At 57.4% G+C, this 42,342-nt stretch carries 40 protein-coding genes (1 of these 40 running past the window's edge); 20 read left to right on the forward strand and 20 right to left on the reverse strand.

The window, feature by feature from the left end:
- Positions 1-1,002, forward strand: the 3' portion of a protein-coding gene (locus BMZ24_RS14880; RefSeq protein ID WP_092193552.1) for an ATP-binding protein. 1,278 nt of this gene lie to the left of the window's left edge; 1,002 of the gene's 2,280 nt are visible here — the last part of the coding sequence; its start codon lies beyond the left edge, outside the window; its stop codon occupies positions 1,000-1,002.
- Positions 1,003-1,197: 195 nt separating this feature from the next.
- Entirely contained in the window at positions 1,198-1,467 is a 270-nt protein-coding gene (locus BMZ24_RS19555; protein WP_143077927.1) for a hypothetical protein, read from the forward strand.
- Here BMZ24_RS19555 and BMZ24_RS14890 read toward each other — a convergent pair.
- Positions 1,461-3,359, reverse strand: coding sequence for a molybdopterin-dependent oxidoreductase (locus BMZ24_RS14890; RefSeq protein ID WP_161949181.1), 1,899 nt, complete (start codon positions 3,357-3,359; stop codon positions 1,461-1,463). The two genes, BMZ24_RS19555 and BMZ24_RS14890, sit on opposite strands and share 7 nt — an antisense overlap.
- Before the next feature lie 114 nt (positions 3,360-3,473).
- On the opposite strand from BMZ24_RS14890, the gene BMZ24_RS14895 reads away from it, so the two are divergent.
- From BMZ24_RS14895 to BMZ24_RS14940, 9 genes are all read left to right on the forward strand, one after another.
- Complete coding sequence (locus BMZ24_RS14895) at positions 3,474-3,935, forward strand: LexA family protein (RefSeq protein ID WP_092193555.1); 462 nt, start codon at positions 3,474-3,476, stop codon at positions 3,933-3,935.
- The gene (locus BMZ24_RS14900) at positions 3,936-5,207 is read left to right on the forward strand and encodes a Y-family DNA polymerase (RefSeq protein ID WP_092193556.1); all 1,272 of its coding nucleotides are present in this window, start codon (positions 3,936-3,938) and stop codon (positions 5,205-5,207) included.
- Between the two features lie 24 nt (positions 5,208-5,231).
- A complete protein-coding gene (gene uvsE / locus BMZ24_RS14905; protein WP_092193557.1) occupies positions 5,232-6,128 on the forward strand; it encodes a UV DNA damage repair endonuclease UvsE in 897 nt (298 codons plus the stop codon).
- Between the two features lie 84 nt (positions 6,129-6,212).
- Positions 6,213-6,545, forward strand: coding sequence for a PilZ domain-containing protein (locus tag BMZ24_RS14910; RefSeq protein WP_161949182.1), 333 nt, complete (start codon positions 6,213-6,215; stop codon positions 6,543-6,545).
- Positions 6,546-6,856: 311 nt separating this feature from the next.
- Entirely contained in the window at positions 6,857-7,702 is an 846-nt protein-coding gene (locus tag BMZ24_RS14915) for an HPP family protein (RefSeq protein ID WP_092193559.1), read from the forward strand.
- Positions 7,692-9,821, forward strand: coding sequence for a molybdopterin-containing oxidoreductase family protein (locus BMZ24_RS14920; protein ID WP_092193560.1), 2,130 nt, complete (start codon positions 7,692-7,694; stop codon positions 9,819-9,821). The genes BMZ24_RS14915 and BMZ24_RS14920 overlap by 11 nt, the downstream gene beginning before the upstream one ends.
- A 12-nt stretch (positions 9,822-9,833) precedes the next feature.
- The gene (locus tag BMZ24_RS14925; RefSeq protein WP_092193561.1) at positions 9,834-10,391 is read left to right on the forward strand and encodes a 4Fe-4S dicluster domain-containing protein; all 558 of its coding nucleotides are present in this window, start codon (positions 9,834-9,836) and stop codon (positions 10,389-10,391) included.
- Between the two features lie 484 nt (positions 10,392-10,875).
- A complete protein-coding gene (locus BMZ24_RS14935; protein WP_092193563.1) occupies positions 10,876-11,208 on the forward strand; it encodes a TraR/DksA family transcriptional regulator in 333 nt (110 codons plus the stop codon).
- A 7-nt stretch (positions 11,209-11,215) separates the two neighbouring features.
- A complete protein-coding gene (locus BMZ24_RS14940) occupies positions 11,216-12,220 on the forward strand; it encodes an Lcl C-terminal domain-containing protein (protein WP_092193564.1) in 1,005 nt (334 codons plus the stop codon).
- A gap of 158 nt (positions 12,221-12,378) precedes the next feature.
- Here BMZ24_RS14940 and fdhF read toward each other — a convergent pair whose 3' ends face one another.
- From fdhF to BMZ24_RS14955, 3 genes are read right to left on the reverse strand one after another with little or no spacing between them, the layout of a single operon-like run.
- Positions 12,379-15,039: a formate dehydrogenase subunit alpha gene (fdhF, locus tag BMZ24_RS14945; protein WP_092193565.1), complete on the reverse strand. Its 2,661-nt coding sequence runs from the start codon at positions 15,037-15,039 to the stop codon at positions 12,379-12,381.
- Between the two features lie 10 nt (positions 15,040-15,049).
- Complete coding sequence (nuoF, locus tag BMZ24_RS14950; protein ID WP_092193566.1) at positions 15,050-16,888, reverse strand: NADH-quinone oxidoreductase subunit NuoF; 1,839 nt, start codon at positions 16,886-16,888, stop codon at positions 15,050-15,052.
- A complete protein-coding gene (locus BMZ24_RS14955; RefSeq protein WP_167364150.1) occupies positions 16,885-17,364 on the reverse strand; it encodes an NADH-quinone oxidoreductase subunit NuoE family protein in 480 nt (159 codons plus the stop codon). The genes nuoF and BMZ24_RS14955 overlap by 4 nt, the downstream gene beginning before the upstream one ends.
- A 188-nt stretch (positions 17,365-17,552) precedes the next feature.
- Between BMZ24_RS14955 and BMZ24_RS14960 the strand changes: the two genes are divergently transcribed.
- From BMZ24_RS14960 to BMZ24_RS14970, 3 genes are all read left to right on the forward strand, one after another.
- The gene (locus BMZ24_RS14960; protein WP_244150380.1) at positions 17,553-18,674 is read left to right on the forward strand and encodes an FUSC family protein; all 1,122 of its coding nucleotides are present in this window, start codon (positions 17,553-17,555) and stop codon (positions 18,672-18,674) included.
- A gap of 132 nt (positions 18,675-18,806) precedes the next feature.
- Positions 18,807-19,478, forward strand: a complete 672-nt coding sequence (locus BMZ24_RS14965; protein ID WP_092193567.1) for a YiaD family glycine zipper/OmpA-like lipoprotein — start codon at positions 18,807-18,809, stop codon at positions 19,476-19,478.
- A gap of 461 nt (positions 19,479-19,939) precedes the next feature.
- Positions 19,940-20,056, forward strand: coding sequence for a desulfoferrodoxin FeS4 iron-binding domain-containing protein (locus BMZ24_RS14970; RefSeq protein ID WP_092193568.1), 117 nt, complete (start codon positions 19,940-19,942; stop codon positions 20,054-20,056).
- Between the two features lie 189 nt (positions 20,057-20,245).
- Here the strand turns inward: BMZ24_RS14970 and BMZ24_RS14975 are convergent, their stop codons facing one another.
- Entirely contained in the window at positions 20,246-20,920 is a 675-nt protein-coding gene (locus tag BMZ24_RS14975; protein WP_092193569.1) for an acyloxyacyl hydrolase, read from the reverse strand.
- 1,073 nt (positions 20,921-21,993) lie between these two features.
- Entirely contained in the window at positions 21,994-23,454 is a 1,461-nt protein-coding gene (locus BMZ24_RS14980; RefSeq protein WP_092193570.1) for a P-loop ATPase, Sll1717 family, read from the reverse strand.
- Positions 23,455-23,844: 390 nt separating this feature from the next.
- Here BMZ24_RS14980 and BMZ24_RS14985 point away from each other — a divergent pair, with 390 nt between their 5' ends.
- A complete protein-coding gene (locus tag BMZ24_RS14985) occupies positions 23,845-24,435 on the forward strand; it encodes a recombinase family protein (protein ID WP_092193571.1) in 591 nt (196 codons plus the stop codon).
- Between the two features lie 98 nt (positions 24,436-24,533).
- Here BMZ24_RS14985 and BMZ24_RS14990 read toward each other — a convergent pair whose 3' ends face one another.
- Both BMZ24_RS14990 and BMZ24_RS14995 read right to left on the reverse strand, forming a co-directional pair.
- Positions 24,534-25,076 (reverse strand): hypothetical protein, encoded by a 543-nt coding sequence (locus BMZ24_RS14990; RefSeq protein ID WP_143077928.1) that lies wholly within the window; start codon positions 25,074-25,076, stop codon positions 24,534-24,536.
- A complete protein-coding gene (locus tag BMZ24_RS14995) occupies positions 25,063-25,587 on the reverse strand; it encodes an RNA polymerase sigma factor (protein WP_143077929.1) in 525 nt (174 codons plus the stop codon). The genes BMZ24_RS14990 and BMZ24_RS14995 overlap by 14 nt, the downstream gene beginning before the upstream one ends.
- A gap of 314 nt (positions 25,588-25,901) precedes the next feature.
- Here BMZ24_RS14995 and BMZ24_RS15000 point away from each other — a divergent pair, with 314 nt between their 5' ends.
- Positions 25,902-26,525, forward strand: coding sequence for a DUF6448 family protein (locus BMZ24_RS15000; protein WP_208599862.1), 624 nt, complete (start codon positions 25,902-25,904; stop codon positions 26,523-26,525).
- Positions 26,526-26,927: 402 nt separating this feature from the next.
- On the opposite strand, the gene BMZ24_RS15005 is transcribed toward BMZ24_RS15000, so the two are convergent.
- The 12 genes from BMZ24_RS15005 to BMZ24_RS15060 form a co-directional block, all read right to left on the reverse strand.
- A complete protein-coding gene (locus BMZ24_RS15005; RefSeq protein ID WP_092193574.1) occupies positions 26,928-27,476 on the reverse strand; it encodes a hemerythrin domain-containing protein in 549 nt (182 codons plus the stop codon).
- 27 nt (positions 27,477-27,503) lie between these two features.
- Positions 27,504-27,854: a DUF488 domain-containing protein gene (locus BMZ24_RS15010; RefSeq protein WP_092193575.1), complete on the reverse strand. Its 351-nt coding sequence runs from the start codon at positions 27,852-27,854 to the stop codon at positions 27,504-27,506.
- Positions 27,855-27,908: 54 nt separating this feature from the next.
- Positions 27,909-30,146, reverse strand: a complete 2,238-nt coding sequence (locus BMZ24_RS15015; RefSeq protein ID WP_244150381.1) for a nitric-oxide reductase large subunit — start codon at positions 30,144-30,146, stop codon at positions 27,909-27,911.
- A gap of 108 nt (positions 30,147-30,254) precedes the next feature.
- Positions 30,255-31,916 carry a hydroxylamine reductase gene (gene hcp / locus BMZ24_RS15020; RefSeq protein WP_092193576.1) on the reverse strand — a complete coding sequence of 554 codons (1,662 nt, stop codon included), beginning with the start codon at positions 31,914-31,916 and terminating at the stop codon, positions 30,255-30,257.
- Between the two features lie 73 nt (positions 31,917-31,989).
- A complete protein-coding gene (locus BMZ24_RS15025) occupies positions 31,990-33,165 on the reverse strand; it encodes an FprA family A-type flavoprotein (RefSeq protein ID WP_092193577.1) in 1,176 nt (391 codons plus the stop codon).
- Complete coding sequence (locus tag BMZ24_RS15030) at positions 33,165-34,232, reverse strand: GGDEF domain-containing protein (protein WP_092193578.1); 1,068 nt, start codon at positions 34,230-34,232, stop codon at positions 33,165-33,167. The genes BMZ24_RS15025 and BMZ24_RS15030 overlap by 1 nt, the downstream gene beginning before the upstream one ends.
- Before the next feature lie 16 nt (positions 34,233-34,248).
- Positions 34,249-34,785: an HPP family protein gene (locus BMZ24_RS15035; protein ID WP_092193579.1), complete on the reverse strand. Its 537-nt coding sequence runs from the start codon at positions 34,783-34,785 to the stop codon at positions 34,249-34,251.
- 3 nt (positions 34,786-34,788) lie between these two features.
- Positions 34,789-35,382, reverse strand: coding sequence for a CBS domain-containing protein (locus BMZ24_RS15040; RefSeq protein ID WP_092193580.1), 594 nt, complete (start codon positions 35,380-35,382; stop codon positions 34,789-34,791).
- Positions 35,383-35,400: 18 nt separating this feature from the next.
- Positions 35,401-36,105: an ABC transporter ATP-binding protein gene (locus BMZ24_RS15045; protein WP_244150382.1), complete on the reverse strand. Its 705-nt coding sequence runs from the start codon at positions 36,103-36,105 to the stop codon at positions 35,401-35,403.
- A gap of 2 nt (positions 36,106-36,107) precedes the next feature.
- Positions 36,108-37,307: an ABC transporter permease gene (locus tag BMZ24_RS15050; RefSeq protein WP_092193582.1), complete on the reverse strand. Its 1,200-nt coding sequence runs from the start codon at positions 37,305-37,307 to the stop codon at positions 36,108-36,110.
- A complete protein-coding gene (locus BMZ24_RS15055; protein ID WP_092193583.1) occupies positions 37,304-38,494 on the reverse strand; it encodes an efflux RND transporter periplasmic adaptor subunit in 1,191 nt (396 codons plus the stop codon). Before BMZ24_RS15055 ends, BMZ24_RS15050 begins: the two co-directional genes overlap by 4 nt.
- On the reverse strand, positions 38,491-39,099 hold the full coding sequence (locus tag BMZ24_RS15060) for a TetR/AcrR family transcriptional regulator (protein ID WP_092193584.1): 609 nt from the start codon (positions 39,097-39,099) through the stop codon (positions 38,491-38,493). The genes BMZ24_RS15055 and BMZ24_RS15060 overlap by 4 nt, the downstream gene beginning before the upstream one ends.
- 252 nt (positions 39,100-39,351) lie before the next feature.
- On the opposite strand from BMZ24_RS15060, the gene BMZ24_RS15065 reads away from it, so the two are divergent.
- From BMZ24_RS15065 to BMZ24_RS15080, 4 genes are all read left to right on the forward strand, one after another.
- Positions 39,352-39,828 (forward strand): cytochrome c3 family protein, encoded by a 477-nt coding sequence (locus BMZ24_RS15065; RefSeq protein WP_092193585.1) that lies wholly within the window; start codon positions 39,352-39,354, stop codon positions 39,826-39,828.
- The gene (locus tag BMZ24_RS15070) at positions 39,821-41,383 is read left to right on the forward strand and encodes an ammonia-forming cytochrome c nitrite reductase subunit c552 (protein ID WP_092193586.1); all 1,563 of its coding nucleotides are present in this window, start codon (positions 39,821-39,823) and stop codon (positions 41,381-41,383) included. The genes BMZ24_RS15065 and BMZ24_RS15070 overlap by 8 nt, the downstream gene beginning before the upstream one ends.
- A gap of 264 nt (positions 41,384-41,647) precedes the next feature.
- Positions 41,648-41,962, forward strand: a complete 315-nt coding sequence (locus tag BMZ24_RS15075) for a cupin domain-containing protein (protein WP_092193587.1) — start codon at positions 41,648-41,650, stop codon at positions 41,960-41,962.
- 156 nt (positions 41,963-42,118) lie between these two features.
- Positions 42,119-42,342 (forward strand): transposase (locus BMZ24_RS15080; protein ID WP_143077930.1); only part of this gene is annotated, 224 nt, incomplete at its 3' end.

A 42,342-nucleotide genomic window follows, 5' to 3' on the forward strand; every position in this document is an offset into this window, starting at 1 on the left:
GCCCTCATCCGCCAGTCCGGCCAGAACCTGCTGCACATCATCAACGACATCCTCGATTTCTCCAAGGTCGAAGCCGGAAAAATCGATCTGCAAAACACCCCTTTCAACCCCAGAAGCATGCTGGAAGGCACCTTCGCCTTCTTCAATAGCGGCCTGCGGGAAAAAGGCGTCACCCTGTCGCTTGTCCTTACCGAGGCACTGCCCGAGGCGGTGCTCGGCGATGAAAACAGAATCCGCCAAATCTTTTTCAATCTGGTGGGAAACGCCGTCAAATTCACCGAAAACGGAAAAATAGAATTGCGTCTGACAGGGGTGACTCTCAAGGAGAAAAGCGCCCGCATGATGCTTGATTTTGAAATATCGGACACCGGATGCGGCATCCCCGAAAGCAAGTTGGACAGCATCTTCGAGCGCTTCACCCAGGCCGCGCGGTTTCCGACCAGGACATATCAGGGCACAGGGCTGGGCCTGGCCATCGTCAAGCAGCTCATCGAAGCCATGGGCGGCTCCATCGCGGTGCAGAGCACGGAAGGGGCCGGAACCACCTTCTTCTTCAGCATCCCGGTCGAAAGGACGCTGTCGGAAGAAGCGAAGCAGGGCACGGGGCAGGATGACGGCCCCTCCGTACATGGGCTCTCCGTGCTGGTCGTCGAAGACAATCCCATCAATCGGCTTTTCCTGCAAAAATCCCTGGAAAAACTCGGACACCGGGTCATCTGCGCCACCAACGGCCAGGAAGCCCTTGATCATCTTGAAACGGCCACCGTGGATTGCGTGCTCATGGACATCCAGATGCCGGTCATGGACGGGAGCCTGGCCACGCGCCATATCCGGGACAGATTCGGACGAGACCTGCCCGTCATCGCGCTCACGGCCCATGCCCTTCAGGGGGACAGGGAAAAATACCTGGAGGACGGATTTGACGAATACCTGGCCAAACCCATCTCCATCGAGGATCTCAACAGGGTCATCGCGCACGCATGTGGCAAGAAATCACTTTAAGCGACCGGCCTCGCACGCCTGAGAGCCGACCCATGCCGATGTTTCATGCACCGGCATCATAATACCGGTCATCAACTGCACGCCACGAACCGTGGCGGATATTTTCTCTTTGCAGAACAAAAAAAGCGCGATATTTCGCAAAAAGTTCCTGCCACAAAGGCTTCCCGACAAAACTTCAGCCAGGTAAAGCAGTTCATGCGGCCCAAGATCAGAACCGGCTATCCCGTCACCATCCATGGCCAGGCCTTCACCAAGGTCGGCATCGTCTGCGACGCTTCAGCCTACGACACGCGAGACACCCTGGAAGTGGTCTATGTGGACGCGGCCTTCAAGGCGCGGCGCACCCTGGTCGTCTGGCGGAATGACCGCTTCGAGTGGAGCGAGCCGTCCTACCCGGGCGTCAACGTCGAAAACGATCCCGATTACGATCTCTACGTGACCACGGTCAAGAACGGCCGCTACTGATCCCTCTGCTCCAGGCGGCAACGCTGTTCATAGTACGCGCCCACCCCGCCCATGTCCGTCTCCACGAACCCGATGATACGGTTCACCCCTCCGCCCAGTTTGCCCCACGGCCCACGCCGGTAGACCACGCAGTCCGGGTGCATGGACTCGTCCGCCGCGAACAGCACCTCAAGCCGCCCCAGTTCCGTAACCAGCCACCCCGCCCCGGGCGTGACGCCAAGGCGCTCCAGGGTGCGCGGATGCACCGTCACCACCGGGCTTTCGCCCTGCTCTTCGGGCGGAATCTGGGAATGGACAAAACGGCGGTTGATCAGCGTCAGAAGCTGCAGCGGATAGGCTTGCGTCGCCGCCACCGGCGGGTCCAGACGGGGAGGCAGGTGGTAGAGGCGGTCCTCGTGCCCGAAACGCAGGTCCTCAAAGGCCACGGCCGGATGGGTCGAGCGGACGTATCCCGTGCGGCGCAGTTCTTCCAGGCTGGTCTCAAGGGCCGCAGAATCGAGCGCCCGGCGCAAGGCTTCCTCGGGCTCGGGCAGAATCACGGGAGGGGATAGCCTTGCGCCCAGCTCGGACAGGATCCGGTAATCCGTACGCACACCCTGGGGCGGCTCCACGGCCTTGGCGCTCCACTGAACATATTCATGCAAAAATGAGCCAACGACATCCTCCTGTTCGAGCATGAGCGCAACAGGCAGGACCAGATCCGCGACCTCGGCCGTGTCGGTCATGAAAGCGTCGGCCACCACGACGAAATCGAGCCCATCGAGGGCCCGGGCCACCTCGCCCGCTTCCGGGAACTGGTTGGCCGGGTTGATGCACTCCACCCAGGCCATGCGCACGGGCGGATCGGCACGGCGAAGCTCCCGGGCCAGATCGGGCATGAGCAGGGTCCGGCCATAGGCCGTCTTCGCCTTCCAGGGCAGAGTGAGATTGGCCATGGAGCTCAGGCCGAAATAGGCCCCGCCGCCGCTTTTGCCCACTTGGCCCGAGAGCATGGCCAGGGCGTTGATGAAGCGCACGTTCTGGCCCCCGAAACGATAGCGTTGCAGCCCCCAGCCCAGAAGTGTCGCCACGGGCGCAGGCCCGGCGTAATGGTCCGCCAGCAGCGCCACGTCCTCGGGCCGCGCCCCGCACCACTCCAAAAGTCCTAGTCCGGCTTCGGCCAGCAGACCCTCAAAGCTCGCCGGATCATGGCAGCCGGCCGCCACCTCCGGCGCGATGCCCTTGCGGCGCAGCACCTCGCGCAGCACGGCCGCGGCCAGGAAGCGGTCCGTTCCGGGTTTTACGCGCACGAAATGATCCGTGAAGCCCTGCGCCGTGTCCGCTCCCGGAGCGATGGTCACCACGGGCACGCCCTTCTTGCGCAGGGCCCGGACCATGGCCGCCATGTGCACGGAACCCCGGGCCAGATCGCGGCCCCAGTTGATGAGCGCCGAAGTGTTCAGGATGTCGGAAACATCGTTGGTGCGCAGGCAGCCGAAATCCTTCATGCAGGCCTCTATCCCGGCCTCGTCGCACAACGACCCATGCAGGCCAGTGGCGCCGAGAGTGCGAAAGAAGAGGTTCGAAAGCGCCTTGACCACGCCCCGGTTGCCCGACCCGCGCACATGCAGGATGGAGCGGGGCTCATCCCGGTACAGGGCGATCTTCTCGGCGCACAGTCCAAGCGCCTCATCCCAGCCTATGTCCTGCCAACGCCCTCCGACCTTGAGCCGGGGAGAACGCAGGCGATGCGGGCTGGTCAGGCGCCTGCGATGCACGTCGAGCTTGGAACAGGCAAAGCCCCGCGTGAAGGGGTGATCCGGGTTGCCGCGCAGGCGTGGGCCATCTTCCCCGTTTTCGGCCAGCAGGGAACAGGCATCAGGACAATCAAGGGTGCATGCGGTGATAATCATGTATTCTCCCAGGGAACAAGCTAAGCATGGACTCCCCGTCTGTGTTTTCATTTATCGGTGACAGTACTAACGCCGACGTTGACGGAAGCCAATACGGGAGGCAATGGTTCATGCATGTCAAACCTTCCCAATCCCCGCCCCCTGGGCCCGGGCCGCCTCGAAGTCCTGGGCCGCGCAGTCTCCGAGCCAAGCCACGGCACGCCCCTCTACCTGGATCGCATTTCGGCCGGATTTCCATCCCCGGCCGATGACTATATTGAGACAGCCCTCGACCTGAACACATATCTGATCCGCAACCCCGCCGCCACATTCATGGTCAAGGTCAGCGGAGATTCCATGACCGGCGCGAGCATAAACGATGGAGATGTCCTGGTCGTGGACCGCTCCGAACAGCCCGCCCACGGCAAAATCGTGGTCGCGGTGCTGGATGGCGAACTCACGGTCAAGCGTCTGGTCATGAAGGACGGGCGGACCATGCTCGCCCCGGAAAACCCCTGCTACAAGCCCATCGCCGTGACCGAGGAGCAGGAATTGCACGTTTGGGGCGTGGTCTCGGGCGTGGTCCGGAAGCTCTAGATGCGCGACTTCTACCTCATGGTCGACTGCAACAACTTCTACGCGTCCTGCGAACGGGTCTTCGCCCCCCGGCTGGAAGGAAAGCCCGTGGTCGTGCTCTCCAACAACGACGGGTGCGTCATCGCCCGCTCCCAGGAGGCCAAGGCCCTGGGCATCGTCATGGGCGAACCGGCCTACAAGCGGGAGACGTTTTTCGCCCGCAACGGCGTGCACGTCTTCTCTTCCAACTACGCCCTCTACGGAGACATGTCCGCGCGGGTCATGCAGACTCTGGCCGGCTTTGCGGAGGAAACGGAAGTCTATTCCATCGACGAATGCTTTCTGCTGCTGCGGGGCCTTGGCACCTCGTCCCTGCTGGAAACGGCCCGCGAGATCCGGCGCACGGTGCGGAAATGGACCGGCATTCCGGTCTGCGTCGGTCTGGCCCGTACCAAGACCCTGGCCAAGATCGCCAACCGGCTGGCCAAAAAGGCAGATGGCGACGGCGTGCGTCTGCTGGAGGACGAGGCGGATATCGACAGGATTCTTGGCGACATGGACACGGGCGACATCTGGGGCATCGGCCGCAAAAGCGCGCTCCGTCTCAGCTCCTGCGGGGTGCATACAGCCCTAGACCTGAAAAACCAGGCCGATGACTGGATTCGCCGTCAACTGACCGTGACCGGCCTGCGCACGGCGCTGGAACTGCGCCAGATCCCGTGCATCGCCCTGGAGGACACCCCGCCCCCGGCCCGGTCGCTGGTCTGCTCACGCTCTTTCGGCACGCGCATAGAAAGCCTGGAGAGTCTGGAAGAGGCGGTCTCGGCCTACGTGCAGCGGGCCGCCGAGAAACTGCGCCGCAAGGGGCTTGTGGCCGCGGCCGTGCAGGTCTTTCTCGAAACCAACCGCTTTCAGCCCGGTCCCCGGTACGCGGGGAGCCGATGCCGCGCCCTGGCCGCGCCCACGGCCGACACCCTCGATCTGCATGGCCCGGCGCTGGAAATTCTGCGCGACATCCACAAGCCGGGCTACAAATACCAGAAGGCGGGGGTGATCCTCCTTGATCTTTCCCCGGCGGGCAATCGCCAGCTCTCCTTCCTGGAGCCCCACGGCGAGGAAAAAACCCGCCGCGACGCCCTCATGCGGGTCATGGACCGGATCAACACCGTCCACGGCCGGGGCTCCCTGACCCTGGCCGCCTCGGGTCTGGGCAAAAAGAGCTGGCACATGCGCCAGGAGCGGCGTTCCCCCTGTTACACCACGTCCTGGGCCGAGCTGCCGCTGGTCAGATAACCCTTTTTCCCCGCAAGGACCGCCATGCGTTTTGGACTCTGTTGTCTTTTCCTGGCCCAAGAAATTTCCTTCCGCACCACCACAGCCAAGGTTCTGTCCGCCATGGAGCGCAAGAAGGCCCTGGAAAAGGTCTCGGACATCTGCCTGCACAACGCGGACAACCTGCTCCTGGCCGTGCAGGCGGCGCAGCGGCTTGGCATCGGCGCATTCCGCATCATGTCGCCCCTGTTCCCGCGCATGACTCACCCCGAGGTGGGCTACGCACTTGAGGATCTGCCCCGGGCCGAAACAATCTCCACGCGCCTGTCCGCCACCAGGAAGTTCGCGGTGGAGCACGACATCCGCCTGAGCTTTCACCCGGACCAGTTCGTGGTCCTGTCCTCCCCCCATGCCCACGTGGTCGAGAACTCGGTACGCGAGCTGGAATATCACGCCTTTCTGGCCGAACTGGTCGGAGCGGACGTCATCAACATTCACGGCGGCGGCACCTACGGCGACAAGCCCGCCGCCCTGGCCCGCTTCGCCGAAGTGTTCAGGCGCCTGCCCGAAAACGTGGCCACGCGACTCTCCGTGGAAAACGACGACGCGAGCTACACCGTGACCGACCTTTTGCCCATGTGCATGGAACTGGGGCTGCCGCTGATCCATGACGTGCATCACCACCGCTGCAACCCCGACGGCCTGGACGAATGCGAAGCCACCGATCTCGCGGCGGCGACCTGGCGCGGCCGGGAACCCTACGTCCACATATCCTCCCCGCGCGAAGGCTGGCAGGGCAATCCCAAACCCCACGCGGACTATATCGACGAGAACGACTTTCCCCGGTGCTGGCTGGGCCGGTCCATGACCGTGGACGTCGAGGCCAAGGCCAAGGAACTGGCCGTGGTCAGAATCATGCAGGCCATGAACGGACGGCAATGATTCTTTTGTCATGGATATATGGACAAGGCCCGGAACCTGTCTTATCTGCCTGATGCTTTCCAGATTTTTTTGGGAGGAATTGTCATGATCAACAAAAGAAAATCACCGCGCAAGGCCAGCCTGGAACGTTGCCGTGTCGAACTGTACTCGTCGGCCAAAGGCCCGTTCGAATCCCGCGTCGTCAACTACAGCGACACCGGCCTCATGATCGAAATGGATCATCCTCTGACCAAGGGAGAGCCTGTGAAAATACTCTTCCGCCCCGGGGACGAAACCGCACGGAGAATCGGCGAAAACTACTGCATGGGCATGGTCCGCTGGTGCGCACCCCAGGACGGCCTGTATTCGAGCAGGTACGGGGTGGGTCTTGAAATGGCGCAAGCCTCGGCCCGCGGAAAGGCCTCCAGGGCGGCCTGAACCGGCCCTGTTCCTGATCGTGAAAGACGAAATTTCAAAAGACCGAATTTCGGCCTGTAATTCTTTTTTAGCCCGCACCAATCCGATTCGGAACCTTTCCCCTACAGCACACAAGCATCAAAGCCGCCCATGACCACACGGGGCGGCTTTTTTGATCCGCCGGCCGTCACTGCTTCCAAAAAAGACCTCGAACCTGCTGAAATCGCGCCTGAACTCCAGTTTTTCGAAATTTTCCGCACCTCCTTTACGTCCGGCGAATAATCATCGTATGGTCATGGATATATGTCCTCGACAAATCGACGGAGACAGCCATGATCGAAATCCGGCTGGTGTTGCCAAACAGGCGGGAGTTCCGGCGGGATCTGTATCGCCCCGGCATCATCTCCCTATCGAGAATTCTGTGGGGATCGACGGGGGCAGGCCTTTTCATGGCGCTCATCGCCCTGGTCCGCGACGCCACGGGCGTCGGAGTGCTCTACCCGCCGCTGGCCGCGACCTGCTTCATCGGCGCAACCTGCACCTATCTGCGGGTAGCCCGGCCCAAATCGGTCATCGTGGGCCATTTCATCTCCACCGTGGGCGGATTGCTGGGCGTCGCGGCGGGGGAGGCGATGTTTGGCGGCACGAGCCTTGCCATCCCCGTCAAGCTCGGCCTGGCCGTATCCCTCTCGGCCGTGCTCATGCAGGTCCTGGACGCCGACCATCCGCCGGCCGCCGCGACCGCAGCCATTCCGGCCATCCTGCCCCTGCCTGCCTCCACCCTGCTCCTGCCCCTGCACATGGCCTGGGGTGCGGTCCTGGCCGTACTTTTCACCGTGATCTGGAACCGCGTCTGGTTCGAGTGCCCGGCCCCGGACGAAGGCTGCGAGCGTTCCTGGTTCAACCTGCGCATGGACAAACCCGACATCGCAGGGGGCGGGATCTGCCTCCTGGCCACGCTCTGCATGTGCGCCAAGCCTTGGAGCGTGACCACGTATCTTGCCGGACTCTGGATCATGACGGCAGGACTTGCCATTCTTTCCCTGCACCATTTCTTTGGCGCGCGGGTGCTGGTCACGGAGGTGAAAGACACGTGCACGCTCACCACGACGCCGACAACGGACGGGCCCGATCCGATTACCGGGCCGAACACGAAGGAGGAAAAACATGAACAGTAAATGGATTCCCACCGTGTGTTATCAGTGCAAGGCCGAGTGCGCCATCCTGGCCAGGGTGGAGGACGGCGTGCTCAAGGAAATTCGGGGCAACCCCAGGGCCAGGGGCAAGGCCTGCGTCAAGGGCATGGCCGGAGTCTCGCTGGAGTACAGCCCCGACCGCCTGACCCGCCCTTTGAAGCGGGTCGGCAAGCGCGGCGAGGGCAAATTCGAACCCTGCTCATGGGAAGAGGCGCTGCACGCCATCACCAGAAAACTCATGGATCTGCGCGACCGGGGCGAAGCGCACAAACTCACGGCCAGCTTCTTTCCCCACTCCATCACCGACCCGAAGTGGCGCTTCCTGAACGCCTACGGCGGCTTCATCAACACCGCCCTGCCCCACTGCGACTCGGCCAAGATCGTGGCCTGCATCAAGACCATGGGCGGCGTGCCCAATCATCACATTCCCCCGAACTTCGCCTCCGTGCCCAAGGGCGGGGTCATCATTCTCGCCGGCCGCCACGCCATGGGCTGCCTCGATGACGCAGCCATCCCCCGCGACATACTGAACGCCAAAAATCGCGGGGCCGTCCTCGTGGTCATAGACCCCATCTTCACGGCCGATGCGGCCAAAGCCGACTGGTGGATTCCCATCAAACCTTCCGGAGACACGGCCCTGTTCACCGGCATGACCCATCACATCGTCATGAACGGACTCTACGACAAACCGTTCGTGGAAAACTGGATTCGCGAAGGCGACTTCGACAAATTCAGGGACTACCTCGCGGACAAGACTCCGGAGGCCATGAGCGAGATCTGTGACGTTCCGGCCAAGGACATCACAAGGCTGGCCGAAATGTGTGCCTCGGCCCCGTCCGTGGGCGTGGACAGCTTCAAGGGCATCATGCTCGGCCAGGCCCTGGATTTCGGACACGCCTGGACCAATTTCCTGGCCGTGACCGGCAACATCGACAACCCCGGCGGCCAGCCCCTGCCCGACGTGACCCCGCTCTCCCCGGTCCTGCCTGCACCAGCCGGCCCAAGCCTTGGGGACATGGGATGGCACCGCACCGGCCCGGACAGGGACAAGTTCGGCAAATACTCCTTCATCATGGAACCGACCTGGTACGAAGCACAGGCCATCAAGAACGGCGACCTCAAGGTCCTGGTCACGTCCGAATGCAACCCGGCCCTGACCGAGATGGGGCAGGAGGAATGGCGCAAAGCCGTGACCATGACCGACGACAAGGGGCATTATCAGCTTGAGATGCTGGTCAGCTACGAAATCATGCTCTCCGAAACGGCCAGATACGCCGACTATGTACTCCCGGACAAAAGCTACTTCGAGCGCTGGGAACTCCTGTACATGCCCTGGTGGTACAACTTCGGCCACGGCGTTGCCCTGCGTCAGCCGGTGGTCGACGCGCCCGGCGAATGCAGGCACTCCAACGAGGTCTTCATCGAGCTCGGTAAGCGCCTGTGTCCCGAATACTTCGCCTTCAAGGACGACCTGGAATATTACGACATCCAACTGGCGGGCCTTGGCCTGTCGGTGGACAGGCTGCAGGCCATGGGCGGTCTCTGGTCGCCCGGGACCACCGGTTTCCGGAAATATGAGCGCGGCGGCTTCGGCACACCGAGCAAGAAGGTCCATCTCTACTGGGAGGATCTGGAGGACGTGCACCAGGCCTTGCCGCGCGTGGGGCTAGCCCCTGAATACGAGGCCGACACAGGGGAATTCCCCTTCATTCTCATCTCCTACCGGACCATCTTCCACCAGGGCTCGGGCCAGTGGACCCACAACAACCCGCAGTTGCGCGATCCCGTCGGCGGACTCATGGAAAATCCGCTGCTCATCAACACGGCAACCGCCAAGAAGCTCGGTATCGAAGACGGGGCGGTGGTCACCGTGCGCTCCCGCACCGGCCGGATCAAAGTCCGGGCCAAGCGCACCGAACGCATCCGCCCCGACTGCCTGGGCCTGCATCACGGCTTCGGCGCCACCGTCGGCCGGGTGGCGGTGCTTGGCGAAGGAGTCAGCGACAACGTCCTCATTCCCGATTCGGGCATGACGCTCGACTGGCAGGACCTTGTCGGCGGGGAATCGCACGTGTCCACCCGCGTCACCGTGGAACGATGAAGGAGGCAAGCCATGAAACAACTCAGTCTCGCCATTGATCTGGACCGCTGCATCGGTTGCAAGACCTGCGTGGCGGCCTGTCGAAACTACCACGGCCTGGTCGACCACGCCTCGGCCGTGCCCGGCATGATGCCCTATTATCTGCGCGTCGAGAGCGATCGTCAGGGGACCTACCCGGACATCGCCATCCAGTCCTGGGTCATGCCCTGCCAGCACTGCAAAAATGCCGCGTGCATCAAGGCCTGCAAGGCCGAAGCCATCGTCAAGGACACCGAAACCGGCATCGTGCGCATCATGGCCGACAAATGCAAAGGCAGCCGCGACTGCATCGAGGCCTGCCCGTACGGGGTCATCCAGTTCGACGCGGCCAGAAACAAGGCCCACAAGTGCGATCTGTGCTGGGAGCGCGTGCATGTGGGCGAAAAGCCCGTCTGCGCGGAGGTCTGCCTGACCGACGCCATCCGCTTCGGAGAAAAGGAGATCCTGAAGATGGAGCTTCAGGCCGAGGGCAAGGAGATCGTCAAGAAGATGAGCGCCCAGTCCATGATCTACTTCCGCACGCCCGGATAGAAAACGGCTTGAAAACAATACATGAACGGGTCGCATACCGATGGGTGCGACCCGTTCATGCATTGCGCGATCAGGAAGTGAAGCGGTCGTGTTCCCCAATCAAAGTCATGGATCCCCGCCTTCGCGGGGATGACTGAAGGAAGCCGGGCCTACGGGGCGCTCTCGGCCATGAATTCCCCATCTTCGCGGGGATGACGGTCACCCAAAAACTCGGAGAACGCCGAGCTAGTCGAATCCCCCGCCTTCGCGGGGATGACGGGGTGCTGACACGCATGTTGTTTGCGAATGCCGACGTAGGAAAAAAAATCTCGAAACATTCACACTACCTGGAGGTCATCCCCGCGAAGGCGGGGATCCATGCTTCATGCCCGTATTTCTCCGTACACATTGACCCTGCATCGCTTTGGCTTCTATACTGGGCGTTCACGTCGCGCGTCCTCTCCAAGGGAAAGGAGGGGCCGCCCAACCTATTCAAGGACCAAAAATGACCCCTGAACAGCGCCGGGAAATCAAGACGCGCATCGAAAAGCGCATGCAGGAACTCCGGATCACCATCGCCCAACTTGAGGAAACCTCCAAGCCCGTTTCCCTGGACCAACCCATCGGACGGCTGTCACGCATGGATTCCATGGCCAATCAGGCCATCAGCGGCCAGCGCCTGACCGATTCGAAGCGCACGCTGATGCGCCTCGAACGGGCTCTGGACCGAATCGACAACGACAATTTCGGGATCTGCACCGAATGCGGCGAGGACATCGCCGCCGGGCGCCTTCTGATCATGCCCGAAGCCACGCGGTGCGTGGACTGCGCCGAGTAGGCCCGGCATGGCATCCCACCCCGTTCGTCATATCCTGGCCACCAGCCAGACCGTGTGTTTCAACGCCAAGGGGCTCCCCGTGGACTGCGCGGGCAGCGGTCAGGACGGAGAGTTTCGGACCGGACTTGCTTGGCCCGATCCAAGGTTCAGACTGCTGGAAAACCTCCTGGCGCAGGACCTCCTGACGGGCCTCGTCTGGCCCCGCACTGCAAGCATCGGAGACTTCCCCATGTCCTGGCCCGAGGCGCTCTCGGCCGTGGCCCGGATGAACGAGGAACACGCCTTCGGCCATGCCGACTGGCGCCTGCCCAATCGCCGGGAACTTTCAAGCCTGATCAGCTACAACCACCATCGCCCCGCCCTGCCCGCGCAGCATCCGTTCACGGTCAGCCAGACCTGGTACTGGACCTCGACCACGGCCAGCCGCGCGCCGGGCTACGCCTGGCACGTGCACCTGGAGGGTGGACGCATGTTCTACGGCGACAAGACGCGCGACGCCATGGTCTGGCCCGTGCGCGGGGAAAGCCCGCTCCTGACGCGGACCGGGCAGCGAACGTGCCGCGATGTGTCCGGGAATGTCGTGGGCTGCGAGGGGACGGGGCAGGACGCGGAGCTGCTCAAGGGCGCGGCCTGGCCCGAACCGCGCTTTGCGCCGAAGGACGCGGGCGTGCGCGACCTGCTGACGGGACTGCTGTGGACGCGCTCGGCGGACCTGTGCGGGGTGTGTACATGGGAGGAGGCGCTGGAGGCGGCCAGGAGGCACCGCGAAGGCGATCTGCACTGGCGCCTGCCGAACATCCGGGAACTGGAGTCCCTTGTCGACGCCGAGCGGCACGACCCGGCCCTGCCCGCCGGGCATCCCTTCGAGAACCCGCAGGAAGCCTACTGGTCCTCGACCAGCAGCGCCTACTCGCCGGACTGGGCCTACTGCCTGTACCTGCACAAGGGGGCGGTGGGCGTGGGCTTCAAACCCGGGCGCGAGTTCCGGGCCTGGTTCGTGGCCGTCGAATGACGCAGCCCATCTGACTCAAAAATTCAAAATTCGCAGGCCGATCAAAAATGGTGAGATGCAAGGAAGGGAAAAAATTCAGGGCACGCAGTGTATTGCGCATACATAAGCGGTCTGGATTTTTTCGCTGACGCAGCAGATCGCCGTTTTGGGGCGGCCTGCTATTCCGGGATCACGCGCACGGCGCAGACCTTGAACTCCGGAATCCGGGCCAGGGGATCAAGGGCCGGGTTGGTCAGGACGTTGGCCGCGGCTTCGGCGAAGTGGAACGGGATGAAGAGGTGCCCCCTGGCCACCCGGTCCGTGACCTCGGCCCTGACGGAAATCTCCCCCCGCCGGGACGCCACCCGCACCCGCCGCCCATGCGCGATCCCCAGGCGCGCGGCGTCCTCCTGATTCATCTCCACGAAACATTCGGGCACGATGCGATTCAGCCCCTCGCTTTTGCGGGTCATGGTGCCGGTGTGGTAATGCTCAAGCACCCGGCCCGTGCCGAGCACAAAGGGATACATCTCATCCGGCACCTCCGCCGGTGCTTGCGGATGCGTGGGTATGAAGCGCCCCAGGCCCCGGGGAAAGGTCTCACGGTGCAGGATGGGGGTGCCGGGATGGGCCTGGTCCGGGCAGGGCCAGACGATCCCCTCCCGCCTGATGCGCCGGTAATCGATGCCGCCGTAGATGGGGGCGGCCAGGGCGATCTCGCGCATGATCTCCTCGGGACGGTCATAGCCCATGGGTACGCCCAGGCGCGGGCCCAGAAGATTCAGAATGCGCCAGTCCGGAAGCGCCTCTCCCGGGCACGGCACGGCCGCCCGCACACGCTGCACGCGGCGGTCGGTGTTGGTGAAGGTGCCGTCCTTTTCGAGCGCGGACGCGGCCGGCAGGACCACATCGGCAAGCCGCGCGGTCTCGGTCAGGAAGATGTCCTGCACGACCAGAAAATCAAGGGCCGCGAGCCGAGCCTGCGCATGCGACGCGTCCGCGTCCGACAGGGCTGGGTTCTCGCCCATGATGTACATGGCCCGCAGCTCCGGGGAGGCGAACATCTCCGTGGCGGTCAGGCCCGGAGTCTTGGAGAGGGACATCTTCCACAGGCCTTCAATCCGCCCCAGGGCCGCATCGTCGTCCACCCGCCCATACCCGGGCAGAACGCCCGGCAATCCGCCCATGTCGCAGGAGCCCTGCACGTTGTTCTGTCCCCGCAGCGGATTGATCCCCGCTCCCGGCCGGCCCACCTGACCACAGAGCATGGCCAGATTGGCCAGGGCCAGCACCGTGTCCGTGCCGCAGGTGTGCTGGGTGATGCCCATGCAGTACAGGATCGTCGCCGCCCCCGCCCGGGCGTAAAGACGCGCCGCCCGAACAAGGTCGGCGGCCGGAATTCCGGTCGCGGTCTGCACGTATGCCGGAGTATAGACGGCCAGGGCCTCGCGCAACTCCTCGGACCCTTCGGTCCTGCGATCTATGAAGTCACGGTTTTCCAGACCCTCGCTCAAAATGACGTGCATGAGGCCGTTGATCCAGGCGATGTCGGTGCCGGGTCTGGGCCGCAGCCAGAGATCGGCGTGGCGGGTCAGGCCGATCTCGCGCGGGTCCGCGACCACGAGCGTGGCGCCTGAGCGGGCGGCGCGCTTGATGCGACTTGAGAACACGGGGTGCGTTTCGGTGGTGTTGGAGCCGGTGACCAGGATCACCTCGGCGTTGACCACATCGGCCATGACATTGGTCGGCGAGGCGCTGCCAAAGGCCTGCACCAGCGCCTCCAGGGAGGAGGCATGGCACAGCCGCGCGCAGTGATCCACGTTGTTGGTGCCCATGCAGCGCGCCAGCTTCTGGAAGAGATAGTTCTCCTCGTTGGTGCAGCGGGCCGAGGCCAGAAAACCCAGGCTGCGCGGTCCATGCTCCTCGCGCAGGGCCAGAAGACGCGAAGCCACCAGATCAAGGGCTTCGTCCCAGCCGGCCGGGACAAGCTCGCCGTCGCGGCGGATCAGCGGAGCCCTCAGGCGCTCGGGATGCGCGGTGAAATCCAGGGCAAAACGGCCCTTCACGCAGAGGCTGCCCTCGTTGTGCCCGTCCATGGCGCCCAGCACATGCTGGATGCGCCCGTCCTTCACATGCACATCCATCTGACAGCCCACGCCGCAATACGGACAGGTGGTGCGTACCGGACGCGTCTCGCACAGCCGGGCCTTGCCGCGCGCATCATGAATGCTCAGCGCACCCACCGGGCAGACCTGCAGGCATTCGCCGCAAAAAACGCAGTCCGACTCGCCCAGGGTGGAGTCGCAACCGGCCACGATCTTGGTGGCGGCCCCGCGATAACCGTAATCGATGGCCTCGTTGACCTGCACCTCGTTGCAGGCCTGCACGCAGCGGCCGCACAGGATGCATTTGGAAAAATCGCGCACAATGAACGGATTGCCGGTCTCGGGGCGATGGCGCGGTTTGGGCCGCCCGAAGGTGCCGGTGCCAACCCCGTAACGGAACGCGAGGCTTTGCAGAACGCAGTCTCCCGCCGCCGGGCAGAGCAGGCAGTCATGGTTTCCAGAGTCGAGCATGAGGCGCAGAATGGTCTTTCGGGCGCGGAGCACACGGTCGGAGTCGGTGCCGACAATCATGCCCTCGGCTGCCGGAGCCGCACAGGATGCGACCAGGGTGCGCGCCCCCCGGACCTCCACCACGCAGATGCGGCAGGCTCCGGTGGGCGTGCAGTTCGGCAGGTGGCACAGGGTCGGTATGAATATGCCATGCGCCGTGGCCACCTCCAGAATGGTCTGGCCGGGAGTGAAGGTGCAGGTGATGTCGTTGATGGTCAGTTCCATGGCGCTCCCGTCATTCGATGCAGTCAAAGGGACAGGCCTGGAAACACGCCAGGCATCGCACGCATTTTTCCCGGTCGATGCGCGCGACCTGCTTCTTGGCCCAGATCACGGCCCCGGCCGGGCACGCCTTGTGACACAGCCCGCACTTGCGGCACAGATCCTCCCGGACCTCGAACCTGAGCAGGGCCACGCAGCGCTTGGCAGGGCAGCGCCTTTCGTTGATGTGCGCCTCGAACTCGTCCCGGAAGTGGCGCAGGGCCGAAAGGATCGGATTGGACGCGGTCTGGCCCAGACCGCACAGGGAGGCGTCGGTGATGACCGCGGCCAGGTCCTCCAGGATTCGCAGGTCCCCGGGGACGCCCTTGCCCTCGCAGATGCGGGTCAGGATTTCGAGCTGACGCCTGGTCCCCTCCCGGCAGGGCGTGCACTTGCCACAGGACTCGTCCTGGATGAAGTCCATGAAGAAGCGGGCCATGTCGACCATGCAGGTGCGGTCGTCCATGACGATGACCCCGCCCGACCCCATGATGGCCCCGGCCTGGCTGATGGCCTCGTAGTCCACGGGCGTGTCCAGCAGGTGCGCCGGGATGCTCCCGCCCGAAGGCCCGCCGAGCTGCACGGCCTTGCATTTGCGCTTGCCCGGCACCCCGCCGCCGATGTCGTTGACCAGCACGGACAGAGGCGTGCCCATGTCCACCTCGACCAGCCCGATGTTGTTCACGTCGCCGGACAGGGCAAAAACCTTCGTGCCCTTGCTGCCCTCGGTGCCTACGCTCGCGTAGTGCGCCCCGCCAAGACGGATGATGCGGCTGACATTGGCCAGGGTCTCGACGTTGTTGAGGATGGTCGGCTTGCCCCACAGCCCCTTCTGCGCCGGGAACGGCGGCCGGGGGACGGGCATGCCGCGCTTTCCCTCAATGGAACGCATGAGCGCCGTCTCCTCGCCGCAGACGAAGGCGCCCGCGCCCTGGTAGATCTCGAGGTCGAAGGAGAAACCGCTGCCCAGGATGTTTTCGCCCAGCAACCCCAGTTCCCGGGCCTGGCCGATGGCTATGGTCAGGCGCTTGATGGCGAGGGGATATTCGGAGCGGCAGTAGATGTAGCCCTGGCGGGAACCGATGGCCACGGCCGCGACGAGCATGCCTTCGAGAACGGCGTGCGGGTCGGACTCGAGGATGGAGCGGTCCATGAACGCGCCGGGATCGCCCTCGTCGGCGTTGCAGAGCACGTACTTGAGGTCGCCGGGCGAGGCGGCCGCGAACTTCCATTTCAGGCCAGTGGGAAAACCGGCCCCGCCGCGTCCGCGCAGGCCGGAAGCGCGCATTTCCTCGACGATGCCTGCCGGGTCCATGTCGAAAAGGGCCTTGGCCAGCCCCTGGTATCCGTCATGGGCGATGGCGTGGCCGATGTTCTCGGGGTCGATGCGGCCCTTGTTGCGCAGGGTCCGGGGCCGTTGCAGGGCGAAAAAGGGGATCTCGTCCATGGAGGCCACGGCCTTGCCCTTCGGGTCCCGGTACAGCAGGCGCTCCACGGGCTCGCCCCCGGCCGAGACGACCACGTCGGCGGCATCCTCCACGCGCACCTTGCAGTACAAAATGCCGCCGGGCTGCATGACGACCACCGGGCCCAGGGCGCAGAAGCCGTTGCAGCCCGTCTCGACGACCTGCACCCCACCGCCCTGCCGCGCGGCCTCATCCCGCAGGGCCTCGATGAGCGGGATGGAGCCCGTGGCGTGGCAGCCCGTACCGCTGCAGCAGAATATGCGCGGAGCGGCCGTCTTCAGAAGTTCCCGCTCCCGGTCCCGCAATGCCGTCAGACCCGCTCGGTCAAGCTTCATGGCCGGGGTCATTTGTATTCCTCCAGAATGGCGCAGGCCGAATCGGGCGTGACCCCGCCGTGGGTGTCGCGGTCCACGACCATGACCGGCGCCAGCCCGCAGGCGCCCAGACAGCGCACCGGCTCAAGGCTGAAGCGCCCGCTTTCGCACGAGCCCCCGGCCTTGACCCCGAAACGGTGTTCGACCCGGTCCAGAACCTCCCGCACCCCGCGTACATAACAGGCCGTTCCGGTGCAGACGCGCACCGTGTGGCGGCCCTTGGGCTTGAGGGAAAAAGTCGAATAAAAGGAGACGACTCCGTAAACCTTGGACACAGGCAGCTCCATCCCGTCTGCGATATGCCGGATGAGTTCGAGCGGAAAATATCCGGCGATATCCTGACAGAGCCGCAGGACCGTGATGAGGGAGCCTGGGATGTCGCGGTGTTCGGCTATGAAGGCGTCTGCCTTGGCGAGTTGTTCCGGGGTGAGTGAGGTCAATAGGGTCACGCTTTTGCTGAAGTGGAATGGGTACGTACGCCCGCAAGCATAATGCAGGGGGCGGCAATGCGCAAATCGGTTCTGCTGGCCCAAGGCGCGGGGCTGGACGGAAATGGGCGAAATGGACTTTCCGGGCGGGATGGACCAAGGGATGGGAATGACGCCATGGCTTCGACCCTGGCTTGGAGAAAACACGCATGAGCACGAACGCCGACAATTCCTCTGACCCGAGCCCAGCTCCCCGGACGCATTCGGAAAAACCGGACATGCCGTTCATCGATCCGGATTCCCATCCGGCCATGATCCGCCATGGCCTGAAAACCGGCATCGCCGCCGTGCTGGCCTATGGCGCGGCATACCTGCTCGATCTGAAATTCGGGTACTGGGCGGCATTATCCGCCGTCATCGTCATGCAGGTCTATGTCGCCGACTCCGTGCAAATGTGCCTGTACCGCTTCTCCGGTACGGCCGTCGGGGCCGTCATCGGACTGGCGGCCATCCTGATCTTTCCCCAGACGCAACCCATGACCGTTCTGGCCCTTTTCCTCTCGGTGACTTTCTGCGCATACATGACGCGCTACAACGCCAGATACCGCATGGCGGCCATCACCGTCTGCGTCGTCGTCCTGGCCGGGTATGACCAGGACGACCGCATCGTCTTCGGCATGCTCCGCGTCGTGGAGATCGGCGTGGGCGTGGCCGCGGCCTTCCTGGTCAGCATCGCCCTGTGGCCGGTGCGCGCGGGCACCGCCCTCAAGGCCAGGCTCATGATGCGCTTCGGAGACTGCGCCAGGCATTACGAAGCCATCATGAACGCCTTCCTGGCCATGCAGTCCGGGCTCGACCCCAACCTTCTGGACCAGTTCCAGACCGATATCATGGAAGACCGCGCCCTCTTCCAGAAGGTGCTGCGCCATGAGCGACGGATGTACCACGAGGATACCGACCTTTTGGGCCTCAAGGTCCGCACGCTTGAAAAATGCCACGCACACTTGCAAACCATGCTCCAGGCCCTGAACAACGAGCAGGGACAGGGCTACGAGATCCTCATGGACCGGGAACTGCGCGAGCTCGCCTCCGTCACGGTGGAGAGCATGCGGGACATCGCTTCCGGCCGGACGCCGCAAACGGATTTGCTGGCAAAGGGTCTAAGCGAGTCCGAAACGAGACTGCGTGAACTGCGCAAGGAAGGGGCGACCAGACGCTTTCATCTGCAAAAGCTCGTGCAGTTCTTCGCCTTCTACCACAGCGCCCAATCCATGGGCAGGGACCTTCTTCTTTACGGCCAAAACCCCTTGTTTTCTGCCCAGACCGCATGACATGGCTTGCTGTTTGCGTTATGTCTCGGATACGGTGGCATCGCGTTGCCAGCGCAAAAGTTGACGATGCATGGGAACAGATTTATATTTAAAAATCAGCCAAAAACATCAGCCTCAAAGGAAGGCATCACCATGAAAAAATTCTTTATGATCGCATTGATCGTCGTGTTCGCAGCGACCGGCTGCGCCACCATGGACCAGCAGTCCAAGACCACCAAGGGCGCCGTGTACGGTGCGGGCGGAGGCGCTGTCGCCGGCGCGGTATTGGGCGGTATCATCGGCCGCGATGCCAAGGGCGCGGCCATCGGCGCCGCTGCCGGAGCAGCCATCGGCGGCCTGACCGGGGCCGGAGTCGGACGCATGATGGATAACCAGGAAGCGGAAATGCGACAGGCCCTGGCCCAGTCCGAAGAGGTGGCGATCCGGCGCGAGGGCGACCTTCTGGCCCTGACCCTCAAGGGAGACGTGACCTTCGACGTGGACTCCGACGTGGTTTTGCCCGGTCTGTACAACGAAATCGAACGCATCGCCCAGATTCTCGTCAAGTACCCCCAGACAACCATCGTGGTTGAAGGGCACACGGACAGCACCGGCTCCGACGCCTACAACCAGGGGCTGTCCGAACGGCGCGCCTGGAGCGTGCAGCGCCTGCTCACGGAACGCGGAGTGAGTCCAGCCCGGATAAGCGCCGTGGGCTACGGGGAATCCCGGCCCGTGGCTTCCAACGACAACCCTGGAGGCCGCCAGATGAACCGCCGCGTGGAAATCCGCGTCAACCCGAACACCGGCCAGCAGCCCTACTAGCGGCCTGCCCCCTCTGGCCTTGGCCGGGCGACCGGCTCACTTCCTCATCTGATCGGTCCTGTGCTGCAAAGCCCAGGGCCGATCAACTTTTTTAGAAAACGCCAACACAGGGCAAATTCTCCGTTCTGGGCACCGAAGAAAGCATGGGCGAAAGGAAAGGGAAGTCTGGCCTTAGCCCCTGCAAGTACAGGGAAAAAGCACAAAAGAAAGAACGCCCGCACATTCAAGGCCGAGCTATTGCACAAAAACCGACACACTGTTATGGTCTTCCCAATTCGCAACATTCCGTAGAATCATCACAGATACAGGATTGGTCCCCGGTTGCTGAAACACTGCGTTCGCTCCCCTCCTCGATATCATCACTGATTCAAGCTGCTTACTCATAAGCGTTCGCAACGCCCAAGCAGCATGCCCCTTGTGAAAAATTATAATCCACCACAACATTCAACAAGGAGAATTCTATGTCTTCGGAAAAAGGTGAAGTTTACAAATGTGAAGCGTGTGGTGCCGTCGTACTCGTGCAGGAAGGCGGTGCGGGAGAACTCGTGTGCTGCGATCAACCCATGATCAAGCAATAATCTGTCAGCTCCCCTCAAAACGAATCCCCCCTGTTTTCCTTGGATTTAGGAAAGCAGGGGGGATTTTAAATAATGAGGAAGAGGATGGGAGAAGACTGAGCAGACTTTACAGCACTTTTTGAAGTTTCAATAAAAGCTGGCCAATTCATTATTGCCCGTTGAAATCTGACGGCACAACATCGCCGCAACTCAAAAAAACCAATTCACTCCTATGCAAGGCCCCAGCGTGTTCACCCCTTGGTTGGGTTTGGACAGACCGGCAGAGGAAAGATGAAGAAAGTGGATCTCAAAGTTGACCGCAACGTCGTCGGTGAAAAAATAGTTCACTCCAACCGCCGCTTGTTCATTGAATTGAAACGATGCGCCCAGATCGGGGGCCCGGATTTCGGTGAACGCAATGCCAATACCGATATCGACGTAGGGAATCCAGCGTGTGCCGGTGGCAAAGTTATAGCGCAGATGGGGCGTCAGTCCGACGGTCCAGTAGCCATCGGAATTGACCTGCGGAGCGAGAAAGACCTCCCCGCGCACTTCGAAATTTCCTCCGTACCATTGTCCGACGCCCACGACATCGCCGACCATACGACCGTAAGAAACCGTCATCGGGAGGAGGTCGTGCCGCTCCTGGGCTCCGAAAATCTTGATTCCGTATCCCATTCCGACACCGAGGCGAAACGTCTGCGTCCCGGCGCGAAAGCCGTGGCCCATCGCGCCCGACCAGATATCCGTGACCCCAGGAGGTGAAATGTCCACCGCAATGAGCGCAGAATCGGCGGCAGGTTCAAGATCCTCCGCATGAACCAAAAAGGGCTGGAGCAAAAACAGGCAAACGATAAACGCGTTGATTGGTTGAAGCATCTTCATGAGTGACTCTCCTGATACAGTGTCAAACTGGCTTTGAATGGCGAATCCGGTTCGTTCACGCGAACTAAATCCGCCGTGGTCAGCATGTTTGCATATCGGCAAAAAGGAGACATTTATCCGAAGACGCTATCCCCAGCCAGGTCATACCAGGGAAAGCGTTCCTGCTCGGCAACACCTTGATCCAGCAACGATTACGCCAAGATGATCCTGCGAATAGTATTTCGTAACATTCTGATTTTGTGAAAAAAAATACAACATTATAGGACCGGCCGAAAAGAGACTTATGCCTGAATCCGCCGCATATTCCGCAACTAGGATATATGACGGGTCTATTCAGATAGAATCAGCCTGCAGAAAGCTGGGCCGAAAAGCAACGGCTCCCAAAATAATCACCACTGCAACTCCAAATGGCAAGAGACGGAGGCGCAAAGACGAGAACGAATTGTGCAGAAGGGCTTCCCATTCGGGTTGCCTAAAGAAGCAGAATTGACGGAGGCTTAAGGCTGGGCTTCAAAACGACTCACGGCAGGTTTCTCCGATTATGTATCCGCCGTATGTATCCGTGCGGACTTGGAGATTCCTGCCGTTTTTATATCGCAACTATTTGTGATAGTTGAAAAAAAATGGCGGAGAGGGTGGGACTATCAACTGTGAACCAAAAAACAGAAGTCCAACGCTCTCAATCCACCTTACACCCTGATTTAATTATATTTTTGCCTACGCGACTTGTTCAACAATATCCTCTTGGCGAAAAAATGGACACGTACTTTGGACCACTCATGGTCATGAAGTCGATTGTAAATGTACCCAACGAATGCCGAGAAGTAAATTCACCCCTACGCGTAAAACATTAGCCGATTCTTGTGAAACATTATTATATAAACACCTGAAATATAGATACTAAATACGGAAAGGCACAGCGTTCGTCGCTTCTCAGGCCGTACATCCCCAACACATCTGAACCAATCTGCATCAAAAATGCGAGAGCAGAGGGATGATACTGGTGCACCCTACCGGGGTAGGTGGTCCCTATGGGGGGGGGGGCAACAGTCTGCCAGAGTCAAATGTACAAGCTATGTGTCTAACTCTACAGATTGACCTCGATTTCGAATCCGTTCTACAGTTCCTACTGCCTTACGAAAGCAAGGATGGATTTGAACTTCTTCAAATCTTGGAACATGCCGCCCCTGATAGGAATAAACAGTTTTACTTCCACCCTCACCGCCAAGCACAAAGTCACCAATAAATCCGATCTCATATAAAGTCTGAAGAAGCTTCGTTGTATCAGTATCTTTCACGATTGCGAGAAACCAATCTTCTCGCAAATCCAGATCAGACAATATAGACAAAAGCATATCGTCTATTTCTGACTTCTTTAAATGATATTTGATTCTAAAAAACTTTGTCTTCCAATAAGAAAAAACGTCTACAAGACCAGGATATTGATTCGAGTATTCAGCGCATAAATCATCTAACTTCCATTCAGAATAGCTGTATTCACAAGACTTCAAACTTTCTACACTTGGCTCTTCATATTCAACAGCCTCTGTATAGTATCTCGACAACTGAATTAGCTCTCTAGGACGACCGAGCGTCCTTTCATACATCCAGTTCTCTGTGACAGACGTCCCAATTGTTTGAGGAAATACAGAATAAAATGGATTATCTAACTTATGAGCAGACATTCTTACTCTATTATAATTAATTCTTTCATTTAAAATAGACATTAAATTTTGAATTTCCCAACGTATACGCTCTACGTTGCGATATTTGTCTGAGTGTTGCGTCTTCGTGATTAATATTTCATATATATCTTCTCTCAAAAAAATACATATATATATATTGTGCGAAACAGAAGATATGTAATTTGTAGCAGAGAGAAGACCGAGGAGTAAGTTATTCGCCGCCTCGCTGTTATTCCATCCCAAATCGAGGTCATCAATAAGAATGACAAATTTAGCGCCTTCACCTGTCAGAACTCTCATATGGTGCTCAAGCGCATCTACATCTGCGATATTCCTCAATTCTTTCTCTAAAGATAATCCAAATTCACCAAGGCCATCAACTTTCCCTTTTATACGAGTTAATACATCCGCTATATTCTCGACGAAATCCTTAGAAGTTCTGTTCATTTGTACGGATATATCTCTAGCAAACTCAGCACTTGCGGTAGCAAATTTCCCTTTTATCTTATCTCCGAACTTGCACAGGCAGTCTAAAAATATCTGCCGAATCCACGTGTGTTGAAAAAAAATTTCAGTACCGAAACTATTTATTATATCAGTATCATTGAGAACATTCCGGACAGCATTATAACTTGGAGACATATTAATAACATGCGTTCCTAGATCGGAAGAAAAATGCTGCTCTAGTTTTTTACGCACAGCACTTTTCCCAGACCCCTTTCTTCCTATAATTATGCTTTTTTGTTTATCTTTTAAACGCTGAAATGCTGCAGTATGAACAAAATAGCACAGCAATGCAGGATCGCGCTCTGCACTATCATCACCCCAATTGATATCAGCAAGCTTCATATACTCTTCCTCGACAGAATTAAAAAAACATGAATGCATTCAAAGTCATTGTAAAAGTACTCCTGCTCGAATCCCATAATACTCATCCGCAAGGACTTGCAACTAATTTCCGCACTATTGATTACGAGTCAGGCAATGATTTAGCATCGCACTTTTTTGTTCTTTATCTTCGACCAACACAGACAGCCCCGCGCTCCACGGTGAGCACCCTCCGAAATTTTTTCGCACTCAATCAAGTACACTCATACCGGGTACGAAATGGGTACAAAAAATGTGTACCGATAGTCAGGAAATTTTTTATTCCGGGTACGCTCCTCCTAGACTCCTAGAAATGTTGCGGGTACATGACGGATATCAACCCCCACCACTAGCAAGGATCATCAGGATTCCATGACTCACGGACACATTGCCTACATCCGAGTAAGCAGCTCAGACCAGAACACGGGAAGACAGCTCGGCCCAGAGTGCGGCCAGCAGTTTACCAAGATTTTTCAAGACAAGACCAGTGGTAAGGACACAAACCGCCCAGCCCTTAAGGAATGCCTTGAATACCTCCGCGAAGGCGATACGCTCTGGGTGCACTCCATAGACAGGCTTGCCCGCAGCCTCCAAGATCTCCAAAACCTGATCGACACTCTGCTCGCAAAGGGTGTGACCGTGAAGTTTTTCAAGGAGGGGCTAACCTTCCAAAACCACGGCACACAAGACCCGTTCGCCAAACTCCTGTTTCAGGTACTGGGATCGTTTGCTGAGTTTGAGCGGAACATCATCCGGGAGAGACAGCGAGAAGGGATCGAGCGTGCTAAGGAGGCCGGGAAGTACAAGCACGGCAAAGGTGGCAGGAAACAAACCATAGACCGGGAACGAGTAAAAGAACTCCGAAAACAGGGCGTGCCTTTTCGAAAAATCGCCGAACAAATGGGGTGTAGTCTTTCCAGCGTTCAGAGGTGCCTAGCAAGTAGACTTTTGCCGACAGCATGACCCGGTTAGATCACGGCTATGCATTTTATCGCGCGACGATCTGGTATTATGAATCCAAAGTTCAGACCCCTTGAAACACAGCCCTCACCTACGCCGCATCATCGCGTCCCCCAGGCGTGCCGCAGCCTGACAACTGATCCGTAGCAGACGACATTGCTCAACAGGGCTCCGACAATCCAGGTCAGGGAGCTTGCCGCAAAAATCTCGGGGCCAAGTGTGACCAGGGTCACGTAGGCGAGAATGCAATATGCGGCAAAGTATCGGTTGACGGCCCTGCCGACGGCGTTGATTTCATTCCGTGTCAGCCAGCATCCGCTCAATATGGCGCCGAGGGTCACAAAGAGCATCCCGCACAGCAGATAGAAAAGCGCAGGCGAGGTCGCGGCGTGAATCTCATGCAGGAACGCGTTGTGCGAACCGGAACCCAAGCCGAATTGCGGGCAGACGGCCAATGTCGTCGAACCGGTGGCAACGCCGATGAGCGTCAGCTTGGAGAAAACCCTCCAGGGCGCGGGGCGAAGGTCTTTGGCCACGGCTCCGAGCACGGCGTCATCCATTCCCGCCGACGGGACGACCCGGCCAGCGTCGACAAACTCGGCGAATTCACGCAGACGCATCCGCTCTGTATCAATCCTGTTCATGTTTCCCTCCCCTGCCCGCAATGAGACTCCGCAGCTTGCGAACGGCCCGGCTGATGATCTGGCGGGAATTGTCCGCCGAAGTCTGCATGCGTTCGGCTATTTCGGCAAAGGTCAATCCCTGGCTGAACCGTAGTTCCAGCGCCTGACGCTGGCTTTCGCTCAATCGCGCGAGTTCGGACAGGACTTCGTCCATGGAGCCAAGGCCCTGGTCGGGGTCCGCATAGGACTCCATGGGATACTCCGAGTCGGTCACGTACTTCCGTCGGGCGGCCTTCTTGCGGACATGGTCGATCACCGCGTTCCTGGATATCGTGAAGAGCCAGGGCAAAAACGGAATGTCCTGCCGATATCGATGCCGGTTTTGATGGAGCTTGGCAAAAATTGCCTGGAACGTGTCCTCGGCCTCGCTCCGATCCTTGAGCTTGCCCATCAGAAACCCGAAGACCCGGCTCTTGTGTCGCCCGTACAGCTCCTCGAAAGCCTCCATATCGCCAGCGGAATACGACAACATGAGTTCCTCGTCGGTCAATTGCGTCACCTTTTCCCTGTTTCGTCATCCGAACCTCCCGCCACCCTGCCGCGATGCCACGTCCGCCGCGATGCCCTTATGAAAAAGGCTGTCAGAAGCCCGTACGTGACGATCGATTTCGATGGAAGGCATTCCCTCCCGTTTCCTCAAATCGCCCCGATTCTGCCAGCCCCCTTTCATAGTGACAATACGAAGGCCGCGGCGATTTTGTGACAAATTTTTTTCTTCTGTCACAAACTGGCGTTCCGTTTCGTTCTGGTGGGCATAGACATCAACCAACCTTTACGGAGGAACACATGAACTCGCTGAACAACGGCATCAAAGGATTCTTGACTGTGGCATCGTTTGCTCTGGCGCTCCTGATCGCGCCTCAAATCGCCCAGGCCCATTGCGACACCCTCGATGGCCCGGTGGTGTCCGACGCCCGGACCGCCCTGGCAGACGGAGATGTCACCCCGGTCCTCAAATGGGTCAAGGCCGAGGACGAACCGGAAATCCGCAAAGCCTTCGAAAAGACCTTGTCCGTGCGCAAACTCGACGCCGGAGCGCGTGACCTGGCGGATACATATTTCTTTGAAACCCTGGTCAGGGTCCATCGCGCAGGCGAAGGCGCCCCCTACACCGGGCTCAAGGCGGCCGGCGCCGTCGAACCCGTGATCGCCAAGGCGGACCTGGCGTTGGAGCAGGGAAACGGCGCAGAACTGGCAAAGACCATTGCCGCTCACGTCGAAAAGGGAATCCTCGAACGCTTCGGGCATGCCAACGAGACGAAAAAGCACGCCAACGACAGCGTCGATGCCGGCCGGGAGCATGTCGAGGCGTACGTCACCTATGTTCATTACGTCGAGGGGATCGTGAAGGCGGTCCACGGAGGGGCCCATCATGGCGAACAGGCCGCGTCCATCGATCATCAGCATTGATCCGGACAGGGCAGCATCACAGCAGCGCAGTGAATTGGCATCCTAGTCAGGGGGAACTCTCAAGAATTGAGTGCCTCGCAGCTTTACGGAAGTTCATTCCCTTGTGGCAAAATCCCTGCCCACGACCACCGAAAGATCAGGCAGAAGATGACGCTCTTGGAAAAGCGCAAAAACTCTCCCAAGGCTGAGTAGTCATCGTAGTAGAAAGCTGAAAATGTCAGGCCGGTCTCCCCTTTTCCCGGAGAGCCGGCCTCTTTCATACATAGTGAGCAACCCAACTCCGGTCTTTGCCTACGTTACATCCCATGAATTGTTTTGAAATCATCCAATCAAAACTAAATATGACTACAGCAGGCAAGTTTCATCTTCGTGCCCAATCTCAATTTTTATAACAGCATCTCTTTACCGGTATTTATCTGCAAGTGTGTCCATCAATGCATGAAATTCTTCATGCTTCCCCAGACCAATACGCTCAACTTCAAGTTTTTCAAAATTATCGAACAATTTTCTGTCTTCGTCGGCACTCAAGACTTTTTCAGCCATTTGAAACAACACATTGTTTTCTTTAAAAATATGCTGATTCAATAAAGAAACATATTCTTCCACAGCTTTCTCAAATTCAGCAGCATTGATGCCGCTTGATGTGAAATCTCCCAGTGCTTTTTTCATATCTGCAATATGGCGACGGCCGCGTTCATGCTCTTGCAGCATCACACCGATTGGCCCACCATCCTTGGCTATTCCAGCAGCTTCAAGCGCGGGAAACAAAAAGTCCTCTTCTTTCCCGTGATGACATTTGTCTACAAAGACGGTCAGAAACTCCATGATCCCTTTCAATTCTTCGGCAGGAACATTCTTTCCAGAAACTATTTTTTTCGCCACATTTTGCAAAATGGAAAGCATCAACTGAATGCCTTCGTGTTCGTTCATAAGCTCTTGTACAGATTTCATCTCAACGCCTCCAATATCAAAAAATAATCATTTCTTTATAATACAATGTAAATATTCAATCAATGCGACAGCGTGATTCAACTCTTTATTTTTGCTGGAATACAAAAGAGTCACGCTCCCATCCTGAACAAAGTTGACAATCTTTTCGACGGATTCCGCCCGGGAATCCAGCTCAGCAAAATATCGTCTTTTGAACTCCAGCCATTTGGCTGGTTGATGATCAAACCATTTTCGCAACTCAGTGCTCGGGGCAACCTCCTTGATCCACAAGCCCTTAAGGCTGTCTTTACTCACCCCACGTGGCCAAAGGCGGTCCACTAGAATACGCCTGCCGTCATCACCGATGGGATCGTAAACCCTTTTGATTGCAATACACATATCAAAGCACCCAGATCACGTGGAGGGACGGGCATGCCGCCCCGTCATTCACTTCTATGATTTTTTCAAGAAACTCAGCCAGATTGAACGCAGCAGAAAGAGCAACAAAGAGAATGCGCCCACCGCAAATATCACATCCGGCAGCATGCGCATCCATGTCACGGTGCGGATAAATTCGTGGGACGTGATTTCAGGGCTACGCGCAAACCACAGGCCTTCCTTGACGGCATGGTAGAACTGGAAAAAACCCGATGGGATCAGGCTAAAGACCATCATGCCCGCCAAGCCGCCGTTGAGCCCCCAAAAGCTCCATTTCAGGAGACTGTCCGACCAGGAAGCCTTCGTGACGATATGCCTTACAGAGAAGAGCATCAGGGAGATGGCGAGCATGCCGTACACGCCGAAGAGCGCCCCGTGCGAATGGATCGGCGTGGTGTTGATGCCCTGGGCATAGTAGAGGACGATGGGCGGATTGATCAGGAAGCCGAACACGCCGGCTCCGACGAGATTCCAGAAAGCCACGGCCACGAAGAAGTAGATGGGCCATTTGTAGGCGTATCCCTTGCCACCTTCGTCCACGACCCTGAGGTTGTGTGCAGCCTCGAACCCCAAGAGCGACAGGGGCACGACCTCCAGGGCGGAAAACACCGCTCCGAGGGCGATAACGATGGTCGGGGATCCACTCCAATACAGATGGTGGAAGGTACCGATAACTCCGCTACCAAGATACAGGAAGACGATGAAGTACACGCTGGTCAGGGCAAATTTCTTGCTGACCGCACCGATGTGCGAAAGCAGGAAAGCCATGACCACCGTGGCGAAGACCTCGAAAAAGCCCTCAACCCATAGATGCACGACCCACCACCGCCAGTATTCCGCGTCCGAGAGGTGGCTCCCCTTCCCGTAGAGCAGTCCCGCCATGTAGAAAAGCGGAATGGACACTGAACTGTACAGGAGCATGTGCGTGAGCCCGCCGCCGTCCGTTTCGCTCTGCACGGCCGGGCGTATGGCCCGCCAGACGAGAATGAGCCAGATGATCATGCCGACGATGAGCAGGAGCTGCCAGAAGCGGCCAAGTTCGATGAACTCATAGCCCTGGTGGCCGAACATGAACCCGTCGCCATCGAAAAATCCGGAGACGGAAAGCCAGGTGCCGCCCAAAGTGCCCAGCACGACGACCACCAGCGCTCCGAAGAGGACGACCACCCAAAAAGCCTGCCCTTTTGGTTCCTTGCCGACAAACGGCCCGATAAAGAGGCCCGCTGCCAGGAAACACGTGGCGATGAAGAAGATGGACAACTGGATGTGCCACGTTCTCACTGCCGCATACGGCAGAAAAGAGGCGATGGGGATGCCGAAGAACGAATTACCTTCCACGGTGAAGTGGGCCGTCACCGCGCCAAGCCCCAGTTGCAAGGTAAAAAGCGCGATTGCGGTCAGAAAGTATATGAGTGTCGCTTTCTGGCTCGGAGTCGGCGTCGGCTCCGGAAAATCGAGCTTGAGCATATTCCCGTACTCATCCTGACCGACATAGCGCTGATAGACGAACAAGGCCCCCGCTATGCCGAAAATAAGCAGGACAACGCTGACGATCGACCAGATGAGAAAGTCCGGTAAGGGCTCGTTGCCGACCAGCGGGTCGTAGGGCCAGTTGGTCGTGTAGGTGTGCTCGGCGTCAAGCCGCTGCGTCCCGGCGGCCCAAGACAGCCATGCGAAGAAAACCGTCACCAGGCGGCCCTCCTCGGCCGTCCTGACGATCCCCGGTTGCAGGCCCATCCGATCGTTTCCGTTCTGAAAAAGCTCCGTATAATAGCCGGTCAAGGCTTTGAACGCTTCGGTCTGAAATTCCGTCAGGGTCAGCACTCCGGTGAGCGGATCGTAACGGTTCTTTTTCATTTCTTGCGTGACCACGGCCTGGAGCCGGGCCTGTTCGGCCGGGTCCATTTTCTTGAAGTCGTCATGAGTGAACGCGCCGGCCTGGGGAGCGTCCAGCCCATTGTGCCGGGCTGCAAGAAAAAGACCCATGCGGTGCAGGAAGTCGGCCGACCAATCGGGCGCCAAATACGCACCGTGCCCCCATATGGTTCCGATATGCTGCCCGCCCCTGCTGTAAAAATAATTCTGGCCACCGATGACGTCCTCGCCTGTGAACAGGATGCTCCCTGAATGATCCAGGACCTTGGCGGGAATGGGTGGTTTTTCCTTGTTGATGGCGTATCCACCGAAAATCAGGACGCCAAATGTCAACGCGAGACAAAAAAAGAAAACAGCCTTTACCTTTGGACTTATCATTTCTGCCCTCCATTGAATCCAACACAAAATATGATTGGAAGCCTCAACGAATCTCTAAAGCAGTGATCAGCCATTCGATAAAAAAAGGGGAGCTAAGCCCCCCTGTATCTAGTTTCCGGCCATCATTGCCGCAATGTCATCCTGCACAGTACCTATGGGCTTCAGATCAAACTTTTCGATCACGACCTTGGCCACGGCAGGGGACAGGAAGCCCGGCAGCGTGGGTCCGAGACGGATGCCTTTCACGCCGAGGGACAACAGCGCCAGAAGCACAGCCACCGCCTTCTGTTCATACCATGCGATGTCGTAGGACACGGGCAGTTTGTTGATGTCATCCAGACCGAAGACCTCTTTGAGCTTCAGCGCAATGACCGCCAGAGAATAGGAATCGTTGCACTGCCCAGCGTCCAGCACGCGGGGGATGCCGCCGATGTCTCCGAGATTCAACTTGTTGTAACGATACTTGGCGCAACCAGCCGTGAGGATGATGGTGTCCTTGGGCAAGGCCTCGGCCACCTGAGTGTAGTACTCGCGCGACTTCTGGCGACCGTCACAGCCGGCCATGACCACAAAGCGCTTGACCGCTCCAGACTTGACCGCCTCCACCACCTTGTCGGCCAGTGCCATGACCTGATGGTGGGCGAATCCGCCGACGATGCTGCCGGTCTCGATCTCGACTGGCGGCGGACATTTCTTGGCCTGAGCGATCAGCGCCGAGAAATCCTTGGCCCCGCCCGCCGGACGGTCAGCGATGTGCTTGGCGCCCTCGTAACCGACCACGCCCGTGGTGTAGAGACGATCCAGATAGGTGTTATCCTTTTTGAGTGGCACCAGGCAGTTTGTGGTCAGCAGGATGGGGCCGTTGAAGGATTCAAATTCAGGATTCTGCTGCCACCAAGAGCCCCCATAATTACCCACGAAATGCGAGTACTTTTTGAATGCCGGATAGTAGTTGGCCGGAAGCATTTCACCGTGGGTGTAAACGTCCACACCCGTGCCCTCGGTTTGCTTCAGCAGTTCAGCCATATCCTTCAAGTCATGGCCACTGATGAGGATGCCGGGATTCTTGCCCACGCCAATGTTGACCTCGGTGATCTCCGGGTTGCCGTAGGTGGTCGTGTTGGCCTCGTCCAGCAAGGCCATGGTGGTCACGGCCATGCCGCCGGCCTTCATGACCAAAGCGACCATTTCATCCACGGAAAGATTTTTGGTTGTAGAAGCCAAAGCCTCAAGCATAAAGTCGTCGATTTCGGCCTTGCGGAAACCCAGCACCGCAGCGTGTTCGGCATAGGCGGCGATGCCCTTCAGGCCAATGATGAGAAACTCACGCAGGGAGCGCACGTCCTCGTTCTCCGTTGCCAGGATGCCAGCGGTTTTCGCCTTATCAGCAAAATTCGACAAGGAGCCGATCCATGTAGCAGCGTCGGGCAACGGCTCGCTGAAATCTTTGCCATTTTTAGCATTGTAAGCAGCAAGAAAAGCATTTTTCAACTTGTCGCGCCGAGCCAAACCTTCCTTTATCATAGCCTCAAAACGGACATCATCCCAGTTAGCATTGGTGATGGTCGCAAATAATCCCTGAAGCACGAAGTCGTCATTAGAGCGGTCCGGCTGTCCCAACTCCTTTAATTTTTCGCCATAAACGGCGATGCCACGCAGCACAAAAATGAGCAAATCCTGTAGATTGGCGGTTTCTTCCGGCTTGCCGCACATGCCTTTGACCGTGCATCCCGTATTCTTCGCCGTTTCCTGACACTGGAAGCAAAACATAGTGACCTCCTTTATAATTACTGTTGCCAATCGCGTGACAATGCACGCACCTCAAATCGATACTAGAAAAAAACTACCTCTGAAAGCCGCTTTCCTTATGCTTGGCGGCAATGGCATCCGCCAGACGATCCAATGCACCGTACGTGTCGTCGCTGGGCAAACCCTTGCACAGCACAGGATCCAGCACCTCAACCTTCAGATTGGGTATCATGCCGGCCAGTGTCTCCACTGTCTTGCCGCCCCATCCATATGAACCGACTATGGACAGATATTTGGCCTTGGGTCGCAAGGCGTTGGCCAGAAATGCTGCGTAGGCGGCCATGGGATGCGGACCGGCAAGCACCGTGGGAGTACCGAGCACGATGGAGCCAGCATCCACCAGAGACATGGCCAACTTGCCGATGTCGGTCACGGCAAGATTAAAGAGTTCCACCCGCACATCGCGTTCGGACAAGGCCGCCGCCAAATGGTCGACCATGAGCCTCGTGCTGCCGTGCATGGACACAAAGGGAAAGGCCACTAGGTTGTGCGCCACGCCTGAAACCCAGTCCTTGTAAGCGTCCACAATCCAGCCGGGGCTATCGTAGATCTGGCCGTGACTCGGGGCGATCATGCGGATGTCGTATGGACTAAGTTTTTCCAGGTTCTTGGCGATTATGGTCCGAAACGGCATCATGATCTCGCCGAAATAGCGTTTGGCGGCTTCAAGCACCCGGCCTTGGTCGCGCACGAAGAGATCGCTCGTGGCTATGTGCGAGCCAAAAAAGTCGCCACTGAACAGGAGCTTGTCCTCTGCCAGATAGGTGGACATGGTTTCCGGCCAGTGCACCCAAGGCGTGAGAATGAATGTGAGCGTCTTGTCGCCAAGAGAAAGGGTTTCGCCATCCCCAACCACGATGAATTTGTCCTCGGGGATGAGCAAAAGATCCATGAGCATAGACTTGGCCTTGGCGTTGGTGACGACCTTGGCCTCCGGGTACAGGTCCAGCACTAAGGCAATGGTCCCGGAATGATCCTGCTCCGCATGCTGGGAAATGACATAGTCGACCTTTTCCACCCCATCCAGATGTCCAAGCAGCGTATCGACCATATCGGGATCCACCGCGTCAATGAGCGCTGTTTTTTCGCTGCCTTCCACAAGGTAGGCATTGTAGGTCGTCCCGTCGGGAAGAGGGACCAAAGAGTCGAACAGCCGCCGATCCCAATCCACTGCGCCAACCCAATACACTGATTCTGCAACTTTTCTCATTATTCACTCCGTTGAAGATTCATGTTATCGAAAATAACAGACTTATTTCTTCCAGTTCTTTTAGCTTCATACAAAGCTTTGTCAGCTTGATTATAATAATCGTAATGACTGATTCCACCCATATATACGGAAACACCTATACTAATTGTTATCTTGGACTTGTCTTTGGAAAATTCTTTCTTCACTGAGCTCCGAATTTTTTCAGCCAAAAGCAACGCGCTTTCGCGATCTGTCTCGGGTGACAAAACAGCAAATTCTTCTCCACCGATCCGATAGAAAAAATCTGTCTTTCTGATATGTTGCCTGACCGTCCCAGCCATTTTCTTCAGGACCCTGTCACCTTCTGCATGCCCCAAAGAATCGTTAACTTTTTTAAAATGATCTATATCCATTATGAACAATGAAAACTCCCTCTTGTTCCTGTCGTATCTATCTATCTCTTCTTTGATATCCATATCAAATTGGCTTCTATTGTAAATAGATGTCAGGCTATCATGACAAGAGCTATGCTCGACTTTTTGCACGAAAAATTTAGATATCATATAAAAAATGAACGATGATGCAAAAAGGAAAAATACATAATAGTACAATTTTTTAATATTTGACGTTTTACGATCAGATCCAATAACTTTTCTCAACATGAGAGAATTTGAACCACTCCAAATAGATTCACTCATCAAAGACAGTTCTTGTAAAAATTGCTGATTTTCAGATCTATTTTTATATAAAATATCTTTAAACGCATTCCATTCACCGTAGAGGCTTTTAAAAGGCTGAAATATCTCTGGATCAAACCTAAATTCAGACGACTTGCCTTCCGCAACGTAAATATCAAATATTTTATCCACCTCGCTAACAGAATAATCAGCACTATCAATATTTTTAAGCAATTCAAATTTCAGAATTCTTTGTGTTGAGCCACGAATAAAACCTATATTGCTAATTAGATTAGCATCGCGCTCTAAAGAAGAATGAATTGAATATACACTCCACACAATAAAAATATTAATAATGAAAAGAATTAGCGATAAAAAAGAGATTAACTTTGATGCAAAGAGTTTTTTCATTAACACCTCATATTTTTTAAAACCAAAATTCGGGATAACGCCTGTTTTTTGCAAAATTATTTAAAACAACAGCAACAATAATAAGAATAATAGCCCCGACTCCAACAGGTATAAATGCATAAAAATAACCCAATTTATGCACTGACTCTCCGCCAATAACAGCAATAAGAGCCGTCGCCCCTCCTGGAGGGTGCAGCGTTTTTGTCATATGCATCACGGCAATGGATGTAGAAACGGCCAAAGCTGCTGCCAGCCAGACAATATCTCCAATAAGCTGATACGACATAACCCCAATCAATGCGGAAATGATATGTCCCCCAAGAACATTTCTGGGCTGAGCCAACGGACTTCGAATCGCTCCGTAAACGAGGACCGCAGTTGCGCCAAAGGATCCAATGAGCAAACCTTGGCCGAACTCATCCACAAACACCCCTTGAAGCAACCCGACGAGGGCTATGCCTACAAAAGCCCCAAGCCAAGACCAGGCAACCTCAGAAATCCCGACCCTAGGGGGGCTTTGTGTCGTCCCTTTGACCTTTGTGAAAAAGTTCATGTCTTAGCTCACCTGACACAAAGAACTGACGAGGTTGGTCCTAGTGACAATCCCAATTGGACGTCCGTTAGCATCACAAATTGGCACACGGTTGATGGAGTGCTTAGAAAAAAGTTCTGAAATTTCCGCCAAGGTTGTTTCCTTGGTCGCGACAATCGGTGGACAATTCATAAGTTCACGAACACTCAAACCTCCCAGATCAGAAACCAAGCATCCATAAATAGTCATGCATCGCGACACAACAGCCATGAATGTGGCAGTTCCTGGCAGCCCCATTTTTCTGAGAAAATCCTTCTCCGAGACAACCCCACAGATTATCCCCTGCTCGTCGACAACCGGAGCACCGCTGATGCCGTGCAAAGCCATAAATGACCCAGCTTCAGAGACGCTCATTTCACGGTTAAGACAATGCACGGGAGACGTCATCACATCTTCTGCTTTTCCAAGTGAACGAACTCTCTTCAATGCCAAATCATAAGCAAGTGAATAAATTTCTCGAAAATCCCCAGGAGTAATATCAATATATCCCTGCATGGAACGCATGGCGTTGATGACATCATCTTCTGTCAAATCCAAAGCGTCACAATGATCCTTCATTCCACCCTCCTTATCGATTTAATCTATCGCCCTTCCTTCGCCTGCCTGCTCCTCAGTTCGCCCATCTCGTATTTGGTACAATCGCTTAAAAGTCGGAATGATTTTCTCGTCGTGGGTCACGACAATGATCGCAGTTTCAAACTGTTTGGCCATCTGGTTCAAGATTCGAATCACGGCCATAGCCCTCTCGCTATCCAGGGGTGCGGTCGGCTCGTCGGCCAGAATGACAGGCGGTCGATTGACGAGGGCGCGGGCAATGGAAACTCGCTGCTGCTCCCCTCCCGAAAGCTGGGAAGGCATGGCCTTGGCCCTGTGCCCGACGTCGAGAGCTTCGAGAAATTCCTGGGCCAAGGCTCTGGCCTTGGAGTTAGGAAGACCGGACAGCATCGGCAGCAAGGCCACGTTGTCTGTAACGTCCAAAAAAGGAATGAGATAGGGCGCTTGAAAGATAAATCCGATCTTGTCACGTCTGAGCGCCCGCAAATCGGAAATCTTCCAGACCTGATCGAAAATAACGTCATCCCCAAGCGTCATCCTCCCGCCGCTCGGCTCGATGACCGCTCCCAGGCACTTGAGCAGCGTGCTCTTGCCCGAACCGGACGGGCCGATGAGACCGACCACTTCTCCCGGCCCCACAACCATGTTCACCCCCTTCAGGGCGTCCACCGCAGCGTCACCTTGCCCATAGCGCTTGCGCACGTCTTCAATGAGTATTCCAGGCATCATCACCCTCCGATGGCTTCGGCCGGATCGACCTTGAGGGCCGCCCTGATCGCCATGACGCTGGCCAGTGAACAAATGATCATGACGGCGATCAGCCCGCGCACCGCATCTTCGGGCAGGAGCAGAACGTATTTCGGAAAAATGGGGGCCCACAGCGTGGCCGAGATCTTGCCTACCACGAAGCCGATCAGCCCGAGCCCCAGCGCCTGTTGCAGGATCATCGAAGCAATGGTCCTGTTCCGCGTGCCGATAAGCTTCAGAACCGCGATCTCCCGGATCTTACCCATGGTCAGCGTATAAATGATGAAGGCGACGATGGCCGCACTGACCACGGACAGAATGACCAGAAACATGCCAATCTGACGGGCCGACGTGGCCACGAGCTTTTCGATCAGGATTTCCTCCATCTGCGCCCGCGTATAGACTTGGTACCTGCTCCAGCGCTGAATGGATTTCGCCACTTCAATCGGCACATGACCGGGAACGAGGCTGACCAGCACGGCATTGACGTTGGAATTGGTGGATTGGGACGCGATGACGGCATCGAGAAGGCCCGGAATCGGCCGGTTGAATGCCGGATTCTGCGCTGCCCGCTGGCGGGAACGGACGATGGCGTCGTTATCTTTCAAGAACTGCGCCTCCTGGGCGTCCTTGAGCGGAATGAAGACCATGGGGTCGCCGCCCGAGGAAACCGTCCGCCGGGTCAGCCCGACCACCGTGTAGACATTTCTGCGGATGACAATCTGTTGCCCCAGCCTGAAGCCGGTTTTGACATCGGCCACGGCCTCGTAATGACTGCGGGTGATATGTCGCCCGGCCACCAGAAAAATGGGCTGCCCAGGCTCTCCCGGCCCTCCCGGAACCACTCCGACAACCATGGCCCGCACGTCGCCGCCGTCGTGCCGGACCTGCATGGTCAAGTAGGTAACATTCGAAACCCGCTCCACTCCCTCCATGCCGAGAATCGAGCGATAGACGTCGTCGGGAATGGTCGAGGATTCGGCGTAAGGGCCCAGGGTATCCTGCTGCACGACCCACAAATCCGCCCCGCTGTTGTCCAGGAGAACCTTGGCGTCCTCGACCATGCCGCGATAGATCCCGGCCATGGACAGAGTCACCCCGATGAGCAGGCCAAGCCCGACCCCGGTGAAGACGAACTTTCCCCAGGAATGCAGGATGTCGCGCCCGGCCAGGCTGATCATTTGGGCACCCCCGGAAGATGATCCACAATCTTGATGCCGCTTCTGGCCGTCAGCGTGGACGCGCTGTGCGAGACGACGGTCTGCCCCGCACGCAGCCCTTTGCGGACCTGAACCAACCCGTCCAAGTCTCCCTGTCCGAGTTCAACGGGAACAAATTCGATGTTCCCGCCTTCAACCACCCAGACTCCAAGCGTGTTTTTGTCTCGCAGCACGCTGCTACCGGGAATGGCCGGAGCAGGCGGCAGGGCAGGCAGATCCACGGTCACCTCGGCCAGTTCGCCCATGGCAGGCAAAGGGTCGGGCAGGGATTCGAAAACCACTTTCGCCAGCAGCTCTTCGGTCACGGCGTCCGCAACCGGCTCGACACGAAGCACATGTGCCCGAAGCGATTCCGATGAACGGGAACGCAGCACGACACGCGCCGGCAAACCGGTCGCAAGGCCGGAAGCCCGAAGCTGGTCGAAGCGGGCATTCACCCAGATGTGGTCCGGATCGATGATCTCCACCACGGTCTGTCCGGCCACGGCAGTCGTGCCGGGCTCGATCAGCCGCCTGGTAACCAGTCCGGCAACAGGCGAAACCAGTCTGACGGTTTCACGCTGGCGGGATATGCCAGCCCCTTCGGACGTGAGACGGTCGTATTCGTGTTTGGCCGAAGCCACGGTCGCAATGGCGGCCTTGAGTCCGCTCTGCGCGACGTGCAGCTCCTGCTGGCGGGCCTCAAAGGCCTCCCTGCTCACCGCTCCGCTCTGCACCAGGGTTTCAAAGCGGCGGGCCTGGGATTCGGCGTAGGTTGTTTTCGCCCGCAGTTCCGAAACCTGGGCTTCGGCAGCCCGCACCGTCGCAGCGCCGCGCAGCAGGGCGGCATCCTGGGCGTCGAGCCTGTCATCGAGATCCACGGGATCCATTTCACCAATGACCTGCCCCGGCTCGACCCGGTCCCCGACATCCACCAAAATCGTGAGAACCCGGCCGGAGCCTGTCGGTCCGATGTTCTGCGTGTACCGCGCCTCCACTGTGCCGATGCCGAAAAGCGACGGCTCAACAGCCATTTCCTTGACCTCGAACACCGTGACCGAAACGGAAGCCAGCGGGCCGGAACGCAGCACTACGTAAATGAAGGCCCCTGCCAAAAGGCCTAGCACCACCAGTAGCAGAAATTTATTGCGGGACATGAGACTCATCATATGGATTTCCTTATGGCGCGACGAAACAAGGCAAACGCCTCTGGAGCTCCCTGGCGCAAATACTCAACATCACCAAATAGCACCGCTTTGATGATGAGCCCTTGAACAGTTCCGACAAAAAGAGCGACCGCTGCTTCAGTTGAGATCGAACAATCCACCTCGCCGCAGGACTTTCCCTGCTCCAGCTTCAATGTCAGGAGTTTTCCGTATCGTTCAAGCAACGAGGCAACGGCGATTTTGGCTGGAGTTGATTCTGTTTTCTGAAGCTCCCCGAACAACATGCGCGGAACTCCGGGATATTCAATCGCGAAGGCTACGTGGGCCATGAACATTGCCTCAAGGGAGGAGATTGGACTGTTGGCGCTTTCCGCCGCACGTGCAACGCGGGAATGCAATTCTGTGGCAACCCACTCCATGACTGTGCGCCAGATTTCGTCTTTGCTGGAAAAATGTCGAAAAATGCCGCCTTGGGACAAGCCCATTTGCGCAGCGATTTCTGTAGTCGTAATTTCGCCTGGATTCTGAACGGCAGCTAATTCGAGCACCGCCTTGACGGCCATGGCCCGTCTCTCCTCCGCCGAAAGATATTTTGATGTCGAGGTCATTATGTCTCCAAAGAAAGCAATTGATAACTTTCATTGGTTTCGCTATCAGCCTTTGTCAAGGCCGCGTCTTTGAATTTGAGACAGATACATGGCATCTTGGCCAACCATCCTCGATTAACACATTGAAACAAATCAGAATCTGAACTATGGACAATCGCACAGCCGAGCGGGATGCTTACTCTACTCGAAGTTACATCCGTCTTCGTCACAGACGTGAAAGAAATCATGTGAATTTTTTAACAGGAGGGACTGATGCTTCTTGAACAAAAAGAACCCGGAGGAATCAAATGGAGTCGCGTCCTCCCTCCGGCCATCGTCGGCGTGCTGATCACGATCGGCGCGGCTGTGGCCATGAACACGACAGATCAGGCCATGTTTTGTGGCAGTTGTCACTCCATGTCGGAAGCGGCCCTGACGCACAAGCGCTCGGTCCATGCCGAACTAGCGTGCAACGAATGCCACGCCCCGCATAATCTGGTGGCCAAAATCCCGTTCAAGGCCAAAGAAGGCACACGAGATATCCTGGCCACTGTCAGCAGCAACATCCCCGATCTTATTCATCCGGGCGATGACACAAAAGCGGTGACGCAGGATAATTGTCAACGGTGCCACAGCGCGACCACATCCACCGTTGTCATGCAGAGCAAAAAATTCTGCACGGACTGCCACCGTCATGTACCCCACACTCCGAAAATACCCGTAGCAAAAAGGAGCGCAGCCGATGCGTAACACCACAACCTCGATTCTCGTTTTGGCGATCGGCCTCGCCTTGGCCCTGACCGCCTGTTCCGACTTTTCCGAACCGAAGGCGCCGGAGTTCAAAACCAAACTCAAATCTGACGAAATAAAAAACTCCGCCTTTAAGGCTGAATTCCCCCTGCACTACGAGACCTACCTCAGAAACAACGAAACGGAAATCATGACCGAGTACGGCGGGTCCGTGGCCTACAACAAGCACGACAACGTCAATCCCCTGCCCGAGGGGTACAAGCACGCCCAGCCCTACCTCAAAAACCTCTGGCTCGGGTATCCCTTTAGCTATGAATACAAGGCGGCACGCGGTCACACCTACGCCATGAAGGACATCCTGAACATCGACCGCCTGAACCGCTACGACGAAAAAGCCGGCCTGCCCGCCACCTGCTGGAACTGCAAGGGCGCCAAGATGAACGAATGGATCGGCAAATACGGTGACGAGTTCTGGGCCAAGGACTTCAACGAGTTCCGCGAGGAAGTCGACATGGACGAGAACACCATCGGCTGCGCCAACTGTCATGATCCGGCCAACATGGAACTCCGTCTCTATTCGGTGCCTCTCCAGGATCACCTCAAGGCCGAGGGCAAGGACTTCAAGACCCTGTCCCGCAACGAACAGCGGGCACTCATGTGCGGTCAGTGCCACGTCGAATACTATTTCCAGGACAAGAGTTTCGGAGCACCCAAAAAGGTCGTCTTCCCGTGGGCGCAGGGCAAGGATCCCGAACAGATTTACGAATATTACACCACCCATGGTGACACAAAGATCCCAGGCTTTGAGGGCAACTTCGTCGACTGGATCCATCCCGTGTCCCAGACCCCGATGCTCAAGGCTCAGCACCCCGAGTACGAGACTTGGCACAACGGGGTGCATGGTGCGGCGGGAGTGAGCTGCGCAGACTGTCACATGAGCTACACCCGCCTCGACGGCAAAAAGAAGATGTCCAACCACCACTGGAATTCGCCCCTCAAGGATCCGGACATGAAGGCCTGCCGCCAATGCCACACGGACAAGACGCCGGACTATCTCAAGCAGCGCGTCATCTACACTCAGGACAAAGTCTGGCAGCAGCTCATGGTCGCCCAGAACACCTCGGTCAAGGCGCACGAGGCCATCCGCATGGCCAGCGAATTCGCGGGTGAAAAGCCGGTGGATTACGACAAGCTCATGATCGAAGCCCGCCAGATGTGCCGCAAAGGCCAGTTCTTCTGGGACCTCGTCTCCGCAGAAAACAGCGTCGGCTTCCACAATCCGACCAAGGCCCTGGATACCCTTGCCAAGTCCCAGCAGTACAGCCAGAAGGCCGTGGACATCGCCATCAAGGCGGCAGCCTTCACGACCGCCGAAGCACTGTCCCAGGACATCAAGGAACTCGTGCCGCCCATCATGGAGCACAGCCGCGAACTTCAGATGGACCCGGAACACATGGCGAGCCACAAGTGGTTCAAGTATCTGAAGGTCACGCCCAAGGCCGAGCGGATCTGGGATGAAAACAAAAAGGTCAAGCCGGTCGCAACTGCCGGTTAATGCTGGCTGAAATAGGCATCTTTGATCAGGGCTCTGGCTGCCAGCCAGGGCCCTGATTGTTTTTTGAGCAGGTGAAACATCGCCAAATATCCAGAAGAACCCGGTCTGGAGCATTAAGACAGACTGATCAGATCCAACTCCACAAATTATTGACCCTGATTGACACTGCTCTGAAAGCAAGCAAATAAAATGTACAATCGTATTTTTCGCATTACCTATGTGGCATGACGATTTTGTTCAGCAATATCCACAAGGAGAAACATCATGAAGAAAATCAATCTATTCGAAGCCAATGGGTTCAACGACCTTGGCTTGAAGAAGTTACTGGTCCACGAGTCTCCCTATTTCAAAATCCTGAACTTCAACTTCCGGGCAGGCCAGCAATTGCCCATCCACTCGCACGACATCGAGGGCCAGCTTTCCATCCTCATCCTGGAGGGCGAAGGCGAATTTTTGGCGAAAGACGGGACCCTGCCGGCCAAAGCCGGCGATGTTCTCGTCTGCGACATTGCCGTACCCCACGGGATCAGAGCGATCACCGACATGCGCACCGTAGTCACCATTGCCCCGCCTATTTGAACGAAAACAAGGTCGCTAAAATAATTAGTCGACCCTGAAAATATGACAATATACTGAAATAAATTGAAATTTACTCGGAAATAACGTATTTCGAATAACCAGTAATGCAGTGAAAAATGCATTTTTCTGGTCGAAATCACTCCGAGGTTATCAACGATGCAGCCCAAAAAATCGGACCACCAGCGCAGCTTCCTTTGCCCGGATCTGCTCGATCAGCTTGATCCTCGAAACCACCTTCTCGGATTGGCCAAGGTTATCCCGTGGCAGGTGTTCGAGGATAACTTCCGGCCACTTTATGCTGCTTCCGGTCGCCCCGGAAAACCTGTCCGGTTGATGGTCGGCCTCCTCATTCTCAAGCAGCTTGAAAACTTGAGCGATGA

Origin of the sequence: Desulfomicrobium norvegicum, assembly GCF_900114595.1 — a bacterium.
Lineage (GTDB): Bacteria > Desulfobacterota > Desulfovibrionia > Desulfovibrionales > Desulfomicrobiaceae > Desulfomicrobium > Desulfomicrobium macestii.

What these genes read in the sequence shown, in the direction of transcription:
- BMZ24_RS19555 (WP_143077927.1), top strand. Translation starts at nt 1,198, where the DNA reads ATGCGGCCCAAGATCAGAACCGGCTATCCCGTCACCATCCATGGCCAG.
- BMZ24_RS14890 (WP_161949181.1), bottom strand. Translation starts at nt 3,359, where the DNA reads ATGATTATCACCGCATGCACCCTTGATTGTCCTGATGCCTGTTCCCTG.
- BMZ24_RS14895 (WP_092193555.1), top strand. Translation starts at nt 3,474, where the DNA reads ATGTCAAACCTTCCCAATCCCCGCCCCCTGGGCCCGGGCCGCCTCGAA.
- BMZ24_RS14900 (WP_092193556.1), top strand. Translation starts at nt 3,936, where the DNA reads ATGCGCGACTTCTACCTCATGGTCGACTGCAACAACTTCTACGCGTCC.
- uvsE (WP_092193557.1), top strand. Translation starts at nt 5,232, where the DNA reads ATGCGTTTTGGACTCTGTTGTCTTTTCCTGGCCCAAGAAATTTCCTTC.
- BMZ24_RS14910 (WP_161949182.1), top strand. Translation starts at nt 6,213, where the DNA reads ATGATCAACAAAAGAAAATCACCGCGCAAGGCCAGCCTGGAACGTTGC.
- BMZ24_RS14915 (WP_092193559.1), top strand. Translation starts at nt 6,857, where the DNA reads ATGATCGAAATCCGGCTGGTGTTGCCAAACAGGCGGGAGTTCCGGCGG.
- BMZ24_RS14920 (WP_092193560.1), top strand. Translation starts at nt 7,692, where the DNA reads ATGAACAGTAAATGGATTCCCACCGTGTGTTATCAGTGCAAGGCCGAG.
- BMZ24_RS14925 (WP_092193561.1), top strand. Translation starts at nt 9,834, where the DNA reads ATGAAACAACTCAGTCTCGCCATTGATCTGGACCGCTGCATCGGTTGC.
- BMZ24_RS14935 (WP_092193563.1), top strand. Translation starts at nt 10,876, where the DNA reads ATGACCCCTGAACAGCGCCGGGAAATCAAGACGCGCATCGAAAAGCGC.
- BMZ24_RS14940 (WP_092193564.1), top strand. Translation starts at nt 11,216, where the DNA reads ATGGCATCCCACCCCGTTCGTCATATCCTGGCCACCAGCCAGACCGTG.
- fdhF (WP_092193565.1), bottom strand. Translation starts at nt 15,039, where the DNA reads ATGGAACTGACCATCAACGACATCACCTGCACCTTCACTCCCGGCCAG.
- nuoF (WP_092193566.1), bottom strand. Translation starts at nt 16,888, where the DNA reads ATGACCCCGGCCATGAAGCTTGACCGAGCGGGTCTGACGGCATTGCGG.
- BMZ24_RS14960 (WP_244150380.1), top strand. Translation starts at nt 17,553, where the DNA reads ATGAGCACGAACGCCGACAATTCCTCTGACCCGAGCCCAGCTCCCCGG.
- BMZ24_RS14965 (WP_092193567.1), top strand. Translation starts at nt 18,807, where the DNA reads ATGAAAAAATTCTTTATGATCGCATTGATCGTCGTGTTCGCAGCGACC.
- BMZ24_RS14970 (WP_092193568.1), top strand. Translation starts at nt 19,940, where the DNA reads ATGTCTTCGGAAAAAGGTGAAGTTTACAAATGTGAAGCGTGTGGTGCC.
- BMZ24_RS14975 (WP_092193569.1), bottom strand. Translation starts at nt 20,920, where the DNA reads ATGAAGATGCTTCAACCAATCAACGCGTTTATCGTTTGCCTGTTTTTG.
- BMZ24_RS14980 (WP_092193570.1), bottom strand. Translation starts at nt 23,454, where the DNA reads ATGAAGCTTGCTGATATCAATTGGGGTGATGATAGTGCAGAGCGCGAT.
- BMZ24_RS14985 (WP_092193571.1), top strand. Translation starts at nt 23,845, where the DNA reads ATGACTCACGGACACATTGCCTACATCCGAGTAAGCAGCTCAGACCAG.
- BMZ24_RS14990 (WP_143077928.1), bottom strand. Translation starts at nt 25,076, where the DNA reads ATGAACAGGATTGATACAGAGCGGATGCGTCTGCGTGAATTCGCCGAG.
- BMZ24_RS14995 (WP_143077929.1), bottom strand. Translation starts at nt 25,587, where the DNA reads ATGTTGTCGTATTCCGCTGGCGATATGGAGGCTTTCGAGGAGCTGTAC.
- BMZ24_RS15000 (WP_208599862.1), top strand. Translation starts at nt 25,902, where the DNA reads ATGAACTCGCTGAACAACGGCATCAAAGGATTCTTGACTGTGGCATCG.
- BMZ24_RS15005 (WP_092193574.1), bottom strand. Translation starts at nt 27,476, where the DNA reads ATGAAATCTGTACAAGAGCTTATGAACGAACACGAAGGCATTCAGTTG.
- BMZ24_RS15010 (WP_092193575.1), bottom strand. Translation starts at nt 27,854, where the DNA reads ATGTGTATTGCAATCAAAAGGGTTTACGATCCCATCGGTGATGACGGC.
- BMZ24_RS15015 (WP_244150381.1), bottom strand. Translation starts at nt 30,146, where the DNA reads ATGATAAGTCCAAAGGTAAAGGCTGTTTTCTTTTTTTGTCTCGCGTTG.
- hcp (WP_092193576.1), bottom strand. Translation starts at nt 31,916, where the DNA reads ATGTTTTGCTTCCAGTGTCAGGAAACGGCGAAGAATACGGGATGCACG.
- BMZ24_RS15025 (WP_092193577.1), bottom strand. Translation starts at nt 33,165, where the DNA reads ATGAGAAAAGTTGCAGAATCAGTGTATTGGGTTGGCGCAGTGGATTGG.
- BMZ24_RS15030 (WP_092193578.1), bottom strand. Translation starts at nt 34,232, where the DNA reads ATGAAAAAACTCTTTGCATCAAAGTTAATCTCTTTTTTATCGCTAATT.
- BMZ24_RS15035 (WP_092193579.1), bottom strand. Translation starts at nt 34,785, where the DNA reads ATGAACTTTTTCACAAAGGTCAAAGGGACGACACAAAGCCCCCCTAGG.
- BMZ24_RS15040 (WP_092193580.1), bottom strand. Translation starts at nt 35,382, where the DNA reads ATGAAGGATCATTGTGACGCTTTGGATTTGACAGAAGATGATGTCATC.
- BMZ24_RS15045 (WP_244150382.1), bottom strand. Translation starts at nt 36,105, where the DNA reads ATGCCTGGAATACTCATTGAAGACGTGCGCAAGCGCTATGGGCAAGGT.
- BMZ24_RS15050 (WP_092193582.1), bottom strand. Translation starts at nt 37,307, where the DNA reads ATGATCAGCCTGGCCGGGCGCGACATCCTGCATTCCTGGGGAAAGTTC.
- BMZ24_RS15055 (WP_092193583.1), bottom strand. Translation starts at nt 38,494, where the DNA reads ATGATGAGTCTCATGTCCCGCAATAAATTTCTGCTACTGGTGGTGCTA.
- BMZ24_RS15060 (WP_092193584.1), bottom strand. Translation starts at nt 39,099, where the DNA reads ATGACCTCGACATCAAAATATCTTTCGGCGGAGGAGAGACGGGCCATG.
- BMZ24_RS15065 (WP_092193585.1), top strand. Translation starts at nt 39,352, where the DNA reads ATGCTTCTTGAACAAAAAGAACCCGGAGGAATCAAATGGAGTCGCGTC.
- BMZ24_RS15070 (WP_092193586.1), top strand. Translation starts at nt 39,821, where the DNA reads ATGCGTAACACCACAACCTCGATTCTCGTTTTGGCGATCGGCCTCGCC.
- BMZ24_RS15075 (WP_092193587.1), top strand. Translation starts at nt 41,648, where the DNA reads ATGAAGAAAATCAATCTATTCGAAGCCAATGGGTTCAACGACCTTGGC.